46 protein-coding genes and 1 pseudogene (1 of these 47 cut by a window edge) are annotated in these 48,096 nt (G+C 55.7%); 19 read left to right on the top strand and 28 right to left on the bottom strand.

Annotated elements, in window-relative coordinates; translation table 11 throughout:
- The 3 genes in view from IEV54_RS15705 to IEV54_RS15715 are tightly spaced (at most 18 nt apart) and all read left to right on the top strand, a layout consistent with a single transcriptional unit that may run on beyond the window.
- A protein-coding gene (locus IEV54_RS15705) for a FimL-related protein (RefSeq protein WP_150279090.1) crosses the window boundary here: on the top strand, positions 1–589 show its final stretch. 1,082 nt of this gene lie to the left of the window's left edge; the window shows 589 of its 1,671 coding nt (coding positions 1,083–1,671); its start codon lies beyond the left edge, outside the window; the stop codon is at positions 587–589.
- Positions 590–594: 5 nt separating this feature from the next.
- Positions 595–1,434: an NAD(+) diphosphatase gene (gene nudC / locus IEV54_RS15710; RefSeq protein WP_150279091.1), complete on the top strand. Its 840-nt coding sequence runs from the start codon at positions 595–597 to the stop codon at positions 1,432–1,434.
- A gap of 18 nt (positions 1,435–1,452) precedes the next feature.
- The gene (locus tag IEV54_RS15715) at positions 1,453–2,106 is read left to right on the top strand and encodes a hypothetical protein (RefSeq protein ID WP_150279092.1); all 654 of its coding nucleotides are present in this window, start codon (positions 1,453–1,455) and stop codon (positions 2,104–2,106) included.
- Positions 2,107–2,146: 40 nt separating this feature from the next.
- Here IEV54_RS15715 and IEV54_RS15720 read toward each other — a convergent pair whose 3' ends face one another.
- The 4 genes from IEV54_RS15720 to IEV54_RS15735 all read right to left on the bottom strand — a co-directional run bounded on the left by IEV54_RS15720 (position 2,147) and on the right by IEV54_RS15735 (position 5,802).
- The gene (locus tag IEV54_RS15720) at positions 2,147–2,914 is read right to left on the bottom strand and encodes an SDR family oxidoreductase (protein WP_150279093.1); all 768 of its coding nucleotides are present in this window, start codon (positions 2,912–2,914) and stop codon (positions 2,147–2,149) included.
- Between the two features lie 21 nt (positions 2,915–2,935).
- Positions 2,936–4,003: a phosphotransferase family protein gene (locus tag IEV54_RS15725; protein WP_150279094.1), complete on the bottom strand. Its 1,068-nt coding sequence runs from the start codon at positions 4,001–4,003 to the stop codon at positions 2,936–2,938.
- 726 nt (positions 4,004–4,729) lie between these two features.
- Positions 4,730–5,044, bottom strand: a complete 315-nt coding sequence (locus tag IEV54_RS15730; protein ID WP_150279095.1) for an SCP2 sterol-binding domain-containing protein — start codon at positions 5,042–5,044, stop codon at positions 4,730–4,732.
- A gap of 56 nt (positions 5,045–5,100) precedes the next feature.
- Positions 5,101–5,802, bottom strand: coding sequence for a histidine phosphatase family protein (locus IEV54_RS15735; RefSeq protein ID WP_150279096.1), 702 nt, complete (start codon positions 5,800–5,802; stop codon positions 5,101–5,103).
- Between the two features lie 175 nt (positions 5,803–5,977).
- On the opposite strand from IEV54_RS15735, the gene sohB reads away from it, so the two are divergent.
- A complete protein-coding gene (gene sohB, locus IEV54_RS15740; protein ID WP_150279097.1) occupies positions 5,978–6,997 on the top strand; it encodes a protease SohB in 1,020 nt (339 codons plus the stop codon).
- A 9-nt stretch (positions 6,998–7,006) separates the two neighbouring features.
- Entirely contained in the window at positions 7,007–7,993 is a 987-nt protein-coding gene (locus IEV54_RS15745; RefSeq protein ID WP_150279098.1) for a YhdH/YhfP family quinone oxidoreductase, read from the top strand.
- A 67-nt stretch (positions 7,994–8,060) separates the two neighbouring features.
- Here the strand turns inward: IEV54_RS15745 and IEV54_RS15750 are convergent, their stop codons facing one another.
- Positions 8,061–8,459: a GFA family protein gene (locus IEV54_RS15750; protein WP_150279099.1), complete on the bottom strand. Its 399-nt coding sequence runs from the start codon at positions 8,457–8,459 to the stop codon at positions 8,061–8,063.
- A gap of 239 nt (positions 8,460–8,698) precedes the next feature.
- Between IEV54_RS15750 and IEV54_RS15755 the strand changes: the two genes are divergently transcribed.
- The 3 genes from IEV54_RS15755 to IEV54_RS15765 all read left to right on the top strand — a co-directional run bounded on the left by IEV54_RS15755 (position 8,699) and on the right by IEV54_RS15765 (position 12,225).
- The gene (locus IEV54_RS15755; RefSeq protein ID WP_150279100.1) at positions 8,699–9,070 is read left to right on the top strand and encodes a hypothetical protein; all 372 of its coding nucleotides are present in this window, start codon (positions 8,699–8,701) and stop codon (positions 9,068–9,070) included.
- 243 nt (positions 9,071–9,313) lie between these two features.
- The gene (locus IEV54_RS15760) at positions 9,314–11,830 is read left to right on the top strand and encodes a sensor domain-containing protein (protein ID WP_150279101.1); all 2,517 of its coding nucleotides are present in this window, start codon (positions 9,314–9,316) and stop codon (positions 11,828–11,830) included.
- 71 nt (positions 11,831–11,901) lie between these two features.
- A complete protein-coding gene (locus tag IEV54_RS15765) occupies positions 11,902–12,225 on the top strand; it encodes a hypothetical protein (RefSeq protein ID WP_150279102.1) in 324 nt (107 codons plus the stop codon).
- Positions 12,226–12,318: 93 nt separating this feature from the next.
- Here IEV54_RS15765 and IEV54_RS15770 read toward each other — a convergent pair whose 3' ends face one another.
- From IEV54_RS15770 to IEV54_RS15800, 7 genes are all read right to left on the bottom strand, one after another.
- A complete protein-coding gene (locus IEV54_RS15770) occupies positions 12,319–14,154 on the bottom strand; it encodes a sensor domain-containing diguanylate cyclase (RefSeq protein WP_188434480.1) in 1,836 nt (611 codons plus the stop codon).
- Positions 14,151–16,022 (bottom strand): sensor domain-containing diguanylate cyclase, encoded by a 1,872-nt coding sequence (locus IEV54_RS15775; RefSeq protein WP_150279104.1) that lies wholly within the window; start codon positions 16,020–16,022, stop codon positions 14,151–14,153. The genes IEV54_RS15770 and IEV54_RS15775 overlap by 4 nt, the downstream gene beginning before the upstream one ends.
- A 713-nt stretch (positions 16,023–16,735) precedes the next feature.
- Entirely contained in the window at positions 16,736–18,694 is a 1,959-nt protein-coding gene (locus tag IEV54_RS15780) for a DUF389 domain-containing protein (RefSeq protein WP_188434481.1), read from the bottom strand.
- A gap of 238 nt (positions 18,695–18,932) precedes the next feature.
- The gene (locus IEV54_RS15785) at positions 18,933–19,574 is read right to left on the bottom strand and encodes a DUF1109 domain-containing protein (protein WP_150279106.1); all 642 of its coding nucleotides are present in this window, start codon (positions 19,572–19,574) and stop codon (positions 18,933–18,935) included.
- A gap of 1 nt (position 19,575) precedes the next feature.
- Complete coding sequence (locus tag IEV54_RS15790) at positions 19,576–20,106, bottom strand: sigma-70 family RNA polymerase sigma factor (RefSeq protein ID WP_150279107.1); 531 nt, start codon at positions 20,104–20,106, stop codon at positions 19,576–19,578.
- Positions 20,107–20,113: 7 nt separating this feature from the next.
- Positions 20,114–20,656 carry a DoxX family protein gene (locus IEV54_RS15795; RefSeq protein ID WP_150279108.1) on the bottom strand — a complete coding sequence of 181 codons (543 nt, stop codon included), beginning with the start codon at positions 20,654–20,656 and terminating at the stop codon, positions 20,114–20,116.
- A gap of 8 nt (positions 20,657–20,664) precedes the next feature.
- Positions 20,665–20,952: a BufA1 family periplasmic bufferin-type metallophore gene (locus tag IEV54_RS15800; RefSeq protein ID WP_150279109.1), complete on the bottom strand. Its 288-nt coding sequence runs from the start codon at positions 20,950–20,952 to the stop codon at positions 20,665–20,667.
- A gap of 208 nt (positions 20,953–21,160) precedes the next feature.
- Here IEV54_RS15800 and bufA2 point away from each other — a divergent pair, with 208 nt between their 5' ends.
- The 3 genes from bufA2 to IEV54_RS15815 all read left to right on the top strand — a co-directional run bounded on the left by bufA2 (position 21,161) and on the right by IEV54_RS15815 (position 23,170).
- Complete coding sequence (bufA2, locus tag IEV54_RS15805; RefSeq protein WP_188434482.1) at positions 21,161–21,451, top strand: BufA2 family periplasmic bufferin-type metallophore; 291 nt, start codon at positions 21,161–21,163, stop codon at positions 21,449–21,451.
- Between the two features lie 115 nt (positions 21,452–21,566).
- The gene (gene bufB / locus IEV54_RS15810) at positions 21,567–22,403 is read left to right on the top strand and encodes an MNIO family bufferin maturase (protein WP_150279110.1); all 837 of its coding nucleotides are present in this window, start codon (positions 21,567–21,569) and stop codon (positions 22,401–22,403) included.
- Positions 22,400–23,170 (top strand): HvfC/BufC N-terminal domain-containing protein, encoded by a 771-nt coding sequence (locus IEV54_RS15815; RefSeq protein ID WP_150279111.1) that lies wholly within the window; start codon positions 22,400–22,402, stop codon positions 23,168–23,170. The genes bufB and IEV54_RS15815 overlap by 4 nt, the downstream gene beginning before the upstream one ends.
- Before the next feature lie 152 nt (positions 23,171–23,322).
- Here the strand turns inward: IEV54_RS15815 and IEV54_RS15820 are convergent, their stop codons facing one another.
- On the bottom strand, positions 23,323–24,270 hold the full coding sequence (locus tag IEV54_RS15820) for an endonuclease (RefSeq protein ID WP_150279112.1): 948 nt from the start codon (positions 24,268–24,270) through the stop codon (positions 23,323–23,325).
- A 216-nt stretch (positions 24,271–24,486) separates the two neighbouring features.
- Here IEV54_RS15820 and IEV54_RS15825 point away from each other — a divergent pair, with 216 nt between their 5' ends.
- Positions 24,487–25,746 carry a PQQ-dependent sugar dehydrogenase gene (locus IEV54_RS15825; protein ID WP_150279113.1) on the top strand — a complete coding sequence of 420 codons (1,260 nt, stop codon included), beginning with the start codon at positions 24,487–24,489 and terminating at the stop codon, positions 25,744–25,746.
- Positions 25,747–25,946: 200 nt separating this feature from the next.
- The gene (locus tag IEV54_RS15830; protein ID WP_150279114.1) at positions 25,947–27,734 is read left to right on the top strand and encodes a PAS domain S-box protein; all 1,788 of its coding nucleotides are present in this window, start codon (positions 25,947–25,949) and stop codon (positions 27,732–27,734) included.
- A gap of 20 nt (positions 27,735–27,754) precedes the next feature.
- Here the strand turns inward: IEV54_RS15830 and IEV54_RS15835 are convergent, their stop codons facing one another.
- The gene (locus IEV54_RS15835) at positions 27,755–28,930 is read right to left on the bottom strand and encodes a GGDEF domain-containing protein (protein WP_150279115.1); all 1,176 of its coding nucleotides are present in this window, start codon (positions 28,928–28,930) and stop codon (positions 27,755–27,757) included.
- A 345-nt stretch (positions 28,931–29,275) separates the two neighbouring features.
- Between IEV54_RS15835 and IEV54_RS15840 the strand changes: the two genes are divergently transcribed.
- Complete coding sequence (locus IEV54_RS15840) at positions 29,276–30,163, top strand: SDR family NAD(P)-dependent oxidoreductase (RefSeq protein WP_150279116.1); 888 nt, start codon at positions 29,276–29,278, stop codon at positions 30,161–30,163.
- Between the two features lie 206 nt (positions 30,164–30,369).
- Here IEV54_RS15840 and IEV54_RS15845 read toward each other — a convergent pair whose 3' ends face one another.
- A complete protein-coding gene (locus IEV54_RS15845; RefSeq protein WP_150279117.1) occupies positions 30,370–30,699 on the bottom strand; it encodes a nuclear transport factor 2 family protein in 330 nt (109 codons plus the stop codon).
- A 125-nt stretch (positions 30,700–30,824) separates the two neighbouring features.
- On the opposite strand from IEV54_RS15845, the gene IEV54_RS15850 reads away from it, so the two are divergent.
- Positions 30,825–31,760 (top strand): LysR substrate-binding domain-containing protein, encoded by a 936-nt coding sequence (locus IEV54_RS15850; protein ID WP_223825542.1) that lies wholly within the window; start codon positions 30,825–30,827, stop codon positions 31,758–31,760.
- Positions 31,761–31,813: 53 nt separating this feature from the next.
- On the opposite strand, the gene IEV54_RS15855 is transcribed toward IEV54_RS15850, so the two are convergent.
- The 4 genes from IEV54_RS15855 to IEV54_RS15870 form a co-directional block, all read right to left on the bottom strand.
- Positions 31,814–32,398 (bottom strand): DUF6151 family protein, encoded by a 585-nt coding sequence (locus IEV54_RS15855; RefSeq protein WP_150279118.1) that lies wholly within the window; start codon positions 32,396–32,398, stop codon positions 31,814–31,816.
- Positions 32,399–32,513: 115 nt separating this feature from the next.
- The gene (locus IEV54_RS15860; protein WP_150279119.1) at positions 32,514–33,746 is read right to left on the bottom strand and encodes an META domain-containing protein; all 1,233 of its coding nucleotides are present in this window, start codon (positions 33,744–33,746) and stop codon (positions 32,514–32,516) included.
- A gap of 112 nt (positions 33,747–33,858) precedes the next feature.
- Complete coding sequence (locus tag IEV54_RS15865; protein WP_150279120.1) at positions 33,859–34,956, bottom strand: NAD(P)-dependent alcohol dehydrogenase; 1,098 nt, start codon at positions 34,954–34,956, stop codon at positions 33,859–33,861.
- A 168-nt stretch (positions 34,957–35,124) separates the two neighbouring features.
- Positions 35,125–36,045 carry a LysR family transcriptional regulator gene (locus tag IEV54_RS15870; RefSeq protein WP_150279121.1) on the bottom strand — a complete coding sequence of 307 codons (921 nt, stop codon included), beginning with the start codon at positions 36,043–36,045 and terminating at the stop codon, positions 35,125–35,127.
- A gap of 139 nt (positions 36,046–36,184) precedes the next feature.
- Between IEV54_RS15870 and IEV54_RS15875 the strand changes: the two genes are divergently transcribed.
- Positions 36,185–37,321, top strand: coding sequence for a cytochrome b (locus IEV54_RS15875; protein WP_150279122.1), 1,137 nt, complete (start codon positions 36,185–36,187; stop codon positions 37,319–37,321).
- 4 nt (positions 37,322–37,325) lie between these two features.
- Here the strand turns inward: IEV54_RS15875 and IEV54_RS15880 are convergent, their stop codons facing one another.
- From IEV54_RS15880 to IEV54_RS15895, 4 genes are all read right to left on the bottom strand, one after another.
- Positions 37,326–38,195: an acyl-CoA thioesterase gene (locus IEV54_RS15880; protein ID WP_150279123.1), complete on the bottom strand. Its 870-nt coding sequence runs from the start codon at positions 38,193–38,195 to the stop codon at positions 37,326–37,328.
- A gap of 54 nt (positions 38,196–38,249) precedes the next feature.
- Positions 38,250–38,948: a tRNA (adenine(22)-N(1))-methyltransferase gene (locus IEV54_RS15885; protein ID WP_150279124.1), complete on the bottom strand. Its 699-nt coding sequence runs from the start codon at positions 38,946–38,948 to the stop codon at positions 38,250–38,252.
- A gap of 92 nt (positions 38,949–39,040) precedes the next feature.
- Positions 39,041–39,331 (bottom strand): DUF1330 domain-containing protein, encoded by a 291-nt coding sequence (locus IEV54_RS15890; protein ID WP_150279125.1) that lies wholly within the window; start codon positions 39,329–39,331, stop codon positions 39,041–39,043.
- Between the two features lie 147 nt (positions 39,332–39,478).
- A complete protein-coding gene (locus IEV54_RS15895; protein WP_150279126.1) occupies positions 39,479–40,819 on the bottom strand; it encodes an MFS transporter in 1,341 nt (446 codons plus the stop codon).
- Between the two features lie 292 nt (positions 40,820–41,111).
- Between IEV54_RS15895 and IEV54_RS15900 the strand changes: the two genes are divergently transcribed.
- The 3 genes from IEV54_RS15900 (at position 41,112) to IEV54_RS15910 (ending at position 43,732) form a co-directional block, all read left to right on the top strand.
- Complete coding sequence (locus IEV54_RS15900) at positions 41,112–41,318, top strand: cold-shock protein (protein WP_150279127.1); 207 nt, start codon at positions 41,112–41,114, stop codon at positions 41,316–41,318.
- A gap of 431 nt (positions 41,319–41,749) precedes the next feature.
- The gene (locus tag IEV54_RS15905; protein WP_188434483.1) at positions 41,750–42,583 is read left to right on the top strand and encodes a 5-bromo-4-chloroindolyl phosphate hydrolysis family protein; all 834 of its coding nucleotides are present in this window, start codon (positions 41,750–41,752) and stop codon (positions 42,581–42,583) included.
- A 12-nt stretch (positions 42,584–42,595) separates the two neighbouring features.
- Positions 42,596–43,732: a toxic anion resistance protein gene (locus IEV54_RS15910; protein ID WP_150279129.1), complete on the top strand. Its 1,137-nt coding sequence runs from the start codon at positions 42,596–42,598 to the stop codon at positions 43,730–43,732.
- A 36-nt stretch (positions 43,733–43,768) separates the two neighbouring features.
- Here IEV54_RS15910 and IEV54_RS15915 read toward each other — a convergent pair whose 3' ends face one another.
- From IEV54_RS15915 to IEV54_RS15935, 5 genes and pseudogenes are all read right to left on the bottom strand, one after another.
- Positions 43,769–44,251 (bottom strand): DUF6998 domain-containing protein, encoded by a 483-nt coding sequence (locus IEV54_RS15915; RefSeq protein ID WP_150279130.1) that lies wholly within the window; start codon positions 44,249–44,251, stop codon positions 43,769–43,771.
- Between the two features lie 38 nt (positions 44,252–44,289).
- Entirely contained in the window at positions 44,290–44,916 is a 627-nt protein-coding gene (locus IEV54_RS15920) for a uracil-DNA glycosylase (protein ID WP_150279131.1), read from the bottom strand.
- Between the two features lie 175 nt (positions 44,917–45,091).
- Entirely contained in the window at positions 45,092–46,057 is a 966-nt protein-coding gene (rho, locus tag IEV54_RS15925; RefSeq protein WP_150279132.1) for a transcription termination factor Rho, read from the bottom strand.
- 177 nt (positions 46,058–46,234) lie between these two features.
- Complete coding sequence (locus IEV54_RS15930) at positions 46,235–46,513, bottom strand: peptidylprolyl isomerase (protein ID WP_150279133.1); 279 nt, start codon at positions 46,511–46,513, stop codon at positions 46,235–46,237.
- A gap of 845 nt (positions 46,514–47,358) precedes the next feature.
- A pseudogene (locus IEV54_RS15935) lies at positions 47,359–48,012 on the bottom strand (transposase); the annotation flags it as partial.
- Positions 48,013–48,096: the final 84 nt, after the last annotated feature.

Genomic DNA, 48,096 nt, shown 5'->3' on the forward strand with positions numbered 1-48,096 from the left:
CAAAGAGGTCGCCAGTGGCATAGAGGATGCCGCTCTGCAGTTGCGGAGCTGGCAAGCCAACGATATGCCGTTGCTGGAAAAGGTCGCCGACGCGGTGTTGCAGGCCGAGACAGCCGTCAATCGCCTGGATGAAAAGGGCAGTGACGTGGGGCCGGCGCCGGGTGCCGGGCCGGCCTCCAGCGGCGAGCCGGTAGAGCTGCGGGAGGCGCGTATCGTCTTGATCGAGGAGTCCCAGGCGGGGCTGTCTCTGGCCAAGCGCGCCATCACCGCTTATATGGAATCAGGCAACGACCTGATGCACCTGATGAACGTGCCCTCTACGCTGGAATCGGTGCGCGGCGGTCTGATTTTCCTCGGCATGAGTCGAGCGGGCAATATCATTCACCAGTCGGCATGTTTTGTTCAGAAAAACATGCTGGAACAGCAGGCGCCACCTCAGGCGCAGCAGTTGGAGGTGTTGGCAGACGCCCTCACCGGTATTGAATTTTATCTTGAATCAGCCGAGCGTTCGGTCGTCGCCAACACCGAGGTTCTGGCCATGGCGGAAGAGAGCCTGGCTGAACTCGGTTACCAGGTTGCGGGAGCTTGAGCAGCATGAGTTTGACTTCAAAACGTTTTGTGCCAGCTACTCGAACGTCGAGGATAGACGATCAGGACTGGGTAGTGATCTACCATGAACAGCAGTTCGGAATGCTGCAGGGGCGTTTCCTGCTTGAGCCTGACGCTGTGCGATTTCTCGGCAATGTTGAACATCAGTTGTTGCTCGGGCACCTTGATGACAAGCCCTGTCATATGCTGCGTATCAGCGATCCGGCACAGGTGCCGGGTCTCACCTGGCACGGTCTGCGTGGTTTGATCGGCCAGGTTGATGATGACCTGTTCCGCTTGCTCGGCCTGGCCCAGCAGCTTGACGCCTGGTATGACAGTCATCGGTTCTGTGGCCGCTGCTCCGCCCCCATGCAACCGCGGGGCGAAGAACGCGCCATGGAATGCACGCAGTGTGACCTACGCCAGTATCCCAAACTGGCGCCCTGTATCATCGTGCTCATTCACCGCGATAACGAAGTTCTACTGGCCCGCGCCCCGCACTTTCGTCCGGGCTTCTTCAGCACTCTGGCAGGCTTCATCGAGCCGGGCGAGTCGGTCGAAGAATGTTTGCACCGTGAGGTCATGGAGGAGGTGGGCCTTGAGGTCGATCAGCTGGAATATCTGGGCAGCCAGAACTGGCCTTTTCCGAACTCGTTGATGATGGGCTTCCATGCTCGCTATGTCGGCGGTCAGATAGTGCCCCAGCCGGGCGAGATAGAGGAAGCTGAATGGTGGCCGGTTGATCAGTTGCCGGGGATCCCACCCCAGGGAACCATATCCCGCTGGCTGATCGACTGTCACCTGGCCCGTCTTGACGGTCAACCCCTCCCGCCCGTTCCGGCCTGAGAAAACACAGGAGCTACCATGCAGTACTACGGTCTGGCCGGTCTGGTACTGGTCATTGTTGCGCTCATGCTGTTTGCCGTTGTTCGAGCCGGCTGGCGTCTTTCCTGGCTATTGCCCTGGCTCAAGGGCAATCTGCTTCTGCTGGGTGTTCTGTTCGCCTGCGCCCTGGGGATCGTGGCCTGGGAGATTCAACAGTTTAAGACGCTCGACCCCGGCGCCAACGTAGCTACCCTGGAGTTTCGCAAGGTGGGGCCCCAGCAGTACGAGCTGCTTTTTTCGGCGGGTACCGAGCCTCGGTCGATTGTCCTCGAGGGTGACCTGTGGCAGCTTGACGCCCAGGTCCTGCGGTGGAGTGGTCTGGCCCATGCCATTGGCCTGCAGGACGGTTACCGGCTGCACCGGCTTACGGGCCGTTATCTGACCCTTGAACAGCAGCGGGGGCTGGCTTCTGCAGAGTACACCGGCGTGTTGCATGAAACACCCGCCTGGCGCGATGCCTGGCAATGGCTGGATAGACTCGATAGTGGGGCGCTGCTTGAAACTGACGCATTTGTGGTGCGTTTCATACCCATGGCTGAGGGCGCTCGTTTCGGGATCGAGATTGGTGAAACGGGATTGACCCCGGTACCCATGAATCGGCAGGCAATGAACGCCATGCAGCGTTCACAGTAGAAGGAACGCCGGTCCGGCGGGCGCCGGACCAGCCAACGACTCAGGCGAGCATGCCGCCGTCAACATTGATAGCTGCACCGGTGGTGTAGCTTGAGGCTTCGCTTACCAGATACAACACAGTGCCGGCCATTTCGCTCGGATCCGCTGCGCGGCGCAGCGGGATACGCTGCAGTGCCATTTTCAGAATCGAGTCATTGGTGGTCAGCGCCGAAGCAAACTTGGTATCAGTCAGACCTGGCAACAGGGCGTTGCAGCGAATGCCGAACTGGGCGCATTCCTTGGCAAACACCTGGGTCATGTTGATGACGGCTGCCTTGGTGATCGAGTAGATCCCCTGCATGTCGCCAGGCACTCTGCCGTTCACTGAGGCTACGTTGAGGATAGTGCCGCTGCCGTTTTCACGCATCAGCTTGCCTGCCTCTACAGACATGAAGAAGTAGCCGCGGATGTTCACATCTACGGTCTTCTGGAATGCGGTCAGATCGGTGTCCAGCACGTTGCCGAAGTAGGGGTTGGTGGCAGCGTTGTTGACCAGAATATCCAGCTTGCCGAAATCAGCGCGAATTTTCTCGATGGCCGCGGTGATCTGCGCCATTTCACCGATGTGACAGGCAACGGCTGTTGCCTTGCCGCCGGCGGCAACGATGGAATCAGCCACTTCCTGGCAACCTTCAATCTTGCGGCTGGAAACGATGACATGGGCGCCCTGCTGAGCCAGCAGTCGGGCGATGGACTCGCCGATTCCGCGGCTGGCACCGGTGACCAGTGCTACCTTGCCATCCAGATCAAACAGTTGTGTCTTCTGCATATTAGCGTCCTCTTCAAAGGGTTAGAGAGTGGATTTGGCGATCACAGCCAGGCTGGTCTGTTCCAGCAGCTTGTTCATGTGAATGAAGCTGCCGAAACGCTTGTCCTTGGTCTGGCCATGGTAAAAACGGTAGTAGATCTGCTGCATGATGCCGGCTAACCGGAACAGCCCGTAGGTATAGTAGTAATCCAGATTCGGGATCTCGATGCCGGCTTTTTCTGCGTAGTAATCAGCAAACTCCTGACGGGTCAGCATGCCGGGCGCATGGCTTGGCTGGCGGCGCATCAGCTGCACAGGCTGCGGATCATCGGCCTGAATCCAGTAGGCCAGGGTGTTGCCCAGATCCATCAGAGGATCACCGATGGTGGTCATTTCCCAGTCCAGCACGCCGATGATCTCCATCGGGTTGTTCGGGTCGAGGATGACGTTGTCGAAGCGGTAATCGTTATGCACCAGGCCAGGCTTGTGGTGGTCGGCAGGCATCTTGTCGCGCAGCCATTGCATTACGGCTTTCCAGTCCGGGGCATCCGGCGTGGCGGCTTTCTGATAGCGGTCGATCCAGCCTTCAATCTGACGCTTCACGTAGCCCTCGGGCTTGCCCAGGTCGCCCAGGCCACAGGCCTCGTAATCGAGATTGTGCAGATCGACGAACTTGTCGATAAAGCTCTTGCACAGCTCCCGCGTCTTTGTCTCATCCAGGCCCAGGTCGTCTGGCAGCTCGGAGCGCAGAATCACGCCTTCGATGCGCTCCATCACGTAGAACTCGTCGCCGATCACGCTATCGTCTGTGCAGTAGGCATAGACCTTGGGGCAATAGGGGAAGCCTTCGCCCAGCTGCTTGAGAATCCGGTATTCGCGGCCCATGTCGTGGGCGGATTTGGCTTTTTTGCCAAACGGTGGACGACGCAGTACAAATTCCTGATCGGGGTAGGCGACCAGATAGGTCAGGTTGGACGCGCCGCCGGGAAACTGGGTGATGGTCGGGGTGCCTTCAAGACCCGGGATCTGGCTCTTGAGGTACTGGTCTACGGCCTGTACGTCGAGCTCTTCGCCTTCGCGGATCTGGGTAGCCTGGTCTGTTGCGCTCATGGCTTTCCTTATAATGGTGGTCATGGACAATCAGCTAATCTAATGCAGGCCGCGGTTTGTAACAAGCCAAACGCTCGTTTGAATGGGGTTATCAGGGTTCGTGTTGTTGGGGGATTGGTTGGGGCTATTTTGCGGGGTTGTTTTCGGCTAGCACGGTGTCTGTGCACCCCGGTTGGGCAGGGTTGCGAAAGACGCCGTGAATACGTCCTTGTAGGCTTGTCAGAAACGTCCCTGTTTCAGACACTTTCTCCACCCTGACCAGCCGGGACGCTTCTTGGGCTTTTGCGTGGCTGATAGCGTGCTGTCCAAGTTCAAGTTCAAGTTCAAGTTCAGAAGATTGAGTCAGCTATCAGGATGCGCGGTTAGTACCGAGACCGCTTGGATTCGCGCCTTCGCGGGAATGACGGTTTTTCGTTAGGCGCCATCTTCGCGAGTGCCGGACCCAAACGGTGCCTCAGGGAAATACCAGCTTCTCCCCAATCGTCATCCTCGCGAAGGCGGGGATCCAGGCGGAGTGTCAGAAAACAGCTGAGCTCTCGCCCAAACGTCATCCTCGCGAAGGCGGGGATCCAGTCGGAGTGTCAGAAAACAGCCGAGCTCTCCCCCAAACGTCATCCTCGCGAACGCGGGGATCCATTTAGAGTTTCAGGACACTTCGCAGCTTGAACAAACCCCGAACATAAAAAACCGGAGCTGGGCTCCGGTTTCTTGTGCTGCTTTTGCTTCTTACGCGGGGAAGAGTTCGCCCAGTTTCAGAGCCAGCATCATGTCGCCTTCGGCGCGCAGCTTGCCAGCCATGAAAGCTTGCATGCCGTCGGTCTCACCGGTCATTACACCGTTCAGGGTGTCGCTATCCATGATCAGGGTAACGTTGGGTGCAGAGGCATCGCCCTGGGCGATGGCGCAGGTGCCGTCCTTGATGGTGACGTTGAAGTTGCTGTCGTCTTCGATGTTGAACTGGAAAACCAGGTCCAGACCGGCAGCGGCGGACGGGTTAAACTTCTCTTCCATCTTCTGGGTAATTTCTGCAACGTTGCTCATGTCTAAGTCCTTGTTTTGATGCTTGAAAGCAGCAGGTAGAAACCTGGCGCCATTGGTTATCTGTAAGTGACCCAGTCTGGCTGCTGGTGTACGTCAAGGTGCGCCTGGCTGTTGAACGAGGCCAGACTGACTTTGCTTCTACCATATTGTAGACGGCTTACAGAGGTATTCACTATTTGCCAGTTCAGCTCGAAAGCGCTGGTGGCTGGCATATCCGTGATCAGTTGCAGGGCAGCGGTAATGGTGCCGCCCGAAGTAAAAATGGCAATATTCTCGCCGCGGCCTGCCTGCTCCATGACACGACTCAAGCCTGCCTTCACGCGAGCAACAAAAGCGGACCAGGGCTCACAACCAGGCACTTCGTTCTGCTCGGTAATCCACATGGTGATTACCTTGCTGAATACTTTCTGGAACTCCTTGCGGTACTCGCCGGCGTTCTCGACAAAGTAACGGGCCTTGGGTTCGCTTTGCTCAAGGTGCGGCAAGTAGGTGCGCATGACCTCGTCGGCGGCATACTCGTTGAATGCCGGCTCGATCAGAATGTCTGTTCCAGAGCCGGGCATTTCCGCGAGGGCGTGGCGGCCGGTATCGATCTGGCGCTGCATCTCGCCCGAATAGGAGCGGTCGAACTTGAGGCCGCTGGAATGCGCGAACTGACCGAGTAATTTGGACTGTTTTATGCCCATATCGGAGAGTACGTCGTAGTTTGCTGCACCCAGGGAAGCCTGGCCGTGCCGAATCAGATAGATGCTACCCACGATGTCACCTGTCTTGTTAACAAGACACGAGGGTATGGGGCGGCGTGGAGTGTGTCAACAGAAAACCATACGCTTGTTTGAATCATCTTGTGGTACCTCAGCGCCCCCGCATCGGTTCATCCTGTATGCTTGTTTATATTATTTTCAACCCCCTGTTATTGGCTGGAGTGCGCTTGTGGAATGGCTTGCTGAATACACGATGTTTCTCGCAAAGGCATTTACCTTTGTAATGGCGGCGTTTCTGATTGTCGCAATGATTGCTTCGCTCAAGCAGCGCAATAAACGCGAAGAGGGCACGCTGACCGTAGTCCCCCTGAATCAGCAGTTGCTACGCATGACGGAGAAGCTTGAGCACGCGGTGCTGAACAAGGCAGCTTTGAAAACGCTGCTCAAGAGCCGCAAGGCAAAAGCCAAGGCAAAAGAGAAATCCACTGAAACAGGCAAGCGTGTCTATGTGTTGAACTTTGATGGTGACATCAAGGCCAGCGCCCTGGATAACCTGCGCCACGAGGTGACCGCCTTGCTGGAGCTGGCCACGGATAAAGATGAAGTCGTCATCAAGCTCGAGAGCGGTGGGGGTATGGTGCACGCCTACGGCCTGGCCGCCTCACAATTGGTGCGAATTCGCGATGCCGGTGTGCCGCTAACAGTGTGCGTGGACAAGGTCGCTGCCAGTGGCGGTTACATGATGGCCTGTATCGGCAACAAAGTGCTGGCAGCGCCCTTCGCGATTCTCGGTTCTATCGGCGTGGTCGCGCAGATGCCGAACTTCAACCGTGTTTTGAAGAAACACGATGTGGATTACGAAATGCTGACGGCGGGTGAGTACAAGCGCACGTTGACGTTGTTTGGTGAGAATACCGAAAAGGGCCGTGAGAAATTCCAGGAAGACCTGGAAAATATCCATCGCCTGTTCAAATCCTTCGTGGGCCAGTACCGCCCGCAGCTGGACGTTGCCGAGGTGGCTACCGGAGAAATCTGGTTTGGCACCGAGGCGTTGGAAAAATCCCTGGCGGATGAAATTTCTACCAGTGATCAGTACATTAGTCGCATGATCCACGAAGCGGACGTCTTTGAAGTGCATTATGTGCATCGCAAGCGGCTACAGGACAAGTTGTCGGCGGGCATGTCTGCCACTGTTGACCGGCTGCTTTTGACTTGGGTGTCACGCTTCCACAATCAGCGTTTCTGGTAGGAGAAAAACATGTCTGAATTCAAGGCTCTGGTCGTCAGTGAAGAAGACGGCAAGTATGTTTCCAAGGTGACCACTCGGCATGTCGATGACCTGCCCGCCGGCGAAGTGCTGATTCGCGTCAAGTATTCCTCGCTGAACTTCAAGGATGCGCTTTCTGCCTCTGGCAACAAGGGGGTCACCAAAAGCTTCCCGCACACGCCAGGCATTGATGCCGCTGGAGTCGTCGAGGCTTCGGCGGTCCCGGAGATAAACGTAGGCGATGAGGTGATAGTAACGGGCTATGACCTGGGCATGAACACCTCTGGTGGCTACGGTCAGTACATTCGCGTACCCGCAGCCTGGGTACTCAAGCGTCCCGAAGGCCTGTCGCTGCGCGACAGCATGCTGCTGGGTACCGCAGGCCTGACAGCGGCGCTGTGCATCGACAAGCTCGAACAGGCTGGGCTGGCGCCCGATCAGGGGCCGGTGCTTGTTACCGGTGCCACCGGCGGGGTGGGGAGTATTGCCGTATCCATGCTGGCGGGTCTGGGTTATGAGGTTGCTGCATCTACCGGCAAGGCTCTGCAGGCAGACTTTCTGCGCAAGCTCGGCGCCAGTCAGATCGTTGATCGTACAGCGCTCGAAGCTGGCAAGGAAAAACCCATGCTCAAGGAGCAGTGGGCTGGTGCAGTGGATACAGTAGGCGGCGACATTCTGTTCAACGTGGTCAAATCACTACGTTACGGCGCCAGCGTCGTCACCTGCGGTCTGACCGCTGGCACCCAGTTCCAGGGCAGCGTACTGCCGTTCATCCTGCGGAACGTGAATCTGCTGGGCGTGGACTCGGTAGAGCAGCCCCTGGTCGTCAAGGCTTCCATGTGGGATCGTCTTTCCGTGCAATGGAAAACTGATCTGCACGCTCTTGAGCACGAAGTCGGTCTGGATGACTTGCCAGCCGAGATTGAACGCATCCTGGGTGGCAAGATGGTCGGGCGTGTGGTGGTCAGGCTGGACTAGGTTTCACCTCTTTCCAGGCTGGGCGCATCTGACTGAAGGGGTCAGATGCGCAGGTTGGCTACCAGCCTCAAGAGGGGAATCGCTCGAACTCGGGCAGCTCCTGAACCTGCAACATCCAGTGAAGCCGCTCGGCCGTCTGTATCTGTACCGCCGGAGGCAGCGCCTCTGGATCGTCCAGAGTCGCAATCTGTACGTCAACGATCTCTGGCAGCACCGCCGCATTGCGGTAAAACAATCCACTGCCACAATCGGGGCAGAAGCTGCGCATTGCGGTACCTGAAGAGTTAATTGTCTTGGGCTGGCCCTGTGTGAGAGTCAACGCGCTCTCCGCAAACATGGCCCAGGCCACCATCGGCGCGCCGGCGCTTCGCTGACAATCTCGGCAATGGCAAAGGGCTGCCGTCTGGGGCTCCCCGTCAAGTTGATAGCGGATGGCACCGCACAAGCATTGTCCTGAATAGAGCATGGCTAATTTCCCTGATATTGAATTGACTGGTGAGAGCAGCCTATTGCTATTAAAGCTACCAATGCAGTTCAGCACAATGGCATCGATGCGTTGTATTTTTTGCGGTAGATCTACGGAGGTAAAGGCACCTGAACGGGTCGAGGTATGCGCTTTGACTGGCGACAGGTTAACCTATCGGATATTGCCAGCAGATACATGAATCTGCTTCTTTGCCAACACCGCCAACCCGGGAAATACAGATGCTCATATACCTTCTCATCGCATGTGATCGCCTTGATGAAAAGCAGGAGAAGAAACTGAAGCAGAATTTGTCAGAGCTGCTAGCGGCTCTGACGGCTTATGTTGACGCCAACGAAGCCAACGATGTGACCCTGATCAATGAGTGCGATAGCGACGACTGCGAGCAATGGCAGTTGGGTATCAGCCAGCCGGTAAAGAAAAATATCCACCTCAACTTTCCGGTGAATCTGTTTAACAGCCTGGCCAGAAAGTACGACATTGATTGCGAGGTGGGTTATATAGAGGACGATACACGCGAGCCGGTCAGCTACTTCGGGAAGCAGGAAGGCGCCGGAGAGGCATTCTTGATAGCGGAGTATCTGGGCTTGTAGCGGGGCATTTCCAATAAAGCGGCATGCGACTGAACGCCGTCAAGGTAGCTGAGATGATGCTGCGGCACCCTATCGTATGGCGCCGCGCGGTGAGATTGATAGAGTCTCAATGCTGATCTGACTCCGGTTTTCTTCTTGTCTGGTTAATGGTCTATATTGATATCATTGCGCAGTCGCTCTCGATCGATAGGCACTGCTCACTGACAACGCGTAGCCATAAAAGACAAGGACAAGGCGCGATGTATGAATCATAAGGTCAGGCAAGCTATCGCAGACCTGTTCGAGCTTTCCGCGAGCACTACCAATGATAAGTGGCTTGCTCTGGTGCTGGGTGAGTCCCTTGAGCCGGTCATACACACGCCTGCCGATACCGCAGAAATCAGATCCTATCTCCAGGCCGCCGAAGACCTGATTGACAGAAGCTCGAAAGAACTTATCAAGGTTGAATTGCGGGAAACGGTCGCTGTACTGAGCGGTGAGACTACCGGATCCACCTTCATGACGGCCCGCACGCTCAAGGCCGTCAATCTGTTCAATGGCAGGGGAGACCACCAGGGGCTACTGGTGGCTCTCAGCGTTTCTCCAAAACCGACCGATACGCCAAAAGAGGAGATCCTTCCCCGTATTGCTCTGCTGGCCGAACAGATTATCTCCGCCGGGACTTCGGAGGATCAGAGCCAGCAAGCGCTTGAGCACAGCTTCAATATTAATCGCGCGATCCTTGACACGCTCTATGACGCGGTTGTCATGACTGATCTCAAGGGGCGAATCCAGAGCGTGAATCCCGCGCTTGTTAAGATGTTTGGATACCCCGAAAACGAACTGGTCGGCGAATTCATCACCAAACTCATGCCACCAGAAGTTGCGCATCATCATCCTGGTTACATGCAGGCCCATGCTGAAGGCAAAACCACCGGCAAAATCATGGGTAATTTGCGTGCGGTCCAGGGTTTGAGGGCCGACGGCACGCGTTTTACGCTTCAGATCGCGATTACAGAAACCAGGGTCGGGTCTGAACGCTTGCTGGTCGCCGCTTTGCAAGACATCACAGAAAGCGAGGAGGCCAGGTTGAACCTCAAACGCTTTCGCAAGACACTCGACAGCACGCTCGATTGCGTATTCATGTTTGATGCTCAGACCCTGCAGTTCTTCTACGTGAACCAGGGTGCGGTTGACCAGCTTGGTTACACCCAGAGCGAACTTCTGGAGTTACACCCCTACGACCTAAAACCCCTCTACCCCGAACCTGAATTCAGAAAGATCATCGCGCCCCTGATGGAAGGCAAGGTACCCCGTTTGAATTTCCAGACTTTTCATCGTCACAAGAACGGCCACAACCTGCCAGTGGATATCTCCATGCAGCTCGTCAAGCTGGAAGACGAGCCTGCCCGTTTCATCGCTATAGTCAGGGACATTTCGGAGCAGAAGCGGCATCAGGAAAAAATCGAGAATCTGGCCTACTTCGATCCGCTGACCAAGCTACCAAACCGCAGCCTGATCGCCTTGAGACTGGAGAGTTGCCTGCGCAACTGCGCTGAAACCGGTTATTTTGGCGCCGTGATGCTCACCGATCTGGATGATTTCAAAGCGATAAACGATACGCTGGGCCATCATGATGGTGATCAGCTATTGATCGAAATTTCTGGCCGATTTGTCAGCGTCCTGGCAGATCACCATTCGATCTCAAGATTGGGAGGCGATGAGTTCCTGATGGTTATCAATACGTCGCACAGGCAGTACAGCGCGGCCCTTGGAGAGGTCAGTAACACCGCTCAGCAACTTCTCACAGCGGCAGCGCAACCATCGGACACTCTGGGCCATGGTCCGCCCATCTCGACCAGTCTCGGCTTCGTGCTTTTCAACGATGACTCAATCAGCGCGAGCGAGTTGATGAGGATGGCCGACATAGCGATGTATGACGCCAAGAAAAAAGGCAAAAACAACTTCAGTCTCTTTGACGACATCATGCATAAAGAGCTGCTAGAGGAACACCAGCTCACGGCGGATTTGAACCGAGCTCTCAATGCAGGGGACGAGATTGTTCCCTGGTTCCAGCCCAAGGTGGATAGCAGTGGCAGATTGATCGGATTTGAAGCGCTGGCCCGTTGGCACCATCCCGAACGCGGGATACTCAACCCCGTCAGCTTTATTGAGTTGGCGGAAAAGAAGAACCTGATAGTGCCCATGAGCGATCAGATACTGATGAAAGCCTGCAGCCAAATGAGCAGCTGGCGCAAAGAGTTCTCGATAGAGAGCTGGACGCTCTCTGTGAACATCAGCCAAAGCCAGTTGGCGATGGGCAACTTCCCCGAAAAGGTAGCCAATACCCTGGCTGAAACCGGCCTGCCGGCATCGGTACTGATGCTTGAGGTTACCGAAAGCGTTATTGCCGAGAGCATTGAAACCAGTATTCAGCAGATGTCCCGAATCCGGGCTATGGGCGTGCGCTTTTCCCTTGATGACTTTGGCACGGGGTACTCCTCCTTATCTTACATACGACAGCTACCCATCGATGAACTGAAGATAGATATCAGCTTTGTGAGGACCCTTTTGAGCAATCCGGAAACCCGCTCGATAGTAAAAGTCATTCTGCTCTTGGCCGATGCCCTGAGCCTGGACGTCATCGCGGAAGGTATCGAACAGGAGGAACAATTACAGGCTCTGGGGGAACTGGGGTGCACAAGATTCCAGGGCTATTTCTTCGGCCGCCCGCAACCGCCTGAACTAATTATCGAAAAGCTGCATGCGGGCTACGAGTAAATCGTTACGCGAGTGTCTGCAAATGCGAGAATAATAGGGTCATCCGTTTTTTGTAGACTCAGGGTAACAACATGGCTATCGATAATAATCGCTTACTTCTGGAACTGGAAAAGCAGCGCCGGGAAATCAATCGCAGCATCATCAATCCAGCCATCCCGGAATTGAGCCTTGAAGAGCTCAACCCGCTGCTGACAATGGTTGCTCAGGCACGTAAGAACTATCTCTGTTGCCTCGCCGATATGGCTAAGGTCTGTCAGGGCAAGGCGCCTGATAGCCGACAAGTAGCCACCTTGCGTGGGTTCAGAGAAACCTATGACGAGCTGGTCAGCGCCGTCAATGCGCTGGAAACGGCAATCCAGCGTGATTACCTGGACGTGCGCACTTCACGACGCTGAAGCGGAGCGAAGCCGCCTCATTTCGGGTAAAAGAAATTGCTAAGCCAGACTCCGAGCGCTGTGCGTCGCGCTCTTGGGGTTGGATTCGTTGAATCAGTTTTTCTGCCATTCGATTGTGTTTCGACCATTTTCCTTGGCGAGATACAGTTGGCGGTCAGCCTCCCGCAAAAGAGCCTCCTGATCAGTGAGCTCTTTGGGCACCCCAGAGGCAACGCCAATGCTGGCAGAGACTCTCAGTTGGTGCTGTTCGTCAGTCACGAGGCTCCGACTCAAGGCGTCCATGATCAGTTGCGCCACGGCTACGGCATTCTCGATGTCTGTCTCGGGGAGAAGAACAATAAATTCCTCACCACCATAGCGGGCAGCAATATCGGCGGAATGCCGTAGACAGGCGCGAATGACTTCGGCCGTTCTGACCAGGCAAAGGTCTCCGAAGGAGTGGCCGTAATTATCATTGATGCGCTTGAAGTGGTCGAGGTCGATCATAAGGACGGCAAGCGGCCGTTGGCAGCGGTGGGCGTTTCGGTATTCAGTCAGAAAAACATCGTCAAAGGCGCGCCGATTGAGCAATCGAGTCAGGCCATCAGTGGTACTGATCTCCCTGAGCTTGGCATGGGTTTTCTCCAGCTCCAGTGTCCGCTCAAGGACGATTCGATCAAGGTTTTCATTAGCCTGTATCTGATGTTCAAGCATCTTTTGCTGCGCTTTGGCTGCATCCTGCCGAGCCAACGCCGCCATGCGTTTTTCGAAACGCATGCGATGAGCCAGGGCAAAGGACAAAAGAACGGCCTGCAGACCAGCGCCTATCTGCGTGATCCGCATGGAAAACCACTCGAGCGGAAGGATACCCAGGGATGTAAGTGCCAGCAGCATGCCCACGACCAGTAGACAGCCCCATGCCAGGTTGAATACCCAGGCGCCATGGAAGCCGTCAAGCCAGCGTGCGAACCCGGCCCATACAGCACAGATGATCCCGCCAATGGCTAGCAGGACCGCAAGCATCATCATCTGTTGATAAGGCAAGATGAATGCACCGGCCATGATGAGTGCGGAGGCATACACAAAACCCAGAGCCAGGCGGCCCAGAAATGGGCGCGTCTGTGGAAGCAGAAGGAAGCTACGGAAAAACAGTGCGGCAAAAGCGACCAGGCTGGCGACTGACATGATCGGCACCACGTCGTTCAGCCAGGTAGCATCAGGCCAGAGATATTTGAACGAGATGCCCTCGATGCCCCCAAACACCACGGCAGTGGACAGCACCATCATGGCGTAATAGAAATAGCTGACATCGCGGATCGACTTGAGTATCAGCAGATTGTATAGGGCCATGACCAGCATGGCGCCATAGAACAATGCCTGTGCCACAGCTCTCTCGTAACTGCGCTCCACCAGGTGCTGATTGCTGTAGATATGCAGAGGGATAAGTACTGAAGAGCTGCTGCGAACCCTCAGGTACACGGTAGTGGTGTCGCTCTGCTGCAGTTTCAGCGGGACGGCAAAGTGGGGGTAATCCAGGAGGCGCTGAGCATGGGGAAGCTTGTCGCCTAACGAATGATGCGCAGCCAAGGAGCCGTTCTCGTAGATATACACATCTACCCAATCGAGAATTGCGTTGCCGATCACCAGAACATAGGGTGTTGCGGGGCTGTTATCCGTTAATTCCCGGGAGACGGTGAACCGAACCCAGTAGGTTGAGCTGGTGAAACCGAAGCTGAGCACCTCTCGTTTGGGGGGTTGCCACTCAAGCCCGCTTGCGAGCAGCGCGTCGATGCCTAGCTGGCCCTCCTTGTCCTCCAGGTATTCTATATGGGTGTTGAGGGAGAACAATGACTGACCGGGAGAGAGTATCAGCGGTTGAGGGGGCTCCGCGGCCAGTGGCGCAGTCGAGAGTGCCAGCAGCCAATACAGAATAAGCCGTATCCATCTCATAGGGATGGCGCCCCAGGTTGCCATTCAACGCGGTTCCGGCCGTTGCCCTTGGCGAGGTAGAGATGCTGGTCTGCTTCTTTTAACAACGTCTCTCGGTCTGATGTGCTCCGGGGGATGTGGGCGGCGACCCCGATACTTGCGGTAAGGGTGACGGTATATTGCCCATCATCGACGATCATGCATGCCAGGGCGTCCAGGATGGCCTGACCGATGGAGGCTGCACCCTGGGTATCCGTATCAGGCAGCATGACGATGAACTCCTCGCCCCCATAGCGTGCGACGACATCGGAGGCGCGGCTGAGACTGTTCTTGATTGCCTGGGCCGCATGGGTCAGACAGACGTCGCCGAACAGATGCCCGTAGCTGTCATTGATGTGCTTGAAGTGATCAAGATCGACCATCAAAACAGCGAGAGAGGATTGATTCCGGTAAGCCCGCTCATATTCGACAAGAAAGCGATCTTCAAAGGCACGCCGGTTGAGTAGGAGAGTCAGACTGTCTGTCGCGCCAAGTGCCTCCAATCTCTCGTTTGCTTCCTGCAGCTCAGCAGCGCGGTGTTGCACTAGCCGATCAAGATCTTCATTGGCCTTGATCTGCTGGTCCAGCAATGCTTTTTGCGCGGCTGTAGATTCTTGTTCGGCTTTCTCCCGCAGATCGCGCTCTGAGTTCATTCGGTAGGCCAGCGCGAATGATAGAAGAAGCGCCTGCATGCCAGTCGCGAGCTGCATGACATTCTCGGTAAACAGGTTGCGCGGGAGAATGCCGAGCTTGTTGAACGCGAAAACAATCCCTCCAGCGAGTACGAAGGTCCAGGCAAGGTTAAGGTACTTGGCAGCTTCAAACCCATCTCGCCAGCGGACAATGGCAGCCCAGAAACCCGCTACTATCCCGACTACCGCGAGCACTATGGTTGTTTGAACCAGCGGCCGATAGGGCAGGTAAAACGCGGTGGCCATCGTGAACAGGGGCAGGATCGCGATCAACAGCATTACCCTGTCCAGTACTGGTCGGGTATTTGGGGTATCCAGAAATCTGCGAAAAAGCAGAGCGGAAAAAATGACCAGACTGCTAAGTGCCACGATCAAAATGGAATCATTCAGCTCAGTTGTATTTGGCCATAGGTATTTGAACGTCAGCCCCTGAATACCACCCAGTAACGTCATGATCGATACGACTACCAGAACGTAATACAGATAATTGACGTCGCGAATGGAGAAGAAAACCAACAGGTTGTATACCGCCATTATCAGCATGGCCCCGTAGTAAAGAGCCTTTATCATTCCCTGGTTGTAATTGATCTCGACCATGGTTAGTTCCTGAGTCAGGTTCAGAGGGACCTGGACCGCTGATGTGCTCAGGACACGCAAGTAGACGCTGGTCATCACAGTGGGGTGTAGCGCTATCGGCACGAGAAAATGGGTGTGGTCGATCGGGCGCTGAAAGTAGGGCTGCTGATCACCCATTGAGTGGTACGCCACCTGTGCGCCGTTCTCGAAAATATAGACTTCGACATGGTCCAGCACCGGATAGGCTATCTCCAGCAGATAGGTCTCGGGTAGGGCCTCGGCCTGAGTGAGTCCGACCCGAAGCCAATAGGCGGAGGCCGAATAACCGAAGTTGAGAATGTCCTGATCGGAATTGAGCCAGCGGGAGGAGGGGGCTCGAGCCTGGTCGATCGTCAATGTGCCGCTAGGATCTTCCATGTAATCTACATAGGGTCCCAACTGAACGCGGGTAAGGTCAGAGGTGAGGGACAGGGCATCGGCATATACTGGAAACGCATGGCAAAACAGGAACGCCAGCAAGGCGCGGCGGACAAGGTGAGAGTACTTGCTGTTCAAACGAAACAAACCCGTGTGACTCGACATGGCAGTTGATCAGCCTCGATATACTTCTGATCTTATCGTTCATTCATCGAGCCGAACAAACGATGCGACAAATACAGTTACAATGCTGAGAGCCTTTGCGAGCGGATAACGGCCAAACACAGACAGGTTCACAAAAGGGTTTATAGCCGCAATTTTGCAAGCCAGAGTATCTGCTGAAATGCCAGTTGGCTTTTTGACGCTGCTTTTCGGTGGGGAGACACACTTGGCAAAGAGCCTCATCATTGCTGACATCCAATACTATTGTCGGCCAGGTGACGTCATTCTTGAAATGCTCTTTTGGTAGCAAGAACACATGCCGGTTAATATTTTCGCCGGGGCTTTACGCGGGCCCCGAGATTAAGTCTTATCCGACAGCCTCATGACTGACTCCAACTTCGGCTGAGACCCATGACAGCGGTGATTAGCAGCCAGCTGTGATAGCCGGACTGAGTTATGCGCTCGAATCCACCGACCCAATCCAGTCCCAGCTTGTGTGCAAGCGCAGCCCCCATCCCACCCAGCAGCATCGCGCCAAGCGCAAGCCATGTCAGACCTCGGTACCAGCGGTTAGCTTTGCAGGCCTGCGTTGCGGCCAGCATTTAGTCCTTTGGCAGCGCTTGAGTTTCAAGAAGGTATCAAACCCCGGTTTCCCTAACTGTTCACAAGTTGGAGGCTACTCCACACGGCTATCACACCATTTGGCGTTTCTCGATTCAGGGGTCTTGTGACATGTGCTGCACGCTCAGGCGGGTGCCAAGTTCCAGAGTAACGGGGCGATCCCATTTTTCTTCCAGTTGGTCGCGCAGCTGTTCGAGATCCTCACGCTGCAGCCATTGCTCGGCAACCAGGTCGCCACGCACCAGCAGGCTGCCGCCCTGGCGACTGACTTGCAGGTTGCTCAGGTTGACGGGCTTGCCATTGATCAGCAGGCCATAGCGGCTAAGGTCGCGTTCGATCTGCCAGTGGCTGTTCATGTCGATAAAAGCCAGTGTCAGCGGAATCGATACGGCCAGTAGCAGTACGCCGGAAATCGCCAGCCCGCGCTTGGCACGCACCAGCGGGGCATAGCCCAGCACCAGAAAGGTCAGCGCCGCACTAAGGGCAATGCCGACCAGGTTGGTAAGAAACAACAGCATGGCGCCGCTGAACACTTCCCATTGCCACCAGCCAATGCCGATGCCGGCCACCGACAGCGGTGGCACCAGGGCTACGGCAATGGCGACTCCGGGCAGACTTTTCATGATGCTTTCGCGAGCATGCGCATAGCCGCCAGCAATACCCGAAGCAATGGCAACCCCGAGATCCAGCAGATTGGGGTGAAGGCGCCCGGCCATCTCCGGGGTGATGCGATCAATCGGGATAATCAGGGCGATGATGGCTGCCGTACCCAGCGCCAGCAGAACGCCGATACCAATGGTCAACAGCGAACGGTCCAGCAGGGTCCTGTCACCTCGCAGCAAGCCCATGGCCAAAGAGATGATCGGCGCCATAAGCGGTGCCAGGACCATGGCACCAATGATCACCGCAGCGCTGGAGAGAAACAGACCGAAGCTGGCCACAACAACGCTGAGCGCCATCAGCGCAATGTAGTGCGCAGGAGCCTGGGCATTATCGCGCAAGAGCAGAAACAGATCCTTGAAATCATCCTCCAGCGCGCGAGTGAACAGCGGCAGGTGACTCTGGATCATTTTCAGGCGTGTTTCATTGGTCGGCAGATTCTCGACCCTCATGGTGTCCTTGCTCTGGCGGTTGCCTTGCTGGCTGGCCTGAAGAATCTCACCGGTATTGATGCGCACTGCCTCGGGATAGAGCTCAAGTTCAATCACGCTGGCCTGTCGGCGCCGGCCGTCAACGAAGTAGGTCAGCTGTTGCGATGACTCCAGCTTGAGGTGCTGGCTCTTGATATAACTGACCGCGGCTGGCAAACGTTTTACCCCGGCTTCGCCCTTGAATACGGCGGCCAGTAGAAAGGCCAGGTATTCGGTCACTGATTTTGGCGCAACCAGGATTGTCGAGATCTTGCGATCCTGCGCCGATATGCTGGTGTTGATCAGTTTGGCAGCGGCGCTGTTGACGTCATTCTCGATGGCTACCAGTCCGGTAATCGCGGTTTTCAGCGTGACGTCCTTGCCGGTGGTCAGGGTGATCGGGAAGGGCTTGATCACCAGCAAGTTGCGCAGGCTGTTCCAGACCAGTGCCAGCCAGTAGAGCAGGTGCTGCCAGTTCGAGGCCTTGCGGTTTTGGTAAGTCTTGCTGCGCTGGTCGAGGAACGGGGTTTCGCCAAGCATCAGCATGCCCAGCACTACCTCGTTATTGCAACGCACCACATCCAGTGCGGTGGCATTGCCAGCGAACGCCAGTGCCAGCGCGTCATCGCGTTTGCCCGGGATGCCAAACCAACGGTGCAGGCGGCTTTTCGGATTGGCCGGGATGATGCCCAGCGAGAAGTTCAGGGTTTTGGCCTGGTTAACGTATTCGCTTATGTCATCGTCCTCGACAATCACCACCACATGCTCGGCGTGGTCCAGGCAGAGCCCCGGTTGGCTGAGAAAAGTGTTCTTGTCGAATTCATGGAGAAGAATGTTGCGTTCTGCGGCAAAGGCGCGAATATCCGGCAAGCGAGCCTGGTGTGCGACTGGGCAGACGAGCAGTACCTGTTGATGAAATGTCACGTGCGAGGATTTCCGATTGGTATGCAAGGCGTCAATTGTGCGTGATCGATGCTTGTCGGAAAAGGGCTGGGTGACAAGAACCTGATTTACTCCTGGCATCTCGCTTCTGCGCATGGGAGTGAAAAGTTGGGGTCAGATAAACATTTTTCTTTAAGCCCAATTGGTCAAGGTTTGCTATTGCGAGATAAGTTACACTGTTTGCTTTTCACAAGTGCTCAGTCAGCGCCAAGTTAATCAATTACCAGCGAATTAACTTTGGTACTGCAAAACGCCCCGCCAGCGCGCAAAAGCCCACCGGAATACAGTGCCATATGGCGAGATGGCCCAGGCTATCGAACGGGCAGGACAGACCGTAGGCAAAGCTGCCAATGGCACCGGCGGCGAAGCCGGTCAGGGTGCCCGCCGCCACAAGTGACACAGGCGCACCACGGCGCAACCAAAAAATCAGAGCGCCGGCAGTAATCATACCGAACGCTATGCCCTGCATGGCGCAGGCAAAACCGTGAACGTCCGTTATAACCTCATCCATCCGGCCGTGTGCGGTCTCTGTGATGATCGCGCTTGCCGGTATGATGGCCAGTAGCAAGGTGCTCCAGAGGGTGGGGCGGGCGGAGTTGCCGACCTGAGGGTTGGCCATATGTACCACGGTCCATGCTGCGCCGCCGCCGAGGGCGGCCAACATGCCGTTGGTGATAAAGAAAAATGCCGAGGCCCTCCCGGAGGTTACCCCCTCCCATACGCCCAATAGCAAAACCACTAGAACAAGAGTCGCAAGCGCGGCTGCAGCCACCCAAAGTAACCCTTGTCGCGGCAGAACCGGGTGGATGGGTTGCAGGTCTTCAGTTAAGTCATCGATCAGAGATTGGTTCGTTTTTTTCATATTAATTTGCCTTTTCCACCAGTGAGGTCAGTCGTTTTAGCCCACGGTGAACGTTGATTTTGACCAGGCTTTCGCTTTGCCCAGTTCGTGCCGCTGCCTCAGCAACGGAAAGCCCGCTGATTTTAACCAAGTCAATCACGCTTCGCTGTTTATCGGGCAACTGTGCCAGCAGGCGATCCAGGCTTAAACGGGCGTGCAATGCATCTTCTTCACCAGGTGCAGCGTAGTCGGCATCATCCAATGGCTTCTCTGGCGCGCGATAATGGCCGCGCAAATGGTCCAGCCACCGATAGCGAGCAATGGCCGCTAACCAGGGTAGAAACGCACGCGATGAGTCCCAGGTCGCGCGTTTGTTGTGCATGGCCAACATCACCTCCTGCACCAGGTCATCAAGCTGCTGCGGCGCTACCCGGCGGCGGAAATAACGTTCCAGCCAACGCTGCACTTCCTTGAGGAGGGTGCGGTAGGCCGCTCGGTCTCCCATCTGGGCGGCTGCCATCAAGCCTGCAAGTGTGGGTTCATCCTGCTGCATTGTGTGATTACTCAACCTGTGCAGGTGGCCGCTTGGCAGCTTCAAGCGGTGCAGATGTAACAAGGCGCTTACGTGCAATCATCTCCATCATGCGAGCCAAAGCTGCATCCAGCGTCAACCAGCCACCTCCGCGCACCATCAGCACAAGGGCCATAGCGGACCATAGGCTGTGGGTCGCCCACCAAGCCTCCGGGTAGACAAAAATCTGAATGACCAGAGTCATGATCAACAATGCCATCGCCGAGAAGCGTGTGGCCAGACCCAGAACCAACAGAACCGGGAACACATGCTCGGCGTAAGTGGCCAGAGGTGTCGCCAGTTCCGCCGGCAGAGGCAGGCCAGTGTATTCATACTCGAACAGTGTATAGGCGCTGTCCTTTATCGTGATCAAAGTTTCCGCTTCTACCTTGGTGCGCCCGGAGCGCCAGAACACGCCCGCCAGGGCTACACGGACCAGAAGCAGTGCCAGCCCCTCGGTGAAGGGCGTGGTTAGCGGACGAAGTAACGCGTGGTAAACCGTGCTCGCCCTTTGCCATTGAATAAATAGCATGGGTTGGATTACCCCTCTATAGGCGCAAGCGAGCCCATGCCATTGGGCGTATCAATACTTTCACATGTGCCGGCTTCCACCAGTGTCCAGGCGTTGCCCTGGTAATCCGTGGTGGAGGTTCCTGCGCAACTGGTACCGGCACCGGCAGCGCAGTCGTTCTCTCCGGCTTTCGCGACACCGTAGCATTTCTCCATGGGGGTTTTTTCCTCGGCACCGGCCGTCGCAGCCATCAGGCCGCTTGCCAGAGTGGCAGTAAGGGTCAGCCCCGCAAGGCGGGCAATTGTTCGCGTGTTCATAGCAGTCACCGTTGTTCATAAGTTGAAGGTTTAGTGCGCCACTTTCCTCGCGGGCACATCTGCTAATTCGTTGGGCGTGTTCATTGGGTTACACCTGAAAAATAAAAAATCGGGTGTAACTTCTGATCGGGCGTGAGCGAACCAGTTAGTGCGCGCCTAACGCGTACTTCCTTCACTTGAAAACACACTGTTTGAAAAGGACCTGAGCATGAAAACATTTTCTCAAAAAGCGACCATGACCGCCGCCACCGCCGCTGCCTTCGCCATCCTCTCTTTGACGGCAAGCGCAGCAGAGCTCCCTGCTGGCAGCAAAGGCGTGGCCATTAACGCCGCAGACAAGGTGCATTGCTATGACGTGCACAGTTGTAAGGGTATGTCCGATTGCGCGACCACCGAGCACGACTGTAAAGCCCAGAACGCCTGCAAAGGGCACGGCTTCAAAGCGATGGAAGCCGGTGCATGTCTGAGCAAAGGCGGCACCATCGGTGACCTGGGCTGATTGGCCAAAGGCTAAATCTGGATTGAACGCCACCAACCTATGTATCTACCCAGTTTGACCGCCTGCATTCCCCCGGGAGTGCAGGTTCTAAAACTCACAGCTTCGGAGCAGAAATATGTCCAAACCCATAACCTTTCCCGGCTACGGGCTGGGCCTTCGCTCGCCCCACTATCAGAACTTTCTTGAGCATCAAGTGCCTGTGGATTTTGTGGAGGTGATTTCCGAAAACTTTATGATCGAGGGCGGCAAGCCACTGCGTATTCTCGAGCAAGTTCGCCAGAAACACGAAGTCAGCTTACATGGCGTATCCATGTCGGTTGGCTCTGCCCAGGGCTTGGATCAAGGCTATTTGGCCCGCCTCAGAACACTTGTCACGCGTATAGAGCCCTTGTGGGTTTCAGACCATCTCTGCTGGACACGAACCACCGCCCACAACAGTCATGATCTTCTCCCTTTGCCCTTGACTATGGAGGCACTGGAAATCGTTTGTGCCAATATTCATCATGCACAGGAATACTTGGGTCGCGCCATGCTGTTTGAAAATCCCTCGAGTTACCTGTCCTTTCCCGAAGACGAAATGACCGAGGCGCGTTTCCTGAAGGAGATGGTCTCGCGTACTGGTTGCTACCTGTTGCTGGACGTTAATAACCTGTGCGTTAACGCCCACAATCATAACTTTGACCCGCTGGAGTATCTGGAGCAGTTGCCGCTTTCGCGAGTCCGCGAAATTCACCTGGCCGGGCACACGCCTGGCGATATTCGCATCGACACCCACGATCGACCAGTATGCGGGGAGGTTTGGGCGTTGTACGAGAAGGTAGTGAACCGGGTTGACGGAGTGGGCACTTTGCTGGAGCGCGACGATGCCATACCGCCGCTGCCGGAATTGCTGGCGGAGCTGGACTGTGCACGGGACTGCGCGCGCAAGGTGAAACAGGAGACAGCGGCATGACCTCGCTCGCAACCATGCAAAACCAAATGATAGCCAGCCTGGTTGGTGAGGACGCTATTGTTTCCGGGTACTGGAGCAAGCAGCAACAGGCAGGATTGGCGGTGTACCGTAATAATTATCGCACCGCGACAATTGAGGCTCTGCACAACACCTTTGGGCGCACCTGTCGGCTGGTAGGCGAAGCGACATTTACCCGGGCGGCTATTCATCACCTTGTTCAACATCCACCGCACAGTTGGTCGTTGGATCATGTTGGCCAAGACTTTTGCTCGACCTGTGCGGCTCTTTTTCAAAACGATCCCGAGGTGTCGGAACTGGCGTGGCTGGAATGGGCCATGCATTGTGCGTTTACTGCACCTGATGTTGACGCTATGCAGGTGACCGCCTTTGCCGAGGCCACCGCTTCTTTTGAGTCAGACGCCTGGTATGAACTGCGCTTGCGATTCACCCCGGAACTCACCGCGCGCGTCGTTACTCATGATCTGATAGCACTATGGCAACAAACGGCAACGGCACAAGCCGCACTGCCGGTCGGCAAACTGAGCGCATCACACTCGGCCATCGTTTGGCGTGAAGGAGAGCTCCCGGTGTTCCGCCTTTTAGATAACTACGAGGCAGGCGCACTGCAAGCGATGATGGGCGGTGCGAGTTACGGCGATGCCTGTGAGATAGTCCTGGCTGCATGCCCTGCAGACGAAGCAGCAGCCGCTGCAGGAACCATGCTTAGTCGCTGGCTAACCGACGGGCTGGTTGTCAGCATCGGTTAAGGATTATTTATCGAGCTATAGGTACCGCATAGCCAGGCCTAAAGGGTGGTCCGTTCTCTGACTTTTGGAATCACACAGGAGGCTGGATCGTAGATACGTTTACCGACAGGCAAGACCTGACAGCTCTTCCTATGAATTTTGGCTTTCCGCTTTCAGCGGCAGTTGCCCGCCTTGCGGAAACCCTGGGTAATGGCTTCCTGTTCAGAGCCAAATTCGATCCGGTTTTTCTTGCCAATCTGCGTGTAGCCCGGGCAGCCATTTGGCAAGTGATACAGCTGACTGCGACTGTTACCTCGCACTCCAGCGCTCGCCTCCGGTGCTTCTGACATTGTGTTGACTCCTACGCTTTTAAGCCCGCCGGCCTGATTGCGATGGTGCAAGGTCCAGTAACGCGTGCCTGTGACGAAGGGGTTGTCGTGGCCCATCAGGCTGCTGACACGTCGGTTGCGCAGCTGCTCCCATTCGCTGGCCGGGAACTGCTTGTCCCAGGCCATCAACAGGCGTTGCTGTTGCTCTGCCAGCCGCAAGTCGTAATGATCGTGCATATAAAAGTAGGTGCGGGCGATTTGCCCTTTGACCGCGTTACGTGGCTCGGCCACACGCCCTTTGAAGTCCACCTTGAAGTCGCAGCGTCCATGCTGCCGTGGCGCCGACGGCAACACACCAAAGCGGTAGTTACTGCGGTCTGCATTAACTTCGCCGACGGTCGGGGTGAGGTTATGCAGATCGGCCTCCATGCGATTGAACAGCGGATCGGTGCGCTTGCAGTTGCTGCGTCCACCTTGCTGCCAGCATTGGCGCTGTTGTCCGAACAGCGAGGCCGGGACGATGTGCTCCCACTCAATGCGCTGGGCACGGTTGGGCTGGGCGCGTATCTGGTAATCGCAAGCTTGCAGATCAGGGCGACCGCCGGAGCGACCGGTCCACTCCCAGTTGCAGCCACAGTAGAGGCTGCCGAGTGTATTGCGATCATGATAGACCTGTTCGCGGGCCTGGTTTTTTGCGGCCTCGAATGAGACTGGAGCGGCAAGCAGCGTACTACTGAGTAACCACAGCGCCAGCAGGGAGGCGCCAAGCCCGTAACGGCTAAATCGATACATTGAACGGCTTATAGCAATGTACAACCGGGGTCCCGGCTACTTCTGGGCGGGAGTATACGTGATCTGTCTGATAATGCAGGTGCTGTTGAGGCACCAGATAAATGCTCACACATTTCGGGGTCTTATACCTGTATTCGGCTGCTAAGCTGTTTTACAAATGTCGTGAAATTCACGGCGAAATAACGGATCTGATTTCCCAACCACTCAGGAGCAACCATGGTCCCCTTCAGACATTCACTGATTTTTCTCGCCACCCTTGGGCTGTTGACCGCCTGCGATAACTCATCGAATCCGGGTAACCAGGAGCAGCTTTCAGCACCTACCAGCGCTGTCGAGGCAGCGCCGGAAGAGGCGGCTCCCGTTGCTACCGACACAGAAACTGCCGAAACGATGGCGGCACCTGATCAGGACGAAATGGAAACAACTGACTCTGGTTCGTCTTTTTCGATGACCGAGATCGCGCAGTTCGAGTCACCCTGGGCCATGACATTCCTGCCAGACGGTCGCCTTCTGGTGACGGAGATGGCAGGCAACCTGCGTCTGCATGATCTGGGGGCAGGCGAAACCGAGAGTATTGAGGGCGTGCCCGACGTCGTTCATGCCGGGCAGGGCGGATTGGGTGATGTGCTGTTGCACCCGCAATTTGCAAGTAACCAGCAGATCTATATCAGCTATGTCGAGGCTGGTGACGGTGGCTCCGGTGCTGCGGTAGCCCGGGCCCGGCTGGTATTGGACGAGAATGGTGGTGGCTCGCTTGAGGATCTGGAAGTGATCTGGCGGCAGACGCCGAAGATGTCTGGCGATGGTCATTTCGGCCACCGTCTTGCATTTGATGATGAGGGAATGCTCTGGATCAGCTCCAGCGAACGTCAGGAGTTTGATCCTGCCCAGGACATGACGGGCAACCTGGGCAAGATGGTCAGACTGAACGACGATGGTAGCGTGCCTGAGGGTAATCCCTTTACCGATCAGAGCGAGGTCGCGGCCCAGGTCTGGTCATTGGGGCACCGAAATATCCTGGGCATGGTCTTCGATGCTGAAGGCAGGTTGTGGGCCCATGAAATGGGTCCCAAAGGTGGCGATGAGCTGAATCTGATCGAAAAAGGTGCCAATTACGGTTACCCAATAGTATCCAATGGCGAGCACTATGACGGCAGGCCCATCCCCGATCACGATACTCGTCCAGAGTTTGAAGCGCCCGTTATCAGCTGGACGCCGGTTATCTCACCAGCGGGCTTCATCATCTATGACGGAGAGCTTTTTCCTGAGTGGCAAGGCAGCGGCTTTATCGGTGGCCTTTCGTCTCAATCCCTCGTGCGTGTCGAGTTCGATGGAGAGAGTGCGCGGGAGGCAGAACGTTTTGACTTGCAACAACGTGTGCGTGAGGTTGAGCAAGGTCCGGACGGGGCGATCTGGCTACTGGAAGATGGTAAACGGGGAGGCAACGGCTCGCTGCTGAAGTTGACGCCCCAGTAGTAGGTCTGCGGCAGAGCCAGCTTATTTCTGGCTCTGCTACTAAGTTTTAAGCATCACCTCTGCGCCGTATCTGTGCCGTGCTGAATAAAGTTGGTGGTTGTAAACAACAGACACACATTTTACTTGAATTGATTTGAAATGGTCATGGCGTGATTTATTGTATTACCAGTAACAATGAACTGCCCGCATAGAGTATCGCCATGATCAGAACACTGATAGCTCGTTTAGTTGGGCGCAGCTCGAGCCAGAACCAGATTCTGGAGCAAGCACTTGACGCCGTTGTATCGATTGACGCAAGAAACAATGTGACTTTTTTCAACGCTGCGGCTGAACGACTCTGGGGTATATCGAGGCGAGAGATCCTTGGCCAGAATGTTAACAAACTGGTCCCGATGTCGATTCGTGCAAGCCATGACGATCTGGTTAACGCTAACCGGATCACCGGTCAGGACAAAATAGTCGGCACATCCAGGGACGTACTTATCGAACGCGCCGACGGCGGCAAGATATGGGCAAACCTTTCGCTGTCGAAAGTCAGAATGGGCCGAGAGATTACCTACACTGCGTTTGTCAAGGACATCAGCGCGGAGCGCAATAACCGGGAAAGTATTCGACAGATACTCGAGCAGAGTATTGATGCGGTTGTCAGTATTGACGAGTTGAACTGCGTAACATTTTACAACGCCGCCGCTGAACGCTTGTGGGGTTACGCGGCTGGTGAGGTCATTGGTAAGAATGTTCGTATGTTGGTACCTCGAGTTATCCAACATCAACATGATGACTTGGTTAACGCCAACCGGCGCACCGGAGTCGACAAGATTGTCGGCACCTCCAGGGAAGTTGAAATTGAACGCAAGGATGGCAGTAAACTCTGGGGTAGCCTGTCTCTTTCAAAGGTACAGCTTGAAGGTAAAACACTGTACACCGCCTTCATCAAGGACGTTACCGCTCAAGTTATGCAACGCGAAAGAGTCCGACTTCTCTCGCTTGTGGCAGACGAAACGGACAATGCAGTCATCATTACCTGCCCCGAGGGTCTTATTGATTATGTCAATCCAGGGTTTGAGCGCCTGACCGGATATAAGTTGTTTGAGGTGCAGGGTAAAAGGCCTGGCCCACTGTTGCAGGGTCCTCATACAGATAGTGTAACGGTCGCGAATATCCGGTCAAAACTTCATGCCCAGGAGCCATTTTATGATGAAATCCTCAACTATGATCGCCATGGCAAACCCTACTGGATTTCGTTAGCCATCAACCCGGTTTTTGATGAATCAGGACAACTCAAACAGTTCATATCCATTCAGGCCAACATTACAGATACTAAACTCAAGGCGCTGGACTTTACCGTCAAGCTCCACGCTATAGGTGCTACTAACGCGATACTCGAGTGGAATGCTCAGGAAAAGGTGGTAGATGCCAACCCCTTCTTGCTCGAACTGCTCGGTTACTCCTCGGTCAAGGACCTGCCAGGCACTCAGTTCGACCTGGAAAACTTTGTAGATCGGGCCGGATTGACGCAGCTCAAGCAAGGCCAACCTGTACAAATGGACAAGACCGTTTTCGACAAACAGGGCAAAACCCACTGGTTGTCAGCTACCATCAGCCCAGCGCGGGGATTTGATGGGGCGATCCACAAATATGTGATGTTCGGGACTGACTCGTCTGTACGCATGCAAACCATCGAAAAAACCAAGGAGGCCATGCAACAGGTGGTCGACTCGAGCCAGCGGATAGGCGCTATTGTTTCCACCATCAACGGGATTGCTGCACAAACCAACTTGCTATCCTTGAATGCCGCTATCGAAGCCGCAAGGGCCGGAGAAGCGGGTCGAGGGTTTGCCGTTGTTGCGGATGAAGTGCGACAACTGGCCATGCGATCAGGCGCCTCGGCAAAGGAAATCAATGAGCTACTGAGTGAAACGGTGTCGCGCATTGACGGTTTGGCAGATACCCTCAGCCGTTTGTCCAACAGAGGAGGCAGTGGCTAGCTTCCAAACCCCAGTTACACCTAGTACTTCGTGTCTGCATCCACCAACTCGCGACCAGCTAACCGCACTGTATTTCGTCCTGCCGCTTTGCATTCATACAGCGCGGCATCTGCCTGAGCGATGAGGCTGTTGCCGTTGTCTTTGGCGTTTGGCACACCGACCCACACGCCGGCACTGAAGCTCTGGGGAATGCTTTGCTCGCCAAACTGGGTGTGATTCTCTGAAATGGCAAGGCGCAGATCTTCTGCCGCTTTCATGGCCCCCTCCACGGTGACGCCGGGCATCATCAGCAGGAACTCTTCTCCGCCGTAGCGGCCCAGACGGTCGGTCTGTCGCAGTCTATTTTTCATCTGTTCAACGCAGTGCCGCAACACCTCGTCGCCAGCCAGGTGTCCATGCTGGTCGTTGATATTCTTGAAATGATCCAGGTCGATTATGACGATGGCCAGGTTCGTCTCAGTCCTTCGCGCACGTTCTATTTCACGCTCAAGCTCTTCCAGAATGGCGCGTCGGTTGGGTATGCCGGTGAGGGCATCGCGCAGGGCAAGATACTTGAGCGCTGCCTCACTGCGCTCCTTGGACATCAGCACCAATCCCAGCGAAAGCATCATCACCGTCACCGTACCCAGGCTGATGGAAATGGATTGCCTGAGGTTACTGACGTCATAGCGCATTTCCACTGCGCTGCCCCCAACAATGGAGACAACTCGGATAAGGACGCCTATCAGACTGATACCAGCGCCGACAATCAGCAGAATATGAGCGCGTCCGCCCGGCTGGGCGAAATGTGCTGCCCAGCGGATGATGAATGCGCACTGGATCATGAGTATTACCGACGCCACCAGTGTTCGCGGCTCCAGCGTATTGAGCAGTAGGGTCAGCAGGAGTATCTGGCAGACCGGCAGGCTGAACAGCCAGAACCAGGGTACGCGGTGCTCGGCGATACGGAAAATACTCGCGGTGTAGAAGGCCACTGCGACTGAAAGCAGTGAGTTGGGCACCGCGTAGGTAATCCACAGGGAGGCATGGCCGAACAGGGTGAAGCACACGTAGGCCAGAGCGTGTGCCAGCAACCCGGCCCCTACCGTCAGCATGCCGTCGCGTTGGTTGAAGCGCCCGACAACCAGCAGACAAAAGGCCATGATCAATGCCACCCAGGCCACAGAGGCGAAGATGGTTGGCGTGTGAGCGATCATGGGTAAAGCACCGCGCAGGCCGGGCGGCCCGGATGGTTTGTAACTGGAAGAGAGAAGGGCGCCGGTACGTTTATTTTTTTGCCTATACCAAGTACATCTGACGTCTAGCTCGCAGATTGTTCACGTGTGTTGCCGTCAAAGTGTCTTGTCGTGGTTTTTGGTTTCCTTGTCTAGGAAATATAGCAGGTCAGCACGCGGTTGCAGAGGCTTATGCCGCAGAATAATGGATAAAGATAGTGCTGTACCGACAGTGCAGATCCGGCGCACATTGCAGCCATCTAGTATCAGCTGCCCGATTCTACCGATTTGTGAGCAGATCGCGGCGAGCACCAAAAGGAGCGGGAAATGAATGATTTTGCAGGCAAGACCGTTGTTGTCAGCGGCGGCGCCGAGGGCATTGGTTTAAGTATTGCTCTGGCGATGGGCAAGCAGGGCATGAACGTCGTCTTGGGGGATATAGATGCGCATCAGTTGCAGCTCGCAGAACAGGAACTGCGCCAGGCGGGCATCCAGGTACTGACCGTGCAGATGGACGTAACCCAGATTGATCAGTGGCAAGCGCTTGCTGCACAAGCCATTGAACGCTTTGGCAAGATTCACATGCTGGTCAACAACGCTGGCGTGGGCGGCGGTACCGGCAGCATCGAGCAAATGGACAACACCGAGTGGCGTTGGGTAGTGGACGTTAACCTCATGGGCGTTATCAACGGCACCCAGGTTATGATCCCCCACATCAAGCAGCACGGCGAAGGCGGCTGGCTGCTGAATGTTGCCTCCATGGCCGGTATGGGCGGCGTGCCCTACGGCGGAGCCTACACGGCCACCAAGGTCGCCGTTGTGGGTATGTCGGAAAGCTGGTTTGCCGAATTGAAGCCACACAACATTCAGGTGTCTGTGCTGTGCCCGGCATTTGTAAAAACGCGCATCAATTTGTCCGCGCGTAACAAGCAAAGCAGCTACAAAGGCCAGAGCGCCAAGCGCGAAGCCTCGCCACAGCAGGCAGCAATGGCGGCGCAGATGCAAAAGATCATCGATAACGGTTTGCCGGTTGAGATTGTGGGAGAGCGCGTGGTGGAGGCCCTGAACGCCAAGGAGCTGTACATCTTCACTCATCCCAACTATCGCCCAACAACTCAAGCCCGTGCCAAAGCCATCGATGAGGCATTTGAGCGTGCCGCTGCCAGCCCGTTGCTGGCTGATGTGGCGGGTCAGGAAGTTATCAGCTTCGGTTGAGGGGTGAGGGGAGTTGGGCGGCTAAGAGATCAGGGTCAGGCCTTGCTTTTTGCTCTGCTGGCGATCCGAATTACCTGGAAATAGTGCAAGCCAAAGTGGTTGTCGATGAATTTATCGCCGTGCAACCACTGATGCGGGGGAGGGTAAGAGGCAAGGCCAGACTCCTGGTTTTCAACGAACCCTGGTTTTGCCTAGTTGGATATCCATCATGGCCGTATCTCCAGCGATTGAATCCGGTCATTTTTAAGAACGAACAGGTGATCGAGCTCAAGCGGGCTCCCGGGGAAGTCTCCAACGATCCGCGCTTCGACAGTGAGGTGATTTCCCGCACTGGAGGCACTAAGCGGCGTTACCGTGAATGAGAAGGCCTCCCGGACCTGGCGTTGCCAGGACTCGATGGCCTTGATCCCCTGGTGCTTCTTTTCTTCGTCGATGACGTTGGCGTCCACCGCAAAGCAATCAGCCACTCGCGACGGATCAGCTCCATTGGAAATTTCAAAAAAGAGGGTTACTGCATCAGGTAGCTGGATGTTCATCGCCTATCTCCTATAACGGTTGGAAAGTCCCGCCGGGGCAGCTGAAACGTCATGCCGCCCTTACCAACAGGTCTTGCAACTATATTAAGGCTAGGGAATAAGTTCGACAATTAGGATAAAGTGCAATGACCTATCCCGAAAAACAGGATGGTCTTATGTCACGTTATCGACCAACTCTGCTGGAGCTGGAAGCTGCCCTGGCCGTTGCGAGCCGTGGCTCGTTTCGTGCAGCAGCGATTGATGTGGATATGTCGGCCACCGCACTCAGCAACACCATTGCCAGACTCGAAGGCGGATTGGACACGCGGCTGTTCAATCGAACTACGCGCAGCGTGGCGTTGACCGAAGCTGGAGGGATATTCGTCGACCGAGTTGGGCCGGTATTACAAGACATGCACAGCGCTCTCGACTATGTGCGCTCGCATAGCACAATCCCCTCAGGCACATTGCGCATCAATACATTCGCAAGCGCGGCGAGGGAAATCCTCTCGCCCCTCGTGCTGAACTTTATGCGGCAACACCCGAAGGTGGAAATTGACCTAATGACCGAAGGTCGCCTGGTGGACATCGTCGCTGAAGGGTTTGATCTGGGGGTACGAGCGCGGCACCTGGTTCCCCGCGACATGATCGCTATTCCACTCGGGCGGCCGCAGGGCAATGCTGTGGTTGCCTCGCCCGCCTTTCTGGAAAAATACGGCTTACCTGAAACGCCTGCGGATCTGCTGTACTTCCCCTGCATCCGTATCCGTCTGCCCAACGGCGCCTCCTATCCGTGGTTGTTCGAGGGCAACGGCGAGGCGCTTAGAATCGATGTCACCGGACAATTGACCCTCGACGAACCGAGCCTGGCGAAAGCGGCCGTTCTGGAGAGCGTGGGGCTTGGCTTTTTTATGGCGTGCGACGTCCGGACCGAGATCGAGACGGGACAGTTCGTCCAGGTGCTGAGAGACTGGACGCCGCCGCGGGACTCGCTCTGCCTGTACTACCCCAACCGGCGCAATCCTTCCGCCGCACTCAAGGCCTTTACTGAATTCGCCCGATGCCAGGTTAGCAACTTATAGACCTGCCCCGCTTTTTTATCAGCTTCGGCCTGGCGGTGATGGTAATGAAGAGCTCATATCTTCTCGTCCGGGCGTAAAATATGCGGGCTAGCCAGCGGCTCCCCTTTGGTGTTGAACAAGGGGTTGGGTCGCCCTTGACCGCTGAGTTTCCAGCCAATGATTTTCATCAGGAGCTTGCCAACATAGCCACGTGCGGGTGCCGCATCCAACTGGCTTTTGGGTATTTGACCAGTCGCCCCACGCAGATTGACACAAGCGCGTACCGGACCAAGCTTGGCTTCGCGTTCAGGATCGACAATAAAGCTGTGGATTAACCCAATCATCGGCACCCGAGGCGCCAGGCTATTGCACAGGGGAGTGTTACAGCAGCCGGCATACCAGCGATAAAGACCTTTTTCGCTCAGGCGCAGGCAGCGAATCTGTTCCAGGCCCTGTTGAATTTGCACGCGTGCAGGCGGCAACTGGTAGATGTCGGTACCGCCTTGCTCGTCGAGAACCTCTGCGCCCGCCTTGAGGGCGTGGGCAAAGGCCTGGCAGTCCTTGCAGTAACAGATGACGCGGGTACCGTCCGCTGGATTCACTTTGATAGCGCGGCCTTTTATCTGGCCACAACGACACTGAAGTGCCAGGTTATCCATTATCTTGCTCCTTGCAGTGTTTATCCGACGGGTGTTCACGGACAGGTCTTGCTTTGCACTGACAATCCAACTTACCCGGGAATAGACCCGGCCGTGCTGTCGGGTGCGGTCCCGTTCAGGGGCGGTGCGCGGTCAGCAGGATGTTATCCTCTGGTCCTCCGATCAGAAGCAACGCGCCCGCATCATCGATGTCGAAACGCCGCACCTGTTCCAGTGCATCCAGCACTCCCTGCTCTTGCGTCATTAGTGCGTCTCGGCATGCCATCATCGTCGAGCCCACCTGCCTGAAGGTCAGTCCCTCTCCGGTCAGGTCATACCCGCCCATGAATCGATTGCACCCCGTACCACCCGATACGCGGCCACCCTCGCTGAACTCGATGGTGACGGTTGTGCTGTCTATGACCTCCTTGTTAGCTACTTCTTGGATCTGCCATACAACCCCGGTCAGCAGACTGCTCGGGTCGCCGCCGCAGCCATGCAACTCGCGATCGTCCAGTTTCAGCATTGCCCTGTGCGGATGAGGCATGCCGGTGGCGTTGTCGCGACAAAGCTGCTCCCTCAATGTCAGACTTGCATTGATTCCCGGCATATCGAACAGATAGGTTCCGGGTGCGACCAGCACCTCGGGGCGCGGAGCCGTGCGCGTCAAGGCCCCGTAATCTGCCACAACGTCAACCTGGGTCTCTGTAATCTCAAGATTCCAGCCCGGCTCGTTCCCAGACGCGTTATATGGCTCGGCGCTTTTGTCTATCAGTGTGCATTCAGGCAGTTCGTCTCCCGCGACGATGACCATGGCCGACTTGCCCTTGGACCATAACTCGGTCCTGTCATCACCTTCGGCTACATACCGCGCGCCGGACGCTGCGATGGTTTCAACCATCCTGTAGTCCTGTCCGTGCACACGCATGATGGCGTCATTGTCGATGACTCCGAAGAGAGCCTCGGTTCCGTCACAGTCGAATCGGCTGGCGAAGGACAGCGGTGTAACGCTTTCGAGACGCATAGCACCCAAATCGACAGGTTCCGCTCCGCGAGCGAATCCGACATCCTCCGCGAGCCACAAGGGCTGACCGTTGACGCTAATGACCGCACGTAAACTGCCCGAGATATCACTTGGCACCTCTAGGGAAAAGGGTAGCGGCACCTGCTGGCCTTCGGTCTTGTAACGCTTGAAGCCTAACTGCGTACCAAATGCACCTTGGGCGGCTACAGACACCTCCGCATCCAGCGGTAAGGCGATCCTTGGAAGATAAATGAGCTGCCCGGAAATTTGCCGGCTGTGATCTTGGGCATGAGATGCCGTCGATACGCTGACAGTCAATATGAGGAAAAGCGAAAAAAGACGCATCAGGTTTCTCCGAAGTAATCATGCGACGTACCTGAGCCTTTATTTTATTCACGCAGATGTCAATATTTCCGCGCTCGCTCCGGCTGCACACTGAACCCGGCTCTGTTGCTGGTCAGGGCTTAATCGCCACTTTCAATACGCCGTCGCGCTGGTGGCCAAACAGTTCGTAAGCATCCACAATCTTATCCAACGCGTACTCGTGGGTCACCAGCGGCGCGAGGTCCAGCCGGCTTGATTCAAGCACATTCATCAGGCGCCGCATGCGTTCCTTGCCACCCGGGCACAGGGCGGTATTGATCTTGTGATCGCCGAGCCCGGCTGCGAATGCGCCCAGCGGGATGATCAGATTCTCGGAGTACACCCCCAGACTGGAGAGCGTGCCGCCGGGTTTGAGTACCTGCAGTGACTGGGCGAACGTCTGCTGGGTGCCGAGCGCTTCGATTGACGCGTCTGCGCCTCGCCCGCCGGTGAGCTTCATGACTTCTTCCACTACATCGCAGTTGCGGTAATCAAGGGTGATGTCGGCGCCGAGTTGGCGGGCAATGCCAAGGCGGTGGTCGTTGCCGTCCACTGCGATGATGGTGGTGGCGCCCAGTAGTCGAGCGCCGGCGGTGGCACACAGACCGATCGGGCCCTGGGCGAAGACCACGACAGTATCACCGATTCTGATATTGGCGTTCTCCGCGCCCTTGAAGCCGGTGGACATAATGTCCGGGCACATCAGCACCTGTTCGTCAGTCAGGCCATCCGGGATGGGCGCCAGGTTGGCCTGCGCATCGGGCACCAGTACGTACTCGGCCTGGGTGCCGTCGATGATATTGCCGAAGCGCCAGCCGGCTGTAGCCTTGTAACCGTGGCAGCCGCACTTGCCCTCAGCGGTCAGGTAGCTTCCATCCTGTGAAGCGAGGCCATCCTGCGCGGCATAGGAGTTGAAGTTCGGACAAATGGCGCCGGCAATCACGCGCTGGCCTTCGCGGTAACCCTGCACGGCGCTGCCCAGTTTCTCGATCACACCGACAGGCTCGTGCCCGATAGTCAGGCCTTTCGCTACCGGGTACTCGCCCTTGAGGATGTGAATGTCCGTGCCGCAGATCGTGGTGGTGGTAATACGTACCAGCGCATCGTTAGGGCCTACGCCTGGAATGGGCTTGTCAGCCAGTTCGATTCGTCCGGGCTCAATAAAGATCGCCGCCCTCATCATCTCAGCCATGGCAGTTTCTCCAGATAGTGGATGGCGAATCACGGTCGTAATTCACCTGAGCCCTCAAAGCCTAGTTCGCTTAGGCTTTTAGAAGCTTGACCTGGGTCATGAAACCGATAGGGGGCGTCGTGACCTCCGCAATTTTCTCTGATCCCATTTAGTCTCCATTCAGTCCATTTATCTCATGGTTGGCAGATCAATGCTGCGTAACCGCGACACCAGAAAATCAACGGCCACTTTGACCTTCGGCACATGGTAGCGTTGCTTCTGATATAGAAGAAATATCGCCAGTCGGGGATTCTGTGTCACATGCAAGGGGTGATCGAGAATTACCTCACACAGCGATCCGTCTTCCAGCGAGGGGGCGAGCGACCAGCGCGGCGCCATCATGATCCCTTTCCCGGCAACCGCTTGTTGTCCTAGCCAGTTCCCGTTGTTGGAAATCGCGAATGCCGGCGCCGACACATCGCGCCACTCCTCTTCGATTTTACAAAGCCAGGGGTTTGGGCCGGTGGGCGTTCGAAAATACAGCCCTTTGTGGTGGCGTAGTTCCAATACGGATTCCGGGGCCCCCATCTGCTCGATGTAGGAGGGCGCCGCCACCAGAATGAATTCATTGTCCATGAGTCGGATTGCCTGCACCCGCTCATTCGGCGCATACCCACCCCGGATGGCGATGTCGACCTCATCCCTGCCCAGGGTCATCACTTCATCGGTGAGACTTACATCCAGGATGACCTCCGGAAAAAGGGTCCTGAATTCGTCCAGTAAGGGAAGCACCTTGCTTTCACCAAAGCCGGCCATCGCGCTAATGCGCAGCTGGCCCATGGGTCTTGCCTGGTAGCTACGCACGGCTTCGTCAATCTGGTCCAGTTGATGCAGAATGTCCTGCACCTGCTCGTAGTACATCTTGCCGATCTCGGTAGGCTGCACCACGCGAGTCGTCCGCTTCAACAAGTTTGCTCCCAGGCTACCCTCCAGGTCGGCAACACGCCTCGACAACGACGACGGTGGGACTGAGTAGGCCTTTGCTGCTTGGGTAAAACTGCTGGTTTCCACTACTTTGCAGAAGTAGCGCAGCGCTTTGAGCTGATCCATGGGGCTTCCCGGGTTTGATCCGTCACATCGGTTCTATTGCTTTTATAGCAATAGTATTACCCAGAATGGGCCGTTTTTATACGTGAATAGGTCAGGAATACTGCTTACCTCACGCTCAAGATAAAAACTGGAGACGCCCATGAGCACTTTTATAAAAATCCAACCCGTTGCCCATCCTTCCGGCAACTCTATCGGGCCAGATCTGTTCATACCCTTGAACAAGAAGCGCGGCAATATTCACGGTTTAGCGATACCAGAGCACCTGGTTCAGGCGCCTGAACTGCTGAAAAAGCTCACGCCTTACGTAATGGCTTCCCTCTTATTGTTAACGACTCTGGTGTGGCCGAGCATCGGCCATGCTGAAAATGCTCTCAATTTGGCGGCAGGTGGCCATGGACCTTCGCCACGAATAGCCGGAGATATAGACAGCTGGACGGCCCTGGCAATTCTTCTGCTATCGGTTTCCACCGCCTGGGCATTAAATTATCAAGCTCCAATAGTGCGAGGGTTTGGGAGCATCTTGTCAGCATCCGGTTGTCTGGCTGTTGCTGCCTGGTTTTTCTGGTTTGTGATTGGCTCAGGGTTCCTGGAAAACCCCAAACCGAACCAAACACCCCTGGACTCAGCCAAACCGGCTTTGCTCTGGATACAAGGCAGTATTGCCTTGCTGGCTGGATTGTTTTTACTGCTTGTGGCCCGCAGGCAGTTTGCCAGTAACAAGACACTGATTTTATCAATGGAAAATGAGCAACAGCGCTACGGACGCGTATCTCGCTTCCTGCACTGGACGATAGCAATACTCTTTCTGGCGCTTATACCGATGGGGATTTTCGCGTCTATCATTCCCGAAGGCACCGAGTATCGGAACGCCTACTATGTGGTGCATAAAACTCTGGGCGTCGTTGTCTTTGCTTTGCTGCTCACGCGCCTGGTCTGGAATCGGATATCGAAACGCCCCGAACTGGACCCGTCGCTCAAGCCCTACGAGCGTAAACTCGCGCACGGGGTGCATATCGCTTTGTACGGCATGATGATTGCGATACCGGTCACCGGATTTGTCATGACCAGCTTCCATGGTTATCCCACCTTCTTTTTTATCTGGGAATTGCCGCCGCTGTGGGCACCCAGCGATACCGCGACCATCATTTGGGGCACCCTGCACAAGTACCTGCTGCCTTACTTGCTGTATATCATTCTAGGTGCGCATATCCTGGGCGCTTTAAAGCATCACTTTGTGGACAAGCATAGCGCTGCGTTCAAACGCATGGTGGGCTGACGGCTCACTCCACCAGTCTGATCAGGCCTTCCTGTGCTACCGAGGCGACCAACTGCCCATCCCGGGTAAAGATACTGCCTCGGTTCAGTCCGCGCGAGGCACCGGACCAGGGGCTGTCCATGACATACAGCAGCCAGTCCTCGGTTCGAATCTCGGCGGCGTGGAACCAGACCGCGTGGTCGATGCTGGCAGAACGTATTTGAGAATGGCGCCAGGTCATTCCATGGGGTCGCAAGCAGGTGCTGAGCAAGGACAGATCCGACGCATAGGCCAGAATGGCTCGCTGCAATGCCGCGTCGCTCCCTATCGACTCGCGACAGCGAAACCACGTCTTTTGCTGGTCCATGGGCTCGACAGTCATAAAGCTCGCCTCACCGCTGACTGGGCGGACCTCGAAGGGGCGCTCCCGGATCAGAGCATGGTAAAGCTTCTCGGGGAGTTGCTCTGCGTGCGCCCGGGCCAGATCCTGCTCATTAGGCAAGCCTTCGGGCCCCTGCGCCTCTGGCCGCGGTTGTTGATGGGCCAGTCCTGGCTCGAGCGCTTGAAACGAAGCCGTCAGGCTGAAGATCGGTTTGTCATTCTGACGGGCAACGACTCGGCGGTTGCTGAAGCTACGACCGTCCAGGTCGGCGAAGACTTCATAGTGGATCGGCAGGTCGCTGTCGCCGGGACGCATGAAATAGTTGTGGGCCGAATGGACCTGTTTCTCAGGAGCCACCGTGTTAGAGGCCGCCATCAGCGCCTGGGCCAGTACCTCTCCGCCGAAGATGCGGCCGTGATCGCCCTCACGGCGATGTCCAATAAAGCGGGTCTCGTCGATCTGGTCTACGCCCAGCAGATCGGACAGCAGGGTCTTGCGTTTCGGTTCGTTCATGGGGGCAGGGTCTCGTGCCAATGGGGGAGAGGGCCAAGGCCGAGCAGGACTTTATCACAGACCGCCGGTGCTGATTGTGACCGCGCGATAAGCATCAATAGCCTCTCGCGCATTGTCTGCACTGCCCTTTTGGCTGTTCTGATAGTGCTTCAGCGTCTTGTGCAGGTAACGCCTTGCAATGCTCTCCTGCGCGGGAGTACCTGCCTGCCAGATCTTATCGCCCACGGGGCTGATCTTATGCCACTCGGCAATTCCCTTCTGGTCTGCCGAGACGAGCAATACCTCATAAAAACGCTGGTTGTCGCTCAGCAGCACTTCCTCTTTTAGCCTGAAATCCAGAGCAATTAATTGCTGGCGCAGATCGTATTCCTGATGAACCGGGCAGAGCAGGAAATCGAGCTGGGCGCCGGGATGCGTGCGATGAATCTCCTGAATAAAGCGCGTAATCAGCTCTCCACCCACGCCGGCAATGATGATCAGGTGTTTGCCGGGATAGTGCTCCAGCGGCAATGCGGCAGTGTCCAGGCAGTGGGTATGCCAGCTGTAATCTGCTACTGGATAAAAGCGCTGGAGTTTTTCGTTCAACTGATTGATCAGCCCGGGCAGCACGTCAACAAAGTGGATGTGCGGTGCCGCCTGATCGAAGAGCAGCGCTGCCCCTAGCAAGCCGTGATCACAACAGCAGTCCCATATGTGGGTATAACCGGGCGGGACCATGGATCTGATTTGTTTGAGGCGTTTGCTGAGTTTCACGATGGGGCCTGGGGCGCATGGCGGGAAAGTGCGCGGGGTGATTGGGGGCAGATAAAGTTTCCGGTAAAAGCTTATCTGACCCCAGTTACTGATTATTCCAATCCCTTCACTAATATAGAGTTCGCTGTACTTCCGGCGTTACGGTGCTTCGATATAGCTTGATACTCAGCCGATGTCATCCAGGCTAAAGCCGACTTTTTCGATGGGAACTCAATAATAACCGACCGAGTATCATCCCATTCGCCCATTAATACCGTTGGATCTTCATCGACACTCAATAGCTTCCCGTCGAATTTCTTGAAGACCTCTGCGAAGCCGGCTTCATATTGATCGTACTCGCTACGATCATGAATTTTAAATCTGGCAATTATATAAACGGACATGGTGTTTTTCTCCTGAATTTGCTTGGATTTTAGCGTAAGCAGGTCCAGAAGAACATTGGCCCGATGTGTGCGGGTTTGTCTGGTTCCTTGCTGGTCGTCCTGATTTTCCTGCACTGGCGGCAAGGACTGAGTTGCCAGGCACGGCACTTAATTGCTCGGCGCATCCTCGCGCCAGTTGTCTGCTACCTGTGTACCCCGGGCTTCATTGACCGGCAACACACAGATGATCGCAATCACGAACAGTACCAGGCAGAACAGAATGGCGTCGGCCAGACCAAAGGCCCATTGAATCAACCCCAGCCCGACGATGCCGAACACCGCTGCCAGTTTCGACGACATGCCCCAGAAACCGAAAAACTCGGCTGATTTGCCATTGGGCGTCAGCACGCCAACCAGGGCGCGCCCGGCAGACTGGGAGGAGCCCAGGCTGGTGCCCGCCAGAACGCCCGCGAACAGGAACACATACTGCGCCTGCCAATCCACACCAAACCAGCGGCCGAGCAGGGCGGTGAAGGCGGGCGTCTGCCAGATCGCCACAATGGCCAACAGCCAGAGCAGCAGCGAAATGATGTAGGTGGTGCGTGCGCCTATGCGGCTTTGGATGAAGCCAAAGCCGATAGCACCGATGGCCGCAGTGACCTGTACCGTCACGAACATGTAATTGCGTACCGCTTCGTCCCAGCCGATAACCTGGGCGCCGTAGATGAACGAGAAGGCGATGATGATGTAGATGCCGGCCATGGCGAAAAAAATCGATATCAGCAAGGTGCGCAGATCGCGAAACTGCTGAATCTCTGCCAGGGTGCGCTTGATGCGGGCCACGCCCACTTCCATCAGACCTTGGCCAGGCGGAAGCTTTTGCGCTGTTCCTCGCTCGCGTACCCAGAGGAAGGTCGGAATAGCCGCCAGCAGAAAAAAGATCCCGGCAAAAGGGCCGACCCAGCGAATGGTGTTGTAGTTTTCAAGAGTCACGTCGCCGAGAAAGAACAAGGTGAAAGCGGTGGCGATCAAGCCGCCGATATAACCCATGCCCCAGCCAAGGCCGGAGATCCAGCCCAATGCCTGGCGTGGGCCAAGGTCAGTCAGAAAACTGGAAATGAAACCTTCGCCCATTGAATAGGCGAAGTTCGACAGCAGGATCAGCAGCATTGCTACTGCAATCCAGCCAGGTTCGACGAAATAGAGCAGGGCGGTGGTAAATACCGTGAGCAGGTAGCTGGCAAACAGAAAGCGTTTGCGACTGGCCGAATAATCCATGATCGCGCCGCAGAGCGGGTTGGCGACCACCACCATCAGATAGCTGGCGGCCAGAGCCAAACTCCAGAACAGATTGCCCAGACGGTAGTCCGGCGCATCGCCGACAATGACGCGGGTAAAGAGGTCGCCGTAGATCACGGTAATGATCAGCAGGGTATAACCCTGGTTGGCGAAGTCGAACATTCCCCAGCCGAAAATTTCGCTTTTAGGAGCCAGTTCAGTCGTTTGCATTATGGAGTCCTTGGCGGCGGAGCAGCGTTGTTGCCAAGCGTACCTGATTAGACAGCTTCAGGCTGCATCCTTACCCAGGTTATGTTTATCTTGAAATATAAATATTGACACAAACGGTATGTGCTGTACGATTGGCCGCGTTAGGAAGTTATGATTTATATTGTAAAACCGCTCGATCCCTGCCAGTAGTTAACAACTCCGCAGCATGTAATCGTCCCGTCTTTTAGTAATAGAATCTTTCCGGCAGCATCGGTCCAACTGGACCATCAATAATATATTTGTAGGTACGATAATGTCAGCAGTAACTGGTACGGTTAAGTGGTTCAACGAAGCAAAAGGTTTCGGTTTTATTGAGCAAGAGTCTGGAGCAGACGTTTTTGCTCACTTCAGCGCCATCGTCGGCTCAGGTTTCAAAACCCTGAACGAAGGCCAAAGTGTTAGCTTCAACGTGACTCAAGGCCAGAAAGGCCTTCAGGCAGAGAACATTCAAGCTATTTAAGATAGTTTGGCGCGGCGCCCTGGCGCTGATGTTCTAAAAAAGGCGGCTCCCTGACGGGAGCTGCCTTTTTTTGTGGGTACGGCGCAGTTCTTCAGTCATTACCGTCTGAGCCCTGTTACCAAGGACAGAAATTGAGAGGCTTTCGGGCGCTTTGGCGATTGTTGAATACGTGGGACTGTTGCGCGGGTGGCCTGTCATGCAACTGGACAGCACCCTGGTTTGAAGATAACTTCTTTGCTTCCTGTAGATCTTCTTAAACACCTTCCCATACACATCATCAGAGGCATCAATGGCTCGATTTCCGCTCCGCGTCCTCGGACTGCTTCTGCTGACGGCTACCATCACCGTGGCGAGCTGCCAGGCGGTGTTCCATGGGGCCGAGCTGCCGTCGCTACCGGCGGCTCTGGAATTCACGGAAGATTGACCAAACCATGAAAGAATTGCTACGCCAGAGCCGGGCCTGGGTACCGGTGTTGAAATCGGCGGCTCTGTTCCTGCTGCCGTTTCCGCTGTTGATTGCCTTCTTTGTGGCTCTCATCGACGGCGATGTCGGTCGGCTCGCCGCTATCAGCGGAGCCATCTTTGCATTCTTCGGCGCCGGTGTGCTCACCTGGCGAGGTCTGGTCGCTCAGGCGCGCTTCTTTCTCGGACAACAGCTCGATCCGCCGACAGTGCCGCTGAAGACCGTGAGCGCGATCCTCACCGCGCTCGGCACCGGTCTCGCGGCTGCCGCCGGGGGGCACGGTCTGGCCGGCGTCGGCGCTTTTGCTGCGCTGGCGGCGGTGGGCTACTTCTGCTTCTATGGCCGCGACCCCAAGCGCAAGCGCATCGATCTGCCGGAGGTGGCCGGAGTAGACCGTGACGCCGTCATCGTCCAACTCAAGCAGGCCTACGGGCGGCTGCAGGGCATCGAGGCTGCCGCTCGCTCCATTGCCGTGCCGGAGTTCGTCGAGCGCTTGAAACGGATCATCGGCATCGGCAGGCAAATCCTCGCGGAGATCGAGCGGGATCCGCGCGATGCCGCCCGGGCGCGGCGATTCCTGCACCTGTACCTCGACAGCGCCGAGAAGGTTACGGTGGAGTATGCGCGCACTCACCGCCAGATCCGTAGTCGCCCGCTTGAGCAAAACTTCCGGCAACTGCTGGTCGACATGGAACAGACTTTCGAGGCGCAGCACCAGAAGCTGCTGGAAAACGACGTGCTCACACTGGATGTCGAGATCGAGGTTTTAAACGCGCGGCTCAAGCGTGAAGGCATAAACTGAGGAGGTCATGACATGAACGAATCCACGCCCAGCGCAAACGGCTCCAGTGTAAGCGTAGGGCTGCCGCTGCCCGATACCGCGATCACGACCTACCAAGCCGCCACGGGTACCGAGCTTGCCAATATCGAGCGTGCACTGGCCGAGATCGACCTCAACGACAGCAACTCCATCCTGTTCTTCGGCACGGCCGCCCAGGGTGAAGTCACCATGGTGGCCGACGAAATGCTGGAGGGCGTGCGCAACAAGGACACCGGGCCGGCCGGTCAGGCGCTGAACGAGATGGTGACGACCTTGCGCGGCTTTCCGTTGGAGGAGCTCGATCCGAAACGCAAGCGCGGCTTTCTGGCGCGCCTGCTTGGCCGGGCCCGGCCCATCGCCCGCATCCTGCAGCAGTACGAAGAGGTGCGCGGCCACATCGACGCCATCAGCAATCGCCTCGATGACCACACGAGCGCGCTGATGAAGGACATCGGCATGCTCGATCGGCTCTATGACAAAACGCTGGCGTACTTCCAGACGCTAGCGGTGTACATCGCCGCCGGAGAGGAATCGCTTCGCCGCCTTGACGAAGATACCCTGCCGGCTCTGGCTCGTGACGCTGAGAGCAGCGGCGAAATGCTGCAGGCTCAGGCACTGCGTGATCTGCGCGCCAAGCGCGACGATCTGGAACGCCGCGTCCACGACCTGAAACTCACCCGCCAGGTGACTATGCAGAGCCTGCCGTCCATCCGCCTGGTGCAGGAGAACGACAAGGCCCTGGTGAGCAAGATCGGCTCGACCATGGCCAACACCATACCGCTGTGGCGCCAGCAGCTGGCCATGGCCGTGACCATCGCGCGCTCAATGGAATCTGGCACCACCTTGAAGCAGGCCACCGACCTTACCAACGAGCTGCTGACGTCGAATGCCGACGCGCTGCGAACCTCCAGTGAAGTCATTCGCACCCAGGTCGAGCGCGGCGTCGTCGACATCGGGTCTGTAAAGCAGGCCAACGACGCACTCATCGCCACCATCGACGACGCACTGCGCATCGCCAACGAGGGCCGACTTCAGCGCGTCGAGGCTGAGAAGCAGCTGATCACGTGCGAGACCGAGTTGAAACAGGCGCTGCGGGCGGCGCAGGCAAGCAGCACACAGCAGCCGGGCTAGGGTATCTGACCCTGGTGTCCTATGGTGCCCTGCTGCTCAATCGGAGTAAGGCGCTGCATCCGGTTTGGCAACGCGGGGTACGCGGTCTGGCTCAGCCACCAGTTGATTCAGCCGGCGGAGTACCGTCAGTGACACCTGAAACTGCCCATTGCTAGGCAAACGCTTGCCTTTGAACTGCTCCCAGACTCTTGCCCCTGGCCCGTTGTAAATCTCTTCAAATGTGCCGTCGGGCAGAATCTTGATGATAATGGCATGCTCGGGCTTGCTTCGGAACGCCACTGACTTACCTTGCGTCGCTTTGATTTCCACTTGCCGGTCATCCTCAGCTACAGCGTCATAGCCTTTGTTCGAAGCCCCCCTAAGCTGCAGGCAGTAAGCATCGGCCACCAGACACTCACCCAGGCTGCCCACCATATGGCCATCAGGCGTGAAGTGCCTGCCAGGAAACATCGCCTCCAGCTCATGGACGGTTGCATAAAGCTGTTTGACCAGGCTCTGGAGTTTGTTGTGATCAATCATTGAGGTTTACGGCTCGGCTGGGGTGAAGTGGGGTGTCATCAGACCTGGCTGTCACTATGTCGCAGAAAGGCCCCCACGTCGCGCCAGCACCCGAGCAGCTTTTCGCGGTTTTCAGGCTTTCGATTAACGAACATCGGGCTTGGATGCGGGCTCAAGAATACTTTAAGGTGCGGCGCGTTATTTTGGATATGCGTGAGAGCTTTCTGCGCCTTGCTACCGATCAGTACGATGGCGCGCAACTGCGGGAGAAGCTGGAGCAGTTCGTTGAGGGACGGAATGCCTGCGGCAATGTCGGCTGAATTGGCAGGGCGAATTTTTCGGCCTGAGCCTATATACCAAGGCACCGTATTCCACAGAAGGATTCGCTTGCGTACCACTCCTGCGTCTTGAACAGTAATGAAGATATTCTTCGCTGTTTCATCCGGGTTATTCATCGAGACAAACCCGGAATTTCTGGCTTTGGGCCCTGGTGCTTCCAGCAAAAACAAGACTTCAGCATCAACGCCAGCGTCCCATGGATCCATATACGGAATGGCTGCTTCAGGTCCCATGCTTGAGCGAAGACGATGAACGAAGCTCGTGAGTGGAGCCATGTGTGCATCGTGGACCTGCGATAACCGTGCTTGCACAGCCATGACGTCACTTAATAGCTTCGGGCAGTCCATTGCTTCTCCTGAGGATGAATCAAAATTACCCGATATCGCTGCTAGGAAGCGATTAAATAAATCTGTCCCCTTTTCCTTAAAAAAGGGGCAGCCACCGGTTCGGGGGAGGACAAAAGGCAAGACCTGACCCCAGTTTTCGTGCCTCTACAGCGAGCGCCATGCAGATTCCGCGGATTCAATTTATGGGCGTCCCGGGGATGTTTTTCAGTAGCTCGGCATTTGAGGGGTACTTTTCCAGCAGCTCAACCAGCTTTTTTGTGCCCTCTAGCGGTTTGAGACCGCCAAGCGCCCGGCGCAACGCTCTTGTTTTATCTAAATCTTTCGGATCCAATAGCAGCTCTTCGCGGCGTGTACTGCTTTTCGAAATGTCCAGCGCGGGAAAGACTCGCTGATTCGCAACGTCTCTTGATAACACCAGCTCCATGTTCCCCGTACCCTTGAATTCCTCAAATATAACCTGGTCCATACGGCTGCCGGTATCAACCAAAACGGTTGCCAGAATGGTAAGCGAGCCGCCATTCTCAATGTTTCGTGCAGCGCCAAACAACCTCCGCGGAATCTCCATGGCTCGGGCATCAACCCCGCCAGACATAGTACGACCGCTGCTCTTTTGCTGTGCGTTATGCACACGCGAAAGCCTGGTGAGGGAATCAATCACAATCATGACGTTGTGACCCTCGCCAGCTTGCTGGCGGGCGATATCAAGAAGCTCATCGGCAACGCGAACGTGATGAGCATAGCTTTCATCCGAAGAAGAAGCGTGTACCTCAGCCGGGACGCTACGCTTGAAATCAGTGACCTCTTCGGGTCGCTCATCTATCAATAGCGCGTAAAGTTTTATCTCGGGATACGCCTTTCCTACCGCCTGGCAAATATCTTTTAATATCGTCGATTTTCCAGATCCCGGCGGTGCAACGATCAAACCACGCTGCCCCATTCCAATCGGCGTGATCAAATCCATCGCACGCACCGTGAGTTTTTCTGAACCTGACTCCAAGCGAATCCCCGGCGCTGGATTGATAACCACACCGTTTAAAAAACGTTTTTTTGGATCAGCCTCAAACACAGCTTCGGCTTCCTTGGCCACTGGTTCAGCGTCTTTATTTCGTTTGCGGGTTAAACCTAATGTCGTTCTCGTCATGGCAGTCTGAAGCTCTTTTTTGATAGATATTTTTCGAAACGGCCATCTAACGCTCCGGCTCGAGACGTATAACGTGAGTGGTGATCAAGGTCAGGTCTGGCTTTTTGCCATACCGGCCGTCCCGGCATTGCAAAAGGCAAGAGGGTATCTGACCCCCGTTTGTGGGGGTAGCGACTCTCAGTCGCGGTAAAAAACCTGTACCAGGTGATAGCCAAACTGGGTTTTCACAGGCCCGTGTACCACTTTCATTGGCTTTTTGAAAATGATCTGGTCAATCGCCTTGGTCATCTGCCCCGGTCTTACTTCACCTAGATCGCCGCCACGTTTCTTTGATGGGCAGGTGGAGTGCTTCTTTGCCAGCACATCAAAGGCTTCGCCTGCGGCAATACGCTGCTTGAGTGCGGCGGCTTCGGCTTCGGTTTTTACCAGAATATGGCGAGCCATGGCGACGGGCATGGGGGCATCCTCAAAGGTAACAGGCAGTGAATTATGCCTGATCAGAGCGCCGCTAGAGAAATTGGGGTCAGATAAAGATTTTAAATAAAGATTTTCGGTAAATTTTCATCTGACCCCAATTAGCCAAACGCGATCAACAACTCTGACCCCATTGATTACTGACAGATGTCGCCAAGATTACTGATGCTAACAAACTGAGAAATAAGCAAAAATTAAATGCATACTCATAAAATAATTGCATTTTTATCCCTCGGGAAATGTTCATCTGACCCCATTTGTTTCGGGGGAGGGCAAAAGGCAAGACCTGACCCCCGGGTTCGCTTAACCAAAGCCTAGCTTCCAAAACCTTAGAATCGCGTTCCTGATGCAAGAAGTGAGATGCCCCTTTATTTGGGCGTTTCTGATCTAGGAGCACAGGCCCTAATTGTCCGGGTACATATCGGGGGCTGGGTCGCCACCGCCCGGATGTTCGGAGGCCTTTACTTTACTGCATATGAATACCGACAGCGACGTATATCGTGGGGAGGCTAAGATGGCAGCCAGTTCAGATAAATCGTATGCCTTCATCTAAGTAAGTACTTCGCTAACACGGTAGCAATTGCCCCGCTGCAAGCCAACGGTACAGCTACATACCGAATCCACCAATGTAACTTACCTTCGCCATACTTAGTTGAGCCTTCGCTTGAAGGGTTGACTGCCAATATGTTCCGATAAGAACGCTCTAATTCACTCTCTTTCTTCGAGTAAAATTCGTATATATCTTCTGTCGGAAGCAAGTCAAATATGCAATGCAAAAAATACCCGTATTCCGTCCTGACAGGGGTGACTATAGGCGTTATAGCTTCCTAAGAAACACCTTCAACAGCCTGTAATGTGAATCCAAACTCAGCTGCACGCCGATGTAACCCTTTCACTACACGCTCACGATATTTTTGTTCATAGTGATCAGCGCCAGGATCCTTGTAGTCCATGCCGAAGCGCATGGCGTTATAGAACAGAATGGCGATCTTTCTGGCAGTGGCGGTTACGGCCTTCGCCTTGCCTATTCGCGCTGACAAGCGCCGGTAGAAAGCGCCCAAAGCTGTGTTGGTTCTGCCGACTGTCACTGCTGCTAACCGCAAATGCGCTGTTACTCGGTTTTTGGTCTTGCGCGTATGCGCTGAAAGCACTTTTCCACCGCTAATTCGACAGCCAGGCGCCAGGGTTAGCCAAGAAGTGAAGTGATGCGCTGTCGGCCAACGGCTCAGATCAGTGCCGCACTCCGCCACCAAGCGCAGCGCCAAATAGGGTCCAACACCGTGAATCTGCGTCAGGTCCACACCGACTAACTGATAGAGCATAGTACGGACATCAAAGTTGAGCGCATTCGGCTGCCGGGTGCGATGGCGGGGCTTAGGCAGTGGCTCACGAGGAGGAACATTTTGCTGAGACAGTCGCAGTAGACTATGAGCAATTTGCTGATCGCAGAGCTCAAGCTGAGCTTGATAGGCATCGTACATGGTGGTCCTGCCCACAAAAAGTAGACACTGTTATGCGCATCTGCGCTCAAACTCTGCTGGACTGATATTGCCGAGAGCAGAGTG

Source organism: Halopseudomonas salina (assembly GCF_014637955.1).
Taxonomy (GTDB): Bacteria; Pseudomonadota; Gammaproteobacteria; order Pseudomonadales; family Pseudomonadaceae; genus Halopseudomonas; species Halopseudomonas salina.

Excerpts from the sequence above, each read along its gene's own strand:
- nudC (WP_150279091.1), top strand. The coding sequence starts at position 595 with ATGAGTTTGACTTCAAAACGTTTTGTGCCAGCTACTCGAACGTCGAGG.
- IEV54_RS15715 (WP_150279092.1), top strand. The coding sequence starts at position 1,453 with ATGCAGTACTACGGTCTGGCCGGTCTGGTACTGGTCATTGTTGCGCTC.
- IEV54_RS15720 (WP_150279093.1), bottom strand. The coding sequence starts at position 2,914 with ATGCAGAAGACACAACTGTTTGATCTGGATGGCAAGGTAGCACTGGTC.
- IEV54_RS15725 (WP_150279094.1), bottom strand. The coding sequence starts at position 4,003 with ATGAGCGCAACAGACCAGGCTACCCAGATCCGCGAAGGCGAAGAGCTC.
- IEV54_RS15730 (WP_150279095.1), bottom strand. The coding sequence starts at position 5,044 with ATGAGCAACGTTGCAGAAATTACCCAGAAGATGGAAGAGAAGTTTAAC.
- IEV54_RS15745 (WP_150279098.1), top strand. The coding sequence starts at position 7,007 with ATGTCTGAATTCAAGGCTCTGGTCGTCAGTGAAGAAGACGGCAAGTAT.
- IEV54_RS15750 (WP_150279099.1), bottom strand. The coding sequence starts at position 8,459 with ATGCTCTATTCAGGACAATGCTTGTGCGGTGCCATCCGCTATCAACTT.
- IEV54_RS15755 (WP_150279100.1), top strand. The coding sequence starts at position 8,699 with ATGCTCATATACCTTCTCATCGCATGTGATCGCCTTGATGAAAAGCAG.
- IEV54_RS15760 (WP_150279101.1), top strand. The coding sequence starts at position 9,314 with ATGAATCATAAGGTCAGGCAAGCTATCGCAGACCTGTTCGAGCTTTCC.
- IEV54_RS15765 (WP_150279102.1), top strand. The coding sequence starts at position 11,902 with ATGGCTATCGATAATAATCGCTTACTTCTGGAACTGGAAAAGCAGCGC.
- IEV54_RS15770 (WP_188434480.1), bottom strand. The coding sequence starts at position 14,154 with ATGAGATGGATACGGCTTATTCTGTATTGGCTGCTGGCACTCTCGACT.
- IEV54_RS15775 (WP_150279104.1), bottom strand. The coding sequence starts at position 16,022 with ATGTCGAGTCACACGGGTTTGTTTCGTTTGAACAGCAAGTACTCTCAC.
- IEV54_RS15785 (WP_150279106.1), bottom strand. The coding sequence starts at position 19,574 with ATGAAAAAAACGAACCAATCTCTGATCGATGACTTAACTGAAGACCTG.
- IEV54_RS15790 (WP_150279107.1), bottom strand. The coding sequence starts at position 20,106 with ATGCAGCAGGATGAACCCACACTTGCAGGCTTGATGGCAGCCGCCCAG.
- IEV54_RS15795 (WP_150279108.1), bottom strand. The coding sequence starts at position 20,656 with ATGCTATTTATTCAATGGCAAAGGGCGAGCACGGTTTACCACGCGTTA.
- IEV54_RS15800 (WP_150279109.1), bottom strand. The coding sequence starts at position 20,952 with ATGAACACGCGAACAATTGCCCGCCTTGCGGGGCTGACCCTTACTGCC.
- bufA2 (WP_188434482.1), top strand. The coding sequence starts at position 21,161 with ATGAAAACATTTTCTCAAAAAGCGACCATGACCGCCGCCACCGCCGCT.
- bufB (WP_150279110.1), top strand. The coding sequence starts at position 21,567 with ATGTCCAAACCCATAACCTTTCCCGGCTACGGGCTGGGCCTTCGCTCG.
- IEV54_RS15815 (WP_150279111.1), top strand. The coding sequence starts at position 22,400 with ATGACCTCGCTCGCAACCATGCAAAACCAAATGATAGCCAGCCTGGTT.
- IEV54_RS15820 (WP_150279112.1), bottom strand. The coding sequence starts at position 24,270 with ATGTATCGATTTAGCCGTTACGGGCTTGGCGCCTCCCTGCTGGCGCTG.
- IEV54_RS15825 (WP_150279113.1), top strand. The coding sequence starts at position 24,487 with ATGGTCCCCTTCAGACATTCACTGATTTTTCTCGCCACCCTTGGGCTG.
- IEV54_RS15830 (WP_150279114.1), top strand. The coding sequence starts at position 25,947 with ATGATCAGAACACTGATAGCTCGTTTAGTTGGGCGCAGCTCGAGCCAG.
- IEV54_RS15835 (WP_150279115.1), bottom strand. The coding sequence starts at position 28,930 with ATGATCGCTCACACGCCAACCATCTTCGCCTCTGTGGCCTGGGTGGCA.
- IEV54_RS15840 (WP_150279116.1), top strand. The coding sequence starts at position 29,276 with ATGAATGATTTTGCAGGCAAGACCGTTGTTGTCAGCGGCGGCGCCGAG.
- IEV54_RS15845 (WP_150279117.1), bottom strand. The coding sequence starts at position 30,699 with ATGAACATCCAGCTACCTGATGCAGTAACCCTCTTTTTTGAAATTTCC.
- IEV54_RS15850 (WP_223825542.1), top strand. The coding sequence starts at position 30,825 with ATGACCTATCCCGAAAAACAGGATGGTCTTATGTCACGTTATCGACCA.
- IEV54_RS15855 (WP_150279118.1), bottom strand. The coding sequence starts at position 32,398 with ATGGATAACCTGGCACTTCAGTGTCGTTGTGGCCAGATAAAAGGCCGC.
- IEV54_RS15860 (WP_150279119.1), bottom strand. The coding sequence starts at position 33,746 with ATGCGTCTTTTTTCGCTTTTCCTCATATTGACTGTCAGCGTATCGACG.
- IEV54_RS15865 (WP_150279120.1), bottom strand. The coding sequence starts at position 34,956 with ATGGCTGAGATGATGAGGGCGGCGATCTTTATTGAGCCCGGACGAATC.
- IEV54_RS15870 (WP_150279121.1), bottom strand. The coding sequence starts at position 36,045 with ATGGATCAGCTCAAAGCGCTGCGCTACTTCTGCAAAGTAGTGGAAACC.
- IEV54_RS15875 (WP_150279122.1), top strand. The coding sequence starts at position 36,185 with ATGAGCACTTTTATAAAAATCCAACCCGTTGCCCATCCTTCCGGCAAC.
- IEV54_RS15880 (WP_150279123.1), bottom strand. The coding sequence starts at position 38,195 with ATGAACGAACCGAAACGCAAGACCCTGCTGTCCGATCTGCTGGGCGTA.
- IEV54_RS15890 (WP_150279125.1), bottom strand. The coding sequence starts at position 39,331 with ATGTCCGTTTATATAATTGCCAGATTTAAAATTCATGATCGTAGCGAG.
- IEV54_RS15895 (WP_150279126.1), bottom strand. The coding sequence starts at position 40,819 with ATGCAAACGACTGAACTGGCTCCTAAAAGCGAAATTTTCGGCTGGGGA.
- IEV54_RS15900 (WP_150279127.1), top strand. The coding sequence starts at position 41,112 with ATGTCAGCAGTAACTGGTACGGTTAAGTGGTTCAACGAAGCAAAAGGT.
- IEV54_RS15905 (WP_188434483.1), top strand. The coding sequence starts at position 41,750 with ATGAAAGAATTGCTACGCCAGAGCCGGGCCTGGGTACCGGTGTTGAAA.
- IEV54_RS15910 (WP_150279129.1), top strand. The coding sequence starts at position 42,596 with ATGAACGAATCCACGCCCAGCGCAAACGGCTCCAGTGTAAGCGTAGGG.
- IEV54_RS15915 (WP_150279130.1), bottom strand. The coding sequence starts at position 44,251 with ATGATTGATCACAACAAACTCCAGAGCCTGGTCAAACAGCTTTATGCA.
- IEV54_RS15920 (WP_150279131.1), bottom strand. The coding sequence starts at position 44,916 with ATGGACTGCCCGAAGCTATTAAGTGACGTCATGGCTGTGCAAGCACGG.
- rho (WP_150279132.1), bottom strand. The coding sequence starts at position 46,057 with ATGACGAGAACGACATTAGGTTTAACCCGCAAACGAAATAAAGACGCT.
- IEV54_RS15930 (WP_150279133.1), bottom strand. The coding sequence starts at position 46,513 with ATGCCCGTCGCCATGGCTCGCCATATTCTGGTAAAAACCGAAGCCGAA.